The sequence below is a fragment of the Sphingopyxis flava genome (genome assembly GCF_900168005.1).
Lineage (GTDB): Bacteria > Pseudomonadota > Alphaproteobacteria > Sphingomonadales > Sphingomonadaceae > Sphingopyxis > Sphingopyxis flava.
Map to the genome: position 1 here is coordinate 224982 of NZ_FUYP01000002.1, position 49945 is coordinate 274926.

The 49945-nt window shown below is 65.8% G+C and carries 45 protein-coding genes (1 of these 45 running past the window's edge); 23 read left to right on the top strand and 22 right to left on the bottom strand.

Annotated elements, in window-relative coordinates; genetic code table 11:
* The 12 genes in view from gspD to B5X69_RS02640 are tightly spaced (at most 59 nt apart) and all read left to right on the top strand, a layout consistent with a single transcriptional unit that may run on beyond the window.
* Positions 1 to 506: the 3' end of a type II secretion system secretin GspD gene (gene gspD / locus B5X69_RS02585; RefSeq protein ID WP_079637122.1), read on the top strand. The gene continues 1642 nt to the left of window position 1, outside the view; 506 of the gene's 2148 nt are visible here — the last part of the coding sequence; its start codon lies off the left edge, out of view; its stop codon occupies positions 504 to 506.
* The gene (locus B5X69_RS02590; protein ID WP_079637123.1) at positions 503 to 1996 is read left to right on the top strand and encodes a GspE/PulE family protein; all 1494 of its coding nucleotides are present in this window, start codon (positions 503 to 505) and stop codon (positions 1994 to 1996) included. The genes gspD and B5X69_RS02590 overlap by 4 nt, the downstream gene beginning before the upstream one ends.
* Positions 1989 to 3206 (top strand): type II secretion system inner membrane protein GspF, encoded by a 1218-nt coding sequence (gspF, locus tag B5X69_RS02595; RefSeq protein ID WP_079637190.1) that lies wholly within the window; start codon positions 1989 to 1991, stop codon positions 3204 to 3206. The genes B5X69_RS02590 and gspF overlap by 8 nt, the downstream gene beginning before the upstream one ends.
* A gap of 12 nt (positions 3207 to 3218) precedes the next feature.
* On the top strand, positions 3219 to 3698 hold the full coding sequence (gene gspG / locus B5X69_RS02600; RefSeq protein WP_245798550.1) for a type II secretion system major pseudopilin GspG: 480 nt from the start codon (positions 3219 to 3221) through the stop codon (positions 3696 to 3698).
* Positions 3673 to 4149, top strand: a complete 477-nt coding sequence (locus B5X69_RS02605) for a GspH/FimT family pseudopilin (RefSeq protein ID WP_079637125.1) — start codon at positions 3673 to 3675, stop codon at positions 4147 to 4149. The genes gspG and B5X69_RS02605 overlap by 26 nt, the downstream gene beginning before the upstream one ends.
* Positions 4139 to 4513 carry a type II secretion system minor pseudopilin GspI gene (gene gspI, locus B5X69_RS02610; protein ID WP_281250914.1) on the top strand — a complete coding sequence of 125 codons (375 nt, stop codon included), beginning with the start codon at positions 4139 to 4141 and terminating at the stop codon, positions 4511 to 4513. The genes B5X69_RS02605 and gspI overlap by 11 nt, the downstream gene beginning before the upstream one ends.
* A gap of 59 nt (positions 4514 to 4572) precedes the next feature.
* Entirely contained in the window at positions 4573 to 5241 is a 669-nt protein-coding gene (locus B5X69_RS02615; RefSeq protein ID WP_079637126.1) for a GspJ family type II secretion system protein, read from the top strand.
* Positions 5238 to 6242, top strand: coding sequence for a type II secretion system minor pseudopilin GspK (gspK, locus tag B5X69_RS02620; protein ID WP_079637127.1), 1005 nt, complete (start codon positions 5238 to 5240; stop codon positions 6240 to 6242). The genes B5X69_RS02615 and gspK overlap by 4 nt, the downstream gene beginning before the upstream one ends.
* 1 nt (position 6243) lies before the next feature.
* Positions 6244 to 7395 carry a type II secretion system protein GspL gene (gspL, locus tag B5X69_RS02625; protein WP_079637128.1) on the top strand — a complete coding sequence of 384 codons (1152 nt, stop codon included), beginning with the start codon at positions 6244 to 6246 and terminating at the stop codon, positions 7393 to 7395.
* Positions 7392 to 7874, top strand: a complete 483-nt coding sequence (gene gspM, locus B5X69_RS02630) for a type II secretion system protein GspM (RefSeq protein WP_079637129.1) — start codon at positions 7392 to 7394, stop codon at positions 7872 to 7874. The genes gspL and gspM overlap by 4 nt, the downstream gene beginning before the upstream one ends.
* The gene (gene gspN / locus B5X69_RS02635; RefSeq protein WP_079637130.1) at positions 7871 to 8590 is read left to right on the top strand and encodes a type II secretion system protein N; all 720 of its coding nucleotides are present in this window, start codon (positions 7871 to 7873) and stop codon (positions 8588 to 8590) included. Before gspM ends, gspN begins: the two co-directional genes overlap by 4 nt.
* Position 8591: 1 nt before the next feature.
* On the top strand, positions 8592 to 9371 hold the full coding sequence (locus B5X69_RS02640; RefSeq protein ID WP_079637131.1) for a prepilin peptidase: 780 nt from the start codon (positions 8592 to 8594) through the stop codon (positions 9369 to 9371).
* Here B5X69_RS02640 and pal read toward each other — a convergent pair.
* The 15 genes from pal to B5X69_RS02715 form a co-directional block, all read right to left on the bottom strand.
* On the bottom strand, positions 9358 to 9870 hold the full coding sequence (gene pal / locus B5X69_RS02645; RefSeq protein WP_176141490.1) for a peptidoglycan-associated lipoprotein Pal: 513 nt from the start codon (positions 9868 to 9870) through the stop codon (positions 9358 to 9360). The two genes, B5X69_RS02640 and pal, sit on opposite strands and share 14 nt — an antisense overlap.
* Positions 9871 to 9984: 114 nt before the next feature.
* Positions 9985 to 11364, bottom strand: coding sequence for a Tol-Pal system beta propeller repeat protein TolB (gene tolB, locus B5X69_RS02650; protein WP_079637132.1), 1380 nt, complete (start codon positions 11362 to 11364; stop codon positions 9985 to 9987).
* Positions 11365 to 11369: 5 nt separating this feature from the next.
* Positions 11370 to 12197 (bottom strand): hypothetical protein, encoded by an 828-nt coding sequence (locus B5X69_RS02655; protein WP_079637133.1) that lies wholly within the window; start codon positions 12195 to 12197, stop codon positions 11370 to 11372.
* A gap of 9 nt (positions 12198 to 12206) precedes the next feature.
* A complete protein-coding gene (gene tolR / locus B5X69_RS02660) occupies positions 12207 to 12671 on the bottom strand; it encodes a protein TolR (RefSeq protein ID WP_079637134.1) in 465 nt (154 codons plus the stop codon).
* Positions 12671 to 13369: a protein TolQ gene (tolQ, locus tag B5X69_RS02665; protein ID WP_079637135.1), complete on the bottom strand. Its 699-nt coding sequence runs from the start codon at positions 13367 to 13369 to the stop codon at positions 12671 to 12673. The genes tolR and tolQ overlap by 1 nt, the downstream gene beginning before the upstream one ends.
* A complete protein-coding gene (locus B5X69_RS02670; RefSeq protein ID WP_079637136.1) occupies positions 13363 to 13842 on the bottom strand; it encodes a YbgC/FadM family acyl-CoA thioesterase in 480 nt (159 codons plus the stop codon). The genes tolQ and B5X69_RS02670 overlap by 7 nt, the downstream gene beginning before the upstream one ends.
* 99 nt (positions 13843 to 13941) lie before the next feature.
* Entirely contained in the window at positions 13942 to 14985 is a 1044-nt protein-coding gene (gene ruvB, locus B5X69_RS02675; protein WP_079637137.1) for a Holliday junction branch migration DNA helicase RuvB, read from the bottom strand.
* Positions 14961 to 15401 carry a hypothetical protein gene (locus B5X69_RS02680; protein WP_139375637.1) on the bottom strand — a complete coding sequence of 147 codons (441 nt, stop codon included), beginning with the start codon at positions 15399 to 15401 and terminating at the stop codon, positions 14961 to 14963. The genes ruvB and B5X69_RS02680 overlap by 25 nt, the downstream gene beginning before the upstream one ends.
* Complete coding sequence (locus B5X69_RS02685; protein ID WP_079637139.1) at positions 15394 to 15804, bottom strand: GFA family protein; 411 nt, start codon at positions 15802 to 15804, stop codon at positions 15394 to 15396. The genes B5X69_RS02680 and B5X69_RS02685 overlap by 8 nt, the downstream gene beginning before the upstream one ends.
* Positions 15801 to 16403, bottom strand: coding sequence for a Holliday junction branch migration protein RuvA (gene ruvA / locus B5X69_RS02690; RefSeq protein WP_079637140.1), 603 nt, complete (start codon positions 16401 to 16403; stop codon positions 15801 to 15803). The genes B5X69_RS02685 and ruvA overlap by 4 nt, the downstream gene beginning before the upstream one ends.
* Positions 16404 to 16474: 71 nt before the next feature.
* Positions 16475 to 16948 (bottom strand): crossover junction endodeoxyribonuclease RuvC, encoded by a 474-nt coding sequence (gene ruvC / locus B5X69_RS02695; protein WP_079637141.1) that lies wholly within the window; start codon positions 16946 to 16948, stop codon positions 16475 to 16477.
* Between the two features lie 96 nt (positions 16949 to 17044).
* Positions 17045 to 17791, bottom strand: a complete 747-nt coding sequence (locus B5X69_RS02700) for a YebC/PmpR family DNA-binding transcriptional regulator (protein ID WP_079637142.1) — start codon at positions 17789 to 17791, stop codon at positions 17045 to 17047.
* Positions 17792 to 17879: 88 nt separating this feature from the next.
* Positions 17880 to 18197 carry a heavy metal-binding domain-containing protein gene (locus B5X69_RS02705; RefSeq protein ID WP_079637193.1) on the bottom strand — a complete coding sequence of 106 codons (318 nt, stop codon included), beginning with the start codon at positions 18195 to 18197 and terminating at the stop codon, positions 17880 to 17882.
* A 29-nt stretch (positions 18198 to 18226) separates the two neighbouring features.
* Positions 18227 to 18469 carry a DUF2312 domain-containing protein gene (locus B5X69_RS02710; RefSeq protein WP_053552973.1) on the bottom strand — a complete coding sequence of 81 codons (243 nt, stop codon included), beginning with the start codon at positions 18467 to 18469 and terminating at the stop codon, positions 18227 to 18229.
* 56 nt (positions 18470 to 18525) lie between these two features.
* On the bottom strand, positions 18526 to 18855 hold the full coding sequence (locus B5X69_RS02715) for a DUF1244 domain-containing protein (RefSeq protein WP_079637143.1): 330 nt from the start codon (positions 18853 to 18855) through the stop codon (positions 18526 to 18528).
* Positions 18856 to 18949: 94 nt separating this feature from the next.
* Between B5X69_RS02715 and pyk the strand changes: the two genes are divergently transcribed.
* From pyk to B5X69_RS02755, 8 genes are all read left to right on the top strand, one after another.
* Positions 18950 to 20422, top strand: coding sequence for a pyruvate kinase (gene pyk / locus B5X69_RS02720; RefSeq protein ID WP_176141493.1), 1473 nt, complete (start codon positions 18950 to 18952; stop codon positions 20420 to 20422).
* A 143-nt stretch (positions 20423 to 20565) separates the two neighbouring features.
* Complete coding sequence (locus tag B5X69_RS02725; RefSeq protein WP_139375638.1) at positions 20566 to 21363, top strand: hypothetical protein; 798 nt, start codon at positions 20566 to 20568, stop codon at positions 21361 to 21363.
* A 51-nt stretch (positions 21364 to 21414) separates the two neighbouring features.
* On the top strand, positions 21415 to 21777 hold the full coding sequence (locus B5X69_RS02730) for a hypothetical protein (RefSeq protein ID WP_139375639.1): 363 nt from the start codon (positions 21415 to 21417) through the stop codon (positions 21775 to 21777).
* A 307-nt stretch (positions 21778 to 22084) separates the two neighbouring features.
* On the top strand, positions 22085 to 22858 hold the full coding sequence (locus tag B5X69_RS02735) for an arginyltransferase (RefSeq protein WP_079637196.1): 774 nt from the start codon (positions 22085 to 22087) through the stop codon (positions 22856 to 22858).
* Positions 22859 to 23059: 201 nt separating this feature from the next.
* Complete coding sequence (locus B5X69_RS02740) at positions 23060 to 25498, top strand: FAD-dependent oxidoreductase (protein ID WP_079637145.1); 2439 nt, start codon at positions 23060 to 23062, stop codon at positions 25496 to 25498.
* Positions 25498 to 26379, top strand: a complete 882-nt coding sequence (locus tag B5X69_RS02745; protein ID WP_245798551.1) for a hypothetical protein — start codon at positions 25498 to 25500, stop codon at positions 26377 to 26379. The genes B5X69_RS02740 and B5X69_RS02745 overlap by 1 nt, the downstream gene beginning before the upstream one ends.
* Positions 26380 to 26389: 10 nt before the next feature.
* A complete protein-coding gene (locus B5X69_RS02750) occupies positions 26390 to 28330 on the top strand; it encodes a cytochrome c3 family protein (RefSeq protein ID WP_079637146.1) in 1941 nt (646 codons plus the stop codon).
* A 42-nt stretch (positions 28331 to 28372) separates the two neighbouring features.
* Entirely contained in the window at positions 28373 to 29221 is an 849-nt protein-coding gene (locus B5X69_RS02755; RefSeq protein WP_079637147.1) for a phosphodiesterase, read from the top strand.
* Here B5X69_RS02755 and B5X69_RS02760 read toward each other — a convergent pair.
* The 7 genes from B5X69_RS02760 to B5X69_RS02790 all read right to left on the bottom strand — a co-directional run bounded on the left by B5X69_RS02760 (position 29218) and on the right by B5X69_RS02790 (position 48533).
* The gene (locus B5X69_RS02760) at positions 29218 to 30162 is read right to left on the bottom strand and encodes a D-2-hydroxyacid dehydrogenase (protein ID WP_079637148.1); all 945 of its coding nucleotides are present in this window, start codon (positions 30160 to 30162) and stop codon (positions 29218 to 29220) included. The genes B5X69_RS02755 and B5X69_RS02760 overlap by 4 nt on opposite strands.
* 101 nt (positions 30163 to 30263) lie before the next feature.
* Positions 30264 to 31709: a cysteine--tRNA ligase gene (gene cysS, locus B5X69_RS02765; RefSeq protein ID WP_079637198.1), complete on the bottom strand. Its 1446-nt coding sequence runs from the start codon at positions 31707 to 31709 to the stop codon at positions 30264 to 30266.
* Between the two features lie 46 nt (positions 31710 to 31755).
* Positions 31756 to 40563: a beta strand repeat-containing protein gene (locus tag B5X69_RS02770; protein WP_079637149.1), complete on the bottom strand. Its 8808-nt coding sequence runs from the start codon at positions 40561 to 40563 to the stop codon at positions 31756 to 31758.
* 31 nt (positions 40564 to 40594) lie between these two features.
* Entirely contained in the window at positions 40595 to 42418 is a 1824-nt protein-coding gene (locus B5X69_RS02775; protein WP_079637150.1) for a ShlB/FhaC/HecB family hemolysin secretion/activation protein, read from the bottom strand.
* Positions 42419 to 42595: 177 nt separating this feature from the next.
* Positions 42596 to 43360, bottom strand: a complete 765-nt coding sequence (locus tag B5X69_RS02780; RefSeq protein WP_079637151.1) for a hypothetical protein — start codon at positions 43358 to 43360, stop codon at positions 42596 to 42598.
* Positions 43347 to 45434, bottom strand: coding sequence for an adenylate/guanylate cyclase domain-containing protein (locus tag B5X69_RS02785; protein WP_079637152.1), 2088 nt, complete (start codon positions 45432 to 45434; stop codon positions 43347 to 43349). The genes B5X69_RS02780 and B5X69_RS02785 overlap by 14 nt, the downstream gene beginning before the upstream one ends.
* A 3-nt stretch (positions 45435 to 45437) precedes the next feature.
* Entirely contained in the window at positions 45438 to 48533 is a 3096-nt protein-coding gene (locus tag B5X69_RS02790; protein WP_079637153.1) for a CHAT domain-containing protein, read from the bottom strand.
* Between the two features lie 213 nt (positions 48534 to 48746).
* On the opposite strand from B5X69_RS02790, the gene B5X69_RS02795 reads away from it, so the two are divergent.
* The 3 genes from B5X69_RS02795 to grxD are packed head-to-tail and all read left to right on the top strand — an operon-like array spanning position 48747 to position 49706.
* A complete protein-coding gene (locus tag B5X69_RS02795) occupies positions 48747 to 49073 on the top strand; it encodes a DUF1476 domain-containing protein (RefSeq protein ID WP_079637154.1) in 327 nt (108 codons plus the stop codon).
* 19 nt (positions 49074 to 49092) lie between these two features.
* Positions 49093 to 49320: a BolA/IbaG family iron-sulfur metabolism protein gene (locus B5X69_RS02800; protein WP_079637155.1), complete on the top strand. Its 228-nt coding sequence runs from the start codon at positions 49093 to 49095 to the stop codon at positions 49318 to 49320.
* A 53-nt stretch (positions 49321 to 49373) separates the two neighbouring features.
* Positions 49374 to 49706, top strand: coding sequence for a Grx4 family monothiol glutaredoxin (grxD, locus tag B5X69_RS02805; protein WP_079637156.1), 333 nt, complete (start codon positions 49374 to 49376; stop codon positions 49704 to 49706).
* The last annotated feature ends 239 nt before the right edge of the window (positions 49707 to 49945 follow it).

Consider the following 49945-nt stretch of genomic DNA (forward strand, 5'->3'; position numbering starts at 1 on the left):
TCATCCGGCAGGAAGTGTCGAGCGTCGCCGGGCCAGTCTCGTCGCGCAACGCCGACCTCATTCTCAACAAGCGGTCGTTCGAGACCGTGCTGACCGTCGATGACGGCGAGATGTTTGCAATCGGCGGGCTGCTCAATGATGATGAGCGCCGCACGATCGAGCGTATTCCGCTGCTCAGCGACATTCCGCTGATCGGCGAGCTGTTCAAATCGCGCAGCCGAAGCCGTGCCAAGACCAATCTGATGGTTTTCATCCGCCCGACGATTCTGCGCAATCGCGCGGACAATGCCGCGCTCACCGCGCGCCGCTACGGCTATATCCGCGACTTTCAGCGCCAGCGCAATCCCGACCAGGAGCCCGCGATCGACGCCTTGGTGCGCGACTATCTTGGCACCGTGCCGCCCGCTCCAAGCGCGCCCAGTGCCGCCGACGTCACAATAGCGCCGGCGGCACCGATGCCGGTCGATATCCCGCCGTCGGCCGGTTCGGAGGGAGGGCAGCCGTGAGCGACGGCGATCCGGTCGTTCCGCATCCCACAGCGCCGGTCGACATTCCCTACGGCTTTGCGCGCGCGCACGGCGTCGTGATCGCGCCCGATGGCGACGGGCGCTGGATTGCTACGCTGCGCGAAGGCGGCGACGCCGCCGTGCTGATCGAGGTGAAGCGCTACCTTGCGCAGCCGCTGCGCGTCGCCAGCGCCAGTGCCGCCGATTTCGACCGGCTGCTCTCCGACCATTATGCCGTTGATGCGACGAGCGCGATGGCGGGGTCGCTCGACGGTGGCGATCTCGATCTCACCCTGCCGAGCGCCGAGGATCTGCTCGACAGCGCCGACGACGCCCCCGCGATCCGTCTGATCAATGCCATTATCGCCGAAGCCGTCCGGCAGGGCGTCAGCGACATCCATATCGAGCCCTATGAAAGCGGACTCGTCGTACGGATGCGCACCGACGGTGTGTTGCGCGAGCATCTACGCATGCCGCCGCACGTTGCGCCGGTAATCGTCAGCCGCATCAAGGTGATGGCGCGGCTCGACATCGCTGAACGGCGCGTGCCGCAGGACGGGCGTATCGCGCTGACGCTCGCGGGCAAAGCGATCGACGTGCGCGTCTCCACGCTCCCCAGCCGCGCCGGCGAGCGGGTCGTGCTGCGCATTCTCGACAAGGACACGGCAGGGATCGACTTCGATGTGCTCGGCCTGTCGGGCGAGGCTGACCGCATCCTTCGCGAGGCGCTCGCGGAGCCCAATGGCATCATCCTCGTCACGGGTCCGACGGGATCGGGCAAGACAACGACGCTCTACGCGGCGCTCAAGCAGCTGAACGATGGCCAGCGCAATATCCTGACCGTCGAGGACCCGGTCGAATATGCGGTCGACGGCGTCGGTCAGACGCAGGTCAACGCGAAGGTCGGGCTCGATTTTGCGGCGGGGCTGCGGGCGATCCTGCGCCAGGATCCCGACGTCGTGATGGTTGGCGAAATTCGCGACCGCGAGACAGCCGACATCGCGGTGCAGGCATCGCTCACTGGCCACCTCGTCCTCTCGACCGTCCACACCAACGATGCGGTGGGAGCGATCACGCGCCTCAAGGATCTGAAGGTCGAGCCGTTTCTTCTCGCCTCGACGCTTCGTGCTGTCATCGCGCAGCGGCTCGTGCGACGGCTGTGCGACCAATGCCACGAACCGGTGCAGGCCGACCAGGGCGTCGCCGCAATGCTCGGGCTTGATGCCGGTACGCTCATCTGGCGGCCCAGGGGCTGCGAGGCATGCGGCCATACGGGCTTCAAGGGGCGCATCGGTGTGTTCGAGGCGATCAAGGTCGATGAAACGGTCCGTCGCTACATCTATGCGGGCGGCGATGAGGCTCTGATCGCCAGACACGCCTTCTTGAAGGCACCGACGCTCGCCAGCGCGGCGCGCGCGATGGTCGCCAAGGGGCTGACTACGCCCGAGGAGGCAGTTCGCGTCGCACGGCGTGAGGATGTCGATGCCTGACTATCGCTATGTTGCGATCGACCGCCAGGGCCGCGAGCGCAAGGGGCGGCTGAGGGCGGTGAACGACGATAGCGCGCGCGCCGACCTGATCCGGCGGCATTTCCACATTGTCGCACTCGAACCCGCGGGCGCGCGCGCGTCTGCGGGACGCCCGCTGCTCGTCTTTCGCCGCAACCGGCTGTCGGCCAGGGAACTTGCGCTTTTCACCCGGCAGCTTGCGACGCTTGCCGAGGTCGCGCCGCTCGAGGAAGCGCTGCGCACCCTCACGCGCCAGAGTGAGGCTGAAAGCGTGCGGCTCGTCATCGGCGATGTTCATGCCGCTCTTCTTGAAGGCCGCCGGCTCGCCGATGCGATGGCACGGCAGGCGCCGAGCTTTCCGCCGCTTTATCGTGCGATGGTCGCCGCGGGCGAAACCACGGGCAGCCTGACGGTCATCCTCGCGCGTCTCGCTGACCTGCTCGAACGCCAGGCGGTGGTGCGCGGAAAGCTCGTCGCGGCGCTCGCCTATCCGATCGTGCTCGCGGTGGTTGCGATCGGCGTGGTCGCAGCGCTGATGATCTTCGTCGTCCCGCGCGTCGTCGAGCAGTTTACCGATGTCGGGCAGCAGCTCCCCTTTCTGACCCGCGCTGTCATCGCCCTGTCAAATTTCGCGGCGAACTGGTGGTGGCTCCTTGCATTGCTTATCGCGCTCGCGGTCTTTTGCTGGGTGAGCGCAATGCGCCGCCCGGCGTTCAAGGCGCGCGTCGATGCCCGGCTTCTGCGCTTGCCGCTCATCGGGCGGCTGCTTCGCGACCTCTACGCCGCGCGCTTCGCGCGAACGCTCGCGACGATGGTGTCTAGCCGTCTGCCGCTGGTCGAAGGGCTGCGCTTGACCGTTCCGACGATCCGCAACGCGGCGCTTGCCGGAGCGACGGCTGCGCTCGTCGATCAGGTGCGCGCCGGGGGCAGCCTGTCGGCGGCGCTGCGCGACTCGGAGGTGTTTCCGCCGCTTCTTGTCTACATGACCGCGAGCGGGGAGAGCGCAGGTCGGCTCGAGCCGATGCTCGAGCGCGCGGCGGATTATCTCGAGCGTGAATTCGATCGTTTCACGGCCGCGTCGATGGCGTTACTCGAGCCTGTCATAATTGTCGTGATGGGGTCGTGTGTCGCGCTGATCATCCTCGCGATTCTCTTGCCCATTCTCCAGTTGCAGAACCTTGCAGGACTATGAAAAATGTCGCTGATGAAGCTCATCCTTAGCCTGATGCTCGACACTGCGCGCCCCAGACCGCGCCGCCGCCGCAGGGGCGAGAGCGGCTTCACCCTCACCGAGCTGATGGTCGTCATCTTCATCATCGGGCTGCTTGCGACGGTCGTGATGATCAACGTACTGCCGAGCCAGGACCGCGCGATGGTCACCAAGGCAAAGGCCGATATCGCGCAGCTTGAAGGTGCGCTGGAGCAGTATCGGCTCGATAATCTGGTTTACCCGTCCACAAGCGATGGGCTGAATGCGCTCGTCACACCGCCGCCGTCGCTCGCCCAGCCCGAACGCTATCGCCGCGGCGGCTATATCAAGAAGCTGCCCGCGGACCCCTGGGGCCGGCCCTATTTGTATCAGACGCCGGGCCCGAATGGCGCCGCCTTCGATATCTGGTCGATGGGTGCCGACGGTGCGCCGGGCGGGACAGATGAAAATGCCGACATCCACGGAGAGAGCTGAGCCTTTTTCGCGCGAAGGCGGCTTCACGCTCGTCGAACTGATGGTCGTGCTGGCCATTCTCGCGCTCGCCGCGACAGCCGTCGTCCTCACTATCCCTGGAGAGGAACGCAGCGTGCGGGGCGAGGCCGACAGGCTCGCCGCACGCCTTGCCGCCGCGCGCGATGTCGCTGTGATCGAGGGGCGCAGCGTCGCCGTCGACCTCGCGCCGTCGGGCTATGGTTTTGCACGGCGGGTGGATGGCACGTGGCAGCCGCTCCCCGGCCGTGCCTTCGAGCAGCGCAGCTGGCCCGACGCGCTTCGTTTCAACGCAGGCAGTGGCCATGGCGTGACGCGGATCCTTTTCGATCGTGTCGGCACCAGTCCGACCCCGCAAACGCTCGTGCTGACCGGCGGCGACGCGCGCGAGGTCGTGCGCGTGTCAGCGACAGGGGAGGTAAGCCGTGGCCCGTGAGGTTCCGGCCGGCGAGGGCGGCTTCACCCTCCTGGAAATGCTGGTCGCGCTCAGTATCATCAGCATCGCGGCGCTGACGCTGGTGCGGCTCGATGCCTATGCCGTGCGCACCGCGGGCGACCTTGACGAAAGCACCATGGCAGGCATCGTCGCCCACAATCGTGCGGTTGAGCTGTGGACCGACCCCGCCCCGCCGACGATCGGGGCGAGCACGAGCCGCGTCGCCAATGCCGGACGCGAATGGCGGGTCGACCAGCGCGTCGCGAAGACCGCCGACGACAGTCTGCTGCGCATCGACCTGACCGTCCGGCCCCACCGCGGCCGCGGGCGGGCGGTGCTCACCATCATCCGGTCGGCGAGATGAGGGTCCTTTGCCTCCGCGGTTGTCCACTGGCCCTGCCATGGCTGAGGGCAGCTTCTCCCATGGGAGGGGCGCGAGGGAAGTCGGGCGCTTCGACCAGCCTGGTCCGAACGGGCTTTGGCGATTCCGCCCTCGGTTTCACGCTGGTCGAAATGCTCGTGGCGCTGTCGATCTTTGCGGCGATCGCGGCCATGGGGGTCGGGCTTTTGCGCAGCAGCGTCGACACGCAGGACGCAGTGCAGGCCCGCTTAAAGGCGATGGGCGGGGTGAACCGGCTGCGCGCGGTGATGGCAAGCGATCTCGCGCAGACCCTGCCCCGGGCGACCCGCGGCCCGTCGGGCGAACCGGTCCCCGCTTTCATCGGTTCGGCAAGCGGCTTTGCCTTCGTGCACGGCGGCGCGGGCGCGCTCGATGCGGGGCCGCGCCCGGCGGTCGAGCGCGTCGCTTATGCGCTCGTGGGAGATGAATGGCGCCGCGCGGCGCAACCGATGCTCGACGGCGCTCCGCTTGGTGAAGGCGATCGGCTCGCGGGCGAGGTGAGGGCCGCCGCGGTTCGCTATCGCGACGAAGCCGGCAACTGGAGTGAAGCCTGGAATTCGGGGCCCACCGATCGCCTTCCGCGCGCGGTGGAGGTACGGCTGACGCGCACCGGCCGCGCGCCGCTTGTCCTTCTGTTCCTCACCGCGCCGGTCCCGCCCGTGCCGCCCGGTCGTCAGGCTCCCCTGCCATGACGCGCCGTGCAGATGAGCGCGGGGCAGCGTTGCTGAGCGTATTGCTGCTCGTCGCGGTGATGGCCGTGATCGCGGCGACGGCGCTCGACCGGTTGACCCTCGCCGCGCGGATCGCGGGCAGTGCTGCGGCGGTTGACCAAGGCCGCGCCTATAGCCTTGCTGCCGAACAGATCGCGCTGCGCCGGGTCGCTGATCTGGTGACGCGTGACCCCGCCCAGCTCACCCTCGCGGGCGACTGGCTGGAACGCGATTTCGTTTTGCCGCTGCCGGCTGGAGAGGGAAGGGCGCGGCTCACCGACGCGAACAATTGCTTCAATCTCAATAGCCTCGTTGCCGAGACCTCGCCTGGCAAGTTCAGTCAGCGGGCCATGGCAGTTCGCCAGTTTGCCGAACTGATGGCGCTGCTCGGCGTCGACCGCGGCGAAGCCGAATCGATCGCGGCGGCGAGCGCGGACTGGCTCGACAGCGACAGCAACGAGGCGCCGCTGGGCGCGGAAGACGCCGTCTATCGCGCGCTCGAGATAAGTTATCTCCCCGCCAACCGCATGATGGCCGACGTCAGCGAGTGGCGCGCGGTGCGCGGCGTAACCTTCAAGCTTTTTGCCCGGATGAAGCCCTGGATCTGCGTTCTTCCCGCCGCCGATCCGGTGAAACTCAATGTCAACACGCTCACTCCAGGACGGGCGCCGCTGGTCGCGATGCTGATGCCGGGCGAGATCAGCCTCGCCGATGCTCGGGCAGCGCTGGCCGCGCGGCCCGCCGGCGGCTATGGCAGCAGCGTAGGATTCTGGCAGACCCGCGCGCTGGAACGGTTCGACCCGCCGGGCGGCGTGGACGAACAGGCGGGCGTGACGAGCCGATGGCTCGCGCTGACGGTGCAGGTGAGGATGGGGGACGGGGATTTGACGGCACGCTCGCTCATCGATGCCTGGGGCGGCGCGCCGGCCGCGGGGATGGCGCCGCCGGCGATTGTGCGCCGCGACTGGGGCGAGAGCGATTGAAATGACGTCGACGCTCGTCCTCTGGCTGCCGCCCCTCGCTGCGCTCGATGGCGCTTCCATGCCCGCCCATATCGCCTGGCTCAGGGTCGACGACGGCGTTGTGACCGATTCAGGGCAGGACGACGGCTGGGTCGATAGCCGGGGGCGCCCGCCTCGCGGGACGAGCGGCGAGGGCAGGCTGATCGTGCTCGCTCCCGCCGCTGACGTGCCGGTGCGCTGGTACCATTTTCCAGACGCATCCCCCGCCCAAGCGGCGGCTGCGGCGCGGATGGAGGCGCTCAAGGCTTGTCTTGGCGCTCCCGCTGATCTCCACCTGGTGGCCGGTGAGCCTGCAGCGGCGGGGCAGGCGGTTCCGGTGGCTGTGACGACCCACGCGGCGATGGCGGCCTGGAACGCGTGGCTGGGTACACGCGGTCTCGAGCCATCGGCGATCGTACCGGCGGGTGCCACGGTCCCGCCGCCCGAGCCCGACACGCTATGGACCGCCACCGTCGGGCGCGAGCAGGTCGTGCGCACGCAGGACCGTTCCTATGTTTCCGACCCCGAACTCGATCCACTGATCGCCGCGGGGCAAGCCATCGTGCCGCTCGATGCCGAACGGATGCGCGAAGCGCTGCTTCTATCGCTCGCGGCGCCGCCTCTCGACCTGCTGAGCGGGGCGTGGAAGCCGAAGCGGCGCTGGGCGGTCGACCCCGTTCTGCTCCTGTGGGCGAAGCGGCTGCTCATCGCGCTTATTGCCGTCAGCCTTGCCGTCCCGATCGTCCATGCGATCCGACTCGGCTCCGACACGCGGCGCGCCGATGCAGCAGTTGTCGCGATGGCGAAGAAGGCAGGGGTGAGCGCCCCTGACGCCGAGGCGGCGGAAGCCGAGATCGACCGGCGCCTCGCCGCGGCGGGCGGCGGGCCGCTTGCTTTTTCCGTACCCGCTTCGGCGCTCTACGGCGCGATGCAGGATACGCCCGGGGTAACGCTGAAGAGCCTGTCGCACCGCACCGACGGAACGCTCACGACCTCGCTCGCGGCACCGCGCGTCGAGGATCTCAACCGCGTGCTGCTTGCGCTTCAGGCGCGAGGCTACCGCGTGACTGCACAGCCGATGGCGGGCTCCGACGGACAGCAGATCGCGAATATCACGATCCGGGCGGTGCCATGAGGGGAGAGCTGCAAAATTGGTGGACCGGTCTCTCGCAGCGCGAGCGCTGGCTTGTCGGCGTGGCGGGAGCGCTGGCGGCGGGGGTGCTCCTGTGGGCGCTCGGGCGTCCGGCCTATGCGGCCTTTGCCGATCTGGAAAGCAAACACCGCGCTGCGGTTGAGCGCGAGGGCCGGGTATCTGCCAAGCTCGCGTTGCTCGCGCAGCGACCCCCGAAGTCGGTGGCGGCGGCGGTGGAGGCTGTTGCTATCGACCAATTTCTCGCGCAATCGGCGGGCGAGATCGGGCTGACGCTCGACCGAAACGAGGCGCGCGGGGCCGCGCAAGCAACGATCGCAATCGCGACCGCCAAGGCGCCGGTGCTTGTCGACTGGATCGCCGCGCTCGAAATGCAGGGGTTCCTCGTCGATGCGCTCACCATCACGCCGGCCCCCGACGGCACCGTGGGCATGACCGCGGAACTTCGGAAAAGCGGCCCATGACGCGGGCGCCGAAGCGCTGGATCGCTGCTGCAGCCTTTCTTGCTCTGCTGCTGATCATGGCCAGCGTCCCGATGCGGCTCGCGCTCGCCCTGTCGGGGGTATCCGAAGCCGGCCTCAGCGCGCGTACGGTCGAGGGATCGGTGTGGTCCGCCGAGATTGTCGACGCGCGGCTGGGCGCCTTGCCGCTCGGGACGCTTCAGACCCACTTGTCACCGCTCGCATTGCTGACGGGGCGCATCGACCTCGTCTTCAAGCGCGACGATGCGCGGCTGGGCGCACTGGCGGGACGGCTGCATGGGAGTGATCCTCGCGGACTGTCGGACGTCAACGGCGTGACAAGTTTATCGGGCGGCCTCGGGATGATCCCCGTTGATTCGGTACGGTTCGAAGACGCGAGGGTCCGCTTCGACGCAGGGGGACGATGCGTCGAGGCAGGGGGGCGGGTGCAAATGTTGGTCGCGGCGCCGATCGCGGGGCTCAGCCTGTCGCGCGGACTTTCAGGCCCGCTGTCGTGCGCAAAGGGCCGGGCACAGGCCGCGCTCGCCAGCCAGTCGGGAATGGAGCGACTGACGCTCAGCTTCGACGGCAGCGGCGCCTGGCGGGGGGAATTCGCTATCATCGTCGATAAGGATCCTGCGATGGCGGCCGCGCTCGCCGCGCTTGGTTTCCGCGCCCACGAGGGCCGCTTCCAGCTAACGACCGGCGGCCGCTTCTGATATGGACGCCGCCGCCGGCCTGCCCTGGGGCGCGGAAATTGCCTTTGCGGCATTGATCGGCGCGGTCATCGGCAGCTTCATCGCCACCCTTGTGCTGCGCTGGCCCGCCGGACGCTCGCTCGCCGGGCGTTCGCAGTGCGATGGCTGCAACGCGCCGCTCGGGACGCGGGACCTTGTGCCGCTGGCCTCGGCGCTGTGGCTGCGTGGCCGTTGCCGCAGGTGCGGCGTGCCGATCGACAAGTTCCACAGCCGCGTCGAGCTTGCCTCCGCGCTCCTCGGCGCGCTCGCTCTCGCGCTCATGCCGGGCGCTCAGGGCTGGCTCTGGGCGCTTTTTGGCTGGTTGCTCCTGCCGCTCGCGCTGCTCGATGCTCGCCATATGTGGCTGCCCGATCCGCTCAATGCGTTGCTGGCGCTCGCAGGGCTCATCTTCGCCGGCCCCTTGATCGGCACAGACTTGTTCGAGCGCTGGATTGGAGCGCTTGCCGGCGGCCTCACACTTGCGCTGATCGCCTGGACCTGGCGGTGCGTGCACCGCCGCGAGGGCATGGGCGGCGGGGATCCGAAGCTGGTTGCGGCCCTTGGCGCCTGGCTAGGCTGGCAGGCATTGCCGCTCCTGCTGCTTCTTGCCAGCCTCGCGGGGATCGGGTGGGCGCTCTTCTCCCGAGGAAAAGGGGACCAGCCGCTGGCACTGCGGCGGGTCCCCTTCGGTGTTTTCCTGTGCGCCGCGGCCTTTGCGTTGGTCCCGCTCTGGCCATGGTGGGCGCAGCTTACTGCCCGATAACCACTGTCACTGCGCGGCGGTTCTTTGCCCAGGCAGCTTCATTCGAGCCCAGCTCGGCCGGGCGTTCCTTGCCATAGCTGATCACCTGGATGCGGCTCGGGTCGATTCCGAGCGAGGCGAGATAATTTTTCGCCGCATTGGCGCGGCGCTCGCCGAGCGCGAGATTGTAGTCGCGCGTGCCGCGTTCGTCGGCATGACCCTCCAGCGTGACGCGCACATTGGGGTTGCGCTGCAGCCACTCCGCCTGGCTCCGCAGCGTGGCCTGGTCTTCGGCATCGACATTATACTGGTCGAAATCGAAATAGATGCGGTCGGACGAGACGTTGGCAATGAAATCCTGCTGGGAACCGGGGATTACGGCATTGCCGATACCGCTGTCCGAGCCGGCGTCGGTGCCTGCGGGCGCGGGCGGCAGGGTTTCGGGTGCCTTTTTCGAGCAGGCGCCGACCGCCAGCATGGTGATGGCCGCGATCATGGCGGTGGTTTTGCGTATCGTCATGGCATCGGTCCTTCTGTTGTTTTGCATTTGACCCCAATTATGCGGGCTTAACCTATGTTGAATTGAATGAGGAACCCTTTTTGAACCCCAAGGGCGTGCTTTGGTTCCGCAACGTCAGGGCCGGATCGGCCCCCAGCTCGGGTCGGATCCGTCGCGCGGCGTGGGCAGGCGGCGAAGGTTCACGCCAGTGAGGTCGACCTGCCAGATGCTCGACTTGCCCTCGCGCCCCGGCGTGGTCCGGAAGAACTGGATGACCCGGCCGTTTGGCGCCCAGGTTGGCGCTTCGTCCTGCCAACTGTTTGTGAGCATGCGAACGCCGCCGCCCGATGGTGTCATCACGCCAATGCGGAACTCGCCGCCGCCCATGCGGGTGAAAGCAATGAGATCGCCGCGCGGGGACCATTCAGGCGTAGCATAGCGGCCGCCGCCAAAGCTGATCCGCTGCTGGTTCGATCCGTCGATGTTCATCGTATAGAGTTGCTGGCTACCCGAGCGGTCGCTTTCGAACACGATCTTCTTCCCGTCGGGCGAGAAGCTGCCGCCGACGTCGATCCCGGGCGCAGTGGTCAGCCGCACCGGCGTCCCGCCCTCGGCCGAGATGCGGTAGATGTCCGTGTTGCCGCCGACCGCCATCGAAAAGAGGATCTGGCGCCCGTCGGGTGACCAGCGCGGCGCGAAGGTTGCGTTGCGGCTTTCGGTCACCAGCTTCTGCGTCCCGCTGTCCACGTCGTAGATGAAGACGCGGACGCGGTCGGCGAGATAGCTCACATAGACGATCTTCTTGTAATCGGGGGAGAAGCGCGGGCTGAGCGCGAGCGCCTGACCGTTGGTGATGAACTTGTGGTTGCCGCCGTCCGAATCCATGATTGCGAGCTGTTTGGTGCGGTTCCCCTTGGGGCCGCTCTCGGCGATGTAGGCGATGCGGCTGTCGAAGAAAGGCGATTCGCCCGAGAGACGCGAGTAAATGGCGTCGGCGCATTTGTGCGCGGCGCGGCGCCAGTCGCCGGGCTGGATCTCGAAGCCCTGGCGTACGAGTTCGCTGCCAAGCGCGGTATCATAGAGGTAGCAGCCGACAATTAGCCCGCCGGTGCCGCTGGCCCTCACGAAACCATGAACAACATTCTCGGCATTGCGCGCTTTCCAGTCGGCGAAGCGCGGGGCGGTCACCTCCGGCATGGTGATCGCGCGAACGCTACCCGGACCGAGCGGCGCGTAAAGCCCGCTTCGCTCGAGGTCGGCGGCGATCACATCGGCTATCTGGCGGCCGAGATTGTCGGTGCGAAGTCCCGCGACGGTCGCAACCGCAGGCGTTGCGAGCGCAGGAATTGCGATCACGGTACGGTCTTGCGAAAGCTGCCCTTCGATCGTCTCGCGCGGTTCGGTCTGAGTGACCGCGGGCGCCGTCGGCGGCGTGGGGGTCGGGGTCTGCTGGGCCAAGACGGGTGCACTGGTCAGCACAAGGACGAGCGATAGGCTGTAGGAGCGGAGGATCATCTCTCTTACCTCTTGATAAAATCGAGCGTGTAATTCTGCCAGAACTCATAATTTTCAGCTGGCAGATCGAAGGGAGCGGCGAGTTCGACCGCGCGTTTTGCGCATTCCTGGTGGCGCTGAATCTGGAATCTGTTGCTCTCGTTCTCGCCCGTGGTTGTAACGCTGGTGAACCCCGCGAGCGCACCCGACCGGGTCAGGCGGAATTTCACGACCGTTTTGAGTTGATCGACATCGATCCCCGATACGCGGCAGCTGTTCCACCGCGGCGCGACGGCCGCCTTGATGCTGACGTCGATCGAGCGCTTGACCTCGGAGGCCGTCGCTTGCGCCGGCGCGCCCTTGCTCGACGATTGCTTGGGTTGCGTCCGCGACAGGCCTTCCGCGATGCCGTCGAGCCGGCCCGTGGGGCGCGCCGCGCGATCCTCGGACTTTGGCGTGGCCTTGGGCGTGGGCTTGGGCTGTGCTTTTTGCGCCGGCCGCTTCTTGGGCGGCGTGGGTTCGGCGCGCTTGACCTGCTTGGGTGCCGGGGCAGGCGTCGGCGCCGCCACCGGTTCGGGAACGGGCGGTGTGGGCACCGGCTCGGGTTCAGGCGCCGGGATGTCGGTCGCATATTCTTCGCCCAGCCGCGCCGCGGGCGGAAGGTCGCTGATCTCCGGCGCGGTCGAAGTTGCGGCGGTCTCGGCGATCAGGTCGACCTCCATCGGCGGATTGTCGAAGCGCCGTTCGCCCGCCGTCCATTGTACCGAGAGCAGACCGATAATGATGACATGGAGCGCCACCGCGATGGCGACGCCGTTCCTTTCCCTCCCCCTTGATGCCCGTTGTTCGGCCATTTTCCTAGCCTATTGCCCGGTTTCTGAACCGGTCGTGACCAATGCGATGCGCGAGAGGCCGGCGCGGTTGAGTTCGCCCATCACCTGCATCACCCGGCCATAGTCGAGCCTCTTGTCGGCGCGCAGCATGATCTGGCGCGGCCGGTCCTGCCCCGCATCCGCCTGCGCGATTGCGGAAAGCCGCGCGGGCAATTCGGCCTCGCTGACCGGATCCTCGCCGATATAGATGGTGTCATCGCCCCCGATCGAGAGCTGAACGGGCTCGCGCTCCTCGGTATCGAGCGGCTTGGCGCGGCTGTCGGGCAGGTCGATTGGGACCGCCGCGGTCAGGAGCGGCGCGGTGATCATGAAGATGATCAGCAGAACGAGCATCACGTCGACGAGCGGGGTGACGTTGATCTCCGCCATCGGCGCGCGGCGCCCGCCGCGTCCGCGCCGCCGTCCGGGGGCGCCGGATGGTCCGCTCATCGCCATCAGGCCTCGACCTCCAGTTCGCGGCTGAAGGTCGCGTGGAGCCCGTCGGCAAAGCGGCCGAGCCGCGATTCAAGCCGGTTAAGCCGCTGCGAGAAGGCGTTGTAGGCAATGACCGCGGGAATGGCGGCGAAAAGGCCGATCGCGGTGGCGAACAAGGCTTCCGCGATCCCGGGCGCGACGACGGCAAGGCTGCTGTTGTTCTCGGCGGCGATCGCGGTGAAGCTGCGCATGATCCCCCAGACAGTGCCGAACAAGCCGACGAAAGGGGCAACGGCACCAATGGTGGCGAGCACGCCAATCTTCTCCGCGAGCCGGTCGACTTCCCCGGCCACCGCGCTGTTCATGGCCACGCCCAGTCGCTCGCGGGTGCCTTCGCGGTCGACCGTCTTGCCCGCGGTCGAACGGCGCCACTCGGAAATGCCCGCGGCGAGCACCTTCGCGCTCGGGAGTTCCTCGCGAGCGTTCTCGTCATAGAATTTGTCGATGTTGCCCGCGCGCCAGAAATCGCGCTCGAACCGGTCGGATGCGCGCATCAGCTTGCCCACGCCGCGGCCATGGGTGAAGATGGTCGCCCAGACATAGACTGACGCTGCGAGCAAGCCGATCATCACGGCCTTGACCACGATGTCGGCCTGCAGGAACAACGCGACGGGGGATAGGGTCGCCGCGTCGGCGGCCAGCTTGATATTGTCTAGCAAGGGATGCTCTCTCCATTCATGATCGCGGTGAAACGGCTGGCCCAGCCTGCAGGCTGGCGCCGCGGCCGGCCTGCGGGCGACAGAAAGGCGGCCGTAGCGCGGCCGTCCGTCAGCATTTCGTCGCTTAACGTATGATGACTGCGAAGGATGCGCTGCGCGATGACGACGCTTGCGCCGCGCACCGCCTCGACCGTGCTGACGACGAGCAGGTCGTCATCGAGCTTTGCGGGCCGCAGATATTTGATCGCAAGGTCGGTGACCGCCCACGCGCCTTCACCGGCTTCCATGGCAGCGCGCTGGTCGATTCCCGCCAGCCGCAGCATGTCCGATCGCGCGCGCTCCATATAGCGCAGATAATTGGCATGATAGACGATGCCGCTAAGGTCGGTGTCCTCGAAATAGACGCGCACGCGGTAGTGATGCGCGGCTCCCACAAAAGCGCCGGGGATGAATGGGGGAGGGACATGAGCCATCGCCAGACCGATAGCCGGTGCACGACTCGCCGCAAACCCCCCTTTCACGGTTCGTCGCAGGTCCGCGGCATTTGGCGGAGGCTGCCCCGGATTTTCGTTCTATTTCGCCTGGTCGAACAGCCCGTCCTGCGCACCGGATGGGGGATTGAGCCCGAGATGTTTCCACGCGCTCGCGTTGAGCATCCGTCCGCGCGCGGTGCGGGCAATGAGGCCGATCTGAAGCAGATAGGGCTCGATCACATCCTCGATCGTGTCGCGCGGTTCCGAAAGCCCCGCCGCGAGCGTCTCGACGCCCACGGGACCGCCGCGATAAATGTCCGCGATCATGGTGAGATAGCGCCGGTCCATCGCGTCGAGCCCCAGCGCGTCGACCTCGAGCCGGTTGAGCGCAGCATCGGCGTTCTTCGCATCGACGATGGGCGCGCCGGCGACGGTGGCAAAATCGCGCACACGGCGAAGAAGCCGCCCGGCGATGCGCGGCGTTCCGCGCGATCGCTTGGCAATTTCGAGCGCACCGTCGGGTGCGATGCCGAGGCCCAGCAACCGCGCCGCTCGGGTGATCACCTGTTCAAGCTCGGCATGGGTATAGAAATTGAGCCGCACCGGGATGCCGAACCGGTCGCGCAGCGGGGTCGTCAGCAGGCCTTGCCGCGTCGTCGCGCCCACGAGGGTGAATTTGGGAAGATCGATACGGACGCTTCGGGCCGACGGTCCCTCGCCGATCATGATATCGAGCGCGCGGTCCTCCATCGCCGGGTAGAGGATTTCCTCGACTGCGGGGGCGAGACGATGGATCTCGTCGATAAACAGGACGTCACCGTCCTCCAGATTGGTAAGCAATGCCGCAAGGTCGCCCGCCTTGGCGATGACCGGCCCCGACGTAGACCGAAAACCGACCCCGAGTTCGCGCGCGACGATCTGCGCGAGGGTCGTCTTCCCAAGGCCGGGCGGCCCGAAGAAGAGGACATGATCGAGCGCATCCGAACGCGCCTTCGCCGCCTCGATGAAGATGCGCAGATTCTCGCGCGCTGCCGCCTGGCCGACGAATTCGGCGAGCGATTTGGGGCGAAGCGCTGCGTCGGCATCCTCGGGCGTGCGCAGGGGGGTGGTGAGGTCGGTCACGGTTTGCTCATCCCCCGCCATGGGGCTTTGCGCAAGTCGGCATGGCACTGCGAGCATCGTTCTTCAGGGCGGAAACGGCGATCCCCCGCGCAGTGGCCATCGGGGTTGGCACGGACGTCCCATTCGTCGAGATCCGGGCTGGTCAGGAGCGTAGACTTGCCGCACGAGGGACACAGGCTGATGCGACGCGTCGCTGGGTGGACCCATGGCAAGACCAGATTGAGGAGTAAGGCGGCAATAAGGGCCGACCATGCCGCTGACGGGAGGAGGGGAAGCCACTCTGCCATCCGGTCGCCAAATGGCCCCCGCATTGCGAGCAGGGCGGCAGAGGCGATCGTCACGAAAACCAGCCCTGCGAGCGCCAGCGCGGCCCAGTCCATTGCATAAGAAGACAGAAATCCCGCGGGATATCCAAGACGATCCCGGCGCTCAGTCATAATGTTCTATTGCCTTGCCGGTGATCGAAACCCAAGGTTCCTTGCGCTCCTCAAAGACCGAATAATCGGGCACCAAAGCGTGGCCGGGCTCGAAATTGCCGAGCGGGATCGCATAGGCATCATGATAGGGTCGCGCCCGGTACCAGACGCCCGAGCCGCAGATGCTGCAAAAGAAGAAGTCGGCGGTGTTGCCGCTTTCGCCGGTGAATTGCCACATCCTCGCATGGTCTTCGCCGGTGATGCGGACCTGCTCCGCGGAAAAGCGCACCTGCGCGGCGAAGGCGCTGCCGCTGCGCGTCTTGCACTCGCGGCAGTGGCACACTGACACCCGGATCGGCTCGCCCGTACAGGTGATACGGATCTGGCCGCAGCGGCAAGCGGCCCGGCGGGCGATCTTCGTCATTTCGCAGCCTTCTTGAGCGCGGCCCGCACGAGGGCGTCGAGCGTTGCTTTGGCGCCGAGCTCCTCATGTGCCGCCGCGACCGCCGCGCTCGCTTCAGCGGGTTTGAAGCCGAGGCCGGTGAGCGCGGCGACCGCGTCGCCGAGTGGCCCTGGAGCAGGTGCAATCGCAAGGCCCGCGCTTCCCGCGATACCGCCCAAGGCTCCCGCCTTGTCTTTGAGTTCGTGGGTGATGCGCTGGGCAAGCTTCGGCCCGACGCCGTTGGCGCGTGCAATCATGGCGCTGTCACCGCCAGCAAGCGCGCGCTGAAGATCAGCGACCTCGAGCGCCGAAAGGATCGCGAGCGCGACCTTGGCGCCGACGCCCTGGACGCTGGTCAGCAGACGAAACCAGTCGCGCTCCTCGGCCCGCGCGAACCCCAAAAGGCGCAGGAAATCCTCGCCGACGAGCATCTCGGTGTGAATGGTGACATCGCTGCCGACAGAACCGAGCGCATCGAGGGTGCGCGCCGAAGCTTCGACGAGATAGCCGACGCCGCCGACGTCGATTACCGCATGGCCTGCGCCGCTGCTGTCGAGCCGTCCGGTGAGTTTCGCGATCATCTCACGGGCCTAACGCGAGGAGAACGAAAAGGGAATAGAATTCCCCTCAGGGCGCAGGGGGCAAACGAATTTCAATATCGCGGCCGGTGGTTGCCGTGACAGATCGCCACCGCCAGCGCGTCGGCTGCATCGGCGCCTTCGACCTTGGCGCCTGGCAGCAGGACGCGCAGCATCGCCTGCACCTGTTCCTTTGCAGCGCCGCCCGTGCCGACGATCGTCTTCTTGACGAGGCGGGGGGCATATTCGGCGACGGGAAGGCCTGCGCGCGCGCAGGCGAGAAGCGCGACGCCGCGGGCGTGTGCGAGTTTCAGCGTTGACTGCGGATTGTCGTTGACGAAGACCTCCTCGACCGCCGCACACATCGGATCATGGTCGGCGATCACGGCTGCGAGCACCGTGTCGATATACGCAAGACGCTCAGGCAGCGCGGCCTTTGCATCGGTTTTGATCTGGCCATTGGCGATATGGCTGATCCGGCTGCCTTCGACGCGGATCATACCCCATCCGGTGCACGACAGCGAGGGATCGAGGCCGAGAATGATCATGGGGTCATGGTCGCATGGCGCGGCGAGCGGCTACGCTGAAGGCGTGCGCAGCCAGCGGCCAAGCCGGCGCCGCGCGATGCGAACGGATTTTGGCTGTTAACCAAGCTTTTCCATCACGGCATCGGGGATATCATAGTTCCCCCACACGGTCTGGACATCGTCGTCGTCGTCGAGCGTGTCGATAAGCTTGAAGAGCGTCTGCGCGGTCGCCTCGTCCGTGACTTCGCTCTTCAGCGTAGGCCGCCAGGCGAGCTTCACGCCCTCAGCTTCGCCCAGCTTGGCTTCGAGCGCCTTGGCGACTTCGTGCAGATTTTCAACGCTCGTCCAGATCTCGTGGCCGTCTTCGGACGATTCAACATCGTCGGCGCCGGCGTCGAGCGCAGCTTCGAACACCATGTCTGGGTCGCCCGCGCTCGCCGGATATGTGACCTGGCCGAGCCGATCGAAGCCGTGGCTGACGCTGCCGGTGGTGCCCAGATTGCCGCCATTCTTTGCAAAGGCCGTGCGCACGTTCGTCGCGGTCCGGTTGCGGTTGTCGGTGAGAGCCTCGACGATCAGCGATACGCCGCCGGGGCCGTAACCCTCATAGCGGATCTCCTCGTAATTCTCGCCTTCACCGCCCGACGCCTTGTCGATCGCGCGCTGGATATTGTCTTTTGGCATCGACTGCGCCTTGGCCGCGTTTACCGCGGCGCGCAGGCGTGCATTGGCGTCGGGGTCGGGCAGACCCATTTTCGCTGCGACAGTGATTTCGCGCGCGAGCTTGGAGAAGAGGGCGCTGCGCTTCTTGTCCTGCGCGCCCTTGCGGTACATGATGTTCTTGAATTTGCTATGGCCGGCCACGGCCTACCTCCCATCGATGTGGAAAAATGTGGCGCCGCCCTAGCGTGCGCGGCTTTTCGAGACAACCGCTGCGTTGCGGGCGCGGCGACTAGATGAGGACCGCCGTCCCGCTCGCCGACACCATCAGCATCGACCCGTTCTGGCCGAGAACCTCATAGTCGATGTCGACGCCGATGACGGCGTTGCCGCCGAGCTTCGCAGCCTCGGCCTCCATTTCGCTCAGTGCCTCCTTGCGCGCGCGGGCAAGGACGTCCTCATATTTGCCCGAACGGCCGCCGACGATATCGGTGATGCTTGCAAACAGGTCGCGGAAAATGTTCGCACCGACGATCACCTCGCCGGTGACGATGCCCAGATATTCGCGGACCGGACGGCCCTCAACGGTGGGGGTCGTAGTGCTGAACATCATGTCGTCTCCCTGTTTGCGCCTTTGCCTCAGTCGATGCCGAGCGCCGACTTGTACACGTCGAGGATCGCCTCCATCTCCTTGCGGTCGTGCACCGGCATTTTCCGCAAACGGACGATCTGGCGCATGATCTTGGGATCATAGCCCTGCGACTTGGCTTCGTTATAGACGTCGCGGATATCGTCGGCGATGCCCTTTTTCTCTTCTTCCAGCCGCTCGATGCGCTCGATGAAAAGGCGCAGTTGTTCGTCGGCAGTAGTGGCTTCGCTCATATTGGACTCCGCTGGGGTTGGAATTTTCGGCGCAAGAGAATCGCGCCGGCGTCCAACTAACGAGGTCGGGGATTCTTGGCCATGCTTTCTTCCATCCGTGCGAGTTGCTCCGCACTGGCAGGGACGTGATAGCGCGCCTTCCATTCGGCTGTTGGCATGCCGTGGACGATCGTACGCCCGGCCTCCTTGTCCATGCCTCCCGCCTCGGCGATCCAGTCGCCAAGGCAGTTGCGGCAGAAGCCGGCAAGACCCATGAGGTCGATGTTCGCTGCGTCGTGACGATGACGCAGCAGCCTCACCAGTCGGCGGAAGGCGGCCGCCGCAATCGCGTCGTCGAGGTCGTCGAGCACATCGGGGGCGGCGGGCTGGTCTTCGCTGCAGGACATCGGACGTTTCTCACCTTTACGGGGTTGAATAGCTATACGGCGGTTGCCTTGGCACGATCAACGCGTCATGCCCCGCAGGAACCGTAACGGCAAGATGACAGGCGGAGCAATCGTGGTCCACAATTTCACCCCCCGCCAGCGCAAGGTGCGCATCCTGGCGACCCTTGGTCCTGCGAGCGCTCACCCCGAAATGATTTCGGCGCTCCACCGGGCAGGCGCCGACGCTTTTCGCGTCAATATGAGCCACGGCGATCATGACGGCCACGCCAAGGTGATCGCGGCGATCCGCGCGCTCGAAAAGGAAACCGGCCGACCGACGACGATCCTGGTCGACCTTCAAGGTCCTAAGCTGCGGGTCGGAACCTTTAGCGAGGGACCGGCTGAGCTGGCGAAGGGCCAGAGCTTCGTCCTCGACGCGGACAAGGCGCCGGGCGACGCGGCGCGCGTTCACCTGCCGCATCCGGAGCTTTTTGCCGCGCTTGAACCGGGAACGCGGCTCCTCATCGACGATGGCAAGCTGGTGCTGCGCGTGCAAAGCGTATCCCCGGACCGGATAGACACGCTCGTCGAGGTGGGCGGACGGATCTCGGACCGCAAGGGGGTCAACGTCCCCGACGTCGTCGTGCCGCTCGCTGCACTGACCGAAAAGGATCGAAGGGATCTTGCCTTCGCGCTCGACCAGCATGTCGACTGGATTGCCCTTTCTTTCGTGCAGCGGCCCGAGGATGTCGCCGAGGCGCGGCGGCTGATCGGGGGCAAGGCGGCATTGCTCGTCAAGTTCGAAAAACCCTCGGGGGTTCAACGGCTCGAGGAAATATTGGAGCTTGCCGACGCCGCCATGGTCGCGCGCGGTGACCTCGGCGTGGAACTTCCGCCCGAGGCGGTTCCTCCGCTTCAAAAGCGGATCGTCGCGGCCGCCCGCAGGATGGGCAAGCCGGTCGTTGTCGCGACGCAAATGCTCGAATCGATGATCGTCTCGCCGACTCCGACGCGCGCCGAGGTGTCGGATGTCGCGACCGCGGTCTACGACGGGGCTGATGCGATCATGCTCTCGGCCGAGACCGCCGCGGGCGCCTGGCCGGTCGAGGCGGTGACGATGATGGATTCGATTGCCCGGTCGGTCGAAGGCGACCCTGACTATTACCGCCGCCTCCATTTCACGGAGACCTTACCCGACGCGACCACCGCCGACGCGCTTGCCGAGGCGGCGGGGAGCATCATCGGGACGATCGGTGCCGATGCCATCATCTGCTTCACCGCCTCGGGCTCGACCGCTCGGCGCGTCGCGCGCGAGCGTCCCGGAGCGCCGCTGCTGGTGCTTACCCCGAAGCGCGAGGCGGCGCGTCGCATGGGTCTGCTCTGGGGTGCCCATGCGGTTCCCACCAGGGACATCGGAAGCTTCGAGGAAATGATCGCCAAAGGTAAGCGCATGGCTTTGCGTCACGGCATCGGACAATCGGGCTCGAAGCTGGTCATGATGGCTGGCGTTCCTTTCGGCACGCCGGGATCGACCAACGTGCTGCATGTCGCGACGCTGACGGGCGATGAGTTGAGGGGCTATGGATGATGGAGCGGCCGAATGGGCAGCAGTCGCGCCGACTCCATTAGGAATAGGCTGCGCGCGATGCGAAACTCCAGTCTAGGATTCGAAGGGTCGATACGGTAATGCGCTGCTCCCCGCCGCGGTGAGTAAAGGGTGCCGGTTCCTAAATGTTGAAGAACTTGTTTTCGAAGGTTGCGCGAGCCGCGGAGACCGAACCCGAGCCAGGTTCCGAGGCTGCAGCGGGGGGCGAATCCCGCGCTTATACTGTGGGCTGGCTGCTCAATGTCGAAGGCGCGAGCGTCATTTGGGACACCCCGCGGCCGGTGCGGGTCGAGTCGCAAAGCAAGGATCCCAAGTCCGTCGGCAAATGTCCCTCGGTGCTTGATTTTGACCGCCGTCACTTCGTGATCAACTGCCCCATCGACGTTCATTTGCGGCTGAACCTGACGGCCGGCGGGATGGAAATTACCAACGTCCTCGCCGACAAAAGTCCAATTCGGGCCGAGGCGCTGCAGCGCTGGATCGTATTTCAGCCGCGGAACGAATGGCGCCATCCGCAGCGGCCGGTGCTCCAGATGCTGACGTCTTATGTCTTCGTTTCGGACGACCCGGTCTACGTCAATCAATATCCCCCCATTTTCCATCATACGCCCGACCGCCCCGGCATTCAGATCAACGGCCGCTTTCCGATCGATGTCTGGCCGCGGCCATTGCAATGGGCGTTCGAGTGGCATGACACGACCAGGGATTTGATCCTGCGGCGCGGGGAGCCGCTATTTTGCGTCCGGTTCGACGGCCCCGATCCCGCAGCGCCGACGCGGCTCATCGAGGCCAAGAAGACGTCCGAGCTTGAAAGCTATATGGCGTCGATCACGGGCGTGACCGAAATCGTCGGGCAGACCTATTCGCTGTTCAAGACGGCGCGCGAGCGCCGGCCGGCGAGGCTTCTCTATCCCAAGGATTGAGGGATTGCGTGCGCCTGCGCAGGCTGCTTGCCGCATGAAAAGGAATTCGCGTTGAAATTTGTCGAAGTTGTCGAATGGACTGCGAAGGATGGCGCTCTTCACTTCGCATTGAAGGGTGACGACGAGGCGCTGCACCGGATTGAGGTCGGCCTTGAATGTGCGCCGGTTCTCGCCAGTGCGCTGGTCGCGGAACTTGAGAAATCGGGGGGGCAGGACGGCGAAGCGCAGTTGATCCGCCCCGTGGGGATGCAGACAGGAAAAACCGAGCAGAATGAGCCGATGCTGTTCATGCGGCTTCAGGGCGGGGCCGAGCTTCCGCTTGTCTTCAAGCGCGAAAGCCTTGGCGTGCTGATCTCGGAGCTTCAGAAGCTGAAGTCGCTTATTGAGCCGGGCGGTCAGATTCTCTGGCGTTAGGTCGCGACGTCGCGATCAGGCCGGATCCCAGGGCGGGCAGGCGACCCGCTGCGTTCAGACGAAGATGCCGGGCGAGGGCGCTCTCCGGTTTTTTCCTCGCGCCGGCGCAAGACACGGATTCAATTGATTCAGATCGGCACAAAGTTACCGCGCGATTCAGAAAATTAACGCTTCTGATTCAGTTCGGGACGGACAAAAATGGTAAATGATGTTTGCACCATTGACGGCAGGCGGCATATTCGGTGCATGTCGCGTGTCGGGACCCGCGTGGGAGGGCTCGCATTACCAGTTCGGAGGCCTGTCTCGCGTGTCTGCGCCGTTTCGTTTTCCGCGCTTCTTTGTCACCAGCCCGGCGCCTTGCCCTTATCTGGAGGGCAGGACCGAGCGCAAGGTGTTCACCGAACTCGGGGGGCATAATGCGAGCGAGCTCAACGATGCGCTCGGCCGCATCGGCTTTCGCCGCAGCCAGTCGGTTGCCTACCGGCCGAGCTGCACCGACTGCGCCGCTTGCGTATCGGTGCGCGTTTGCGCGATGGATTTCACGCCAAGCCAGTCGCAGAAGCGGAACCTGCGACGCAATGGTGATCTGGTCGCCACCGCCTGCAAGCCTTGGGCGACCGACGAGCAATATGCGCTTTTGCATGCCTATCTCCAGTCGCGCCACCCGAACGGCGGCATGGCAGACATGGACGAGCAGGATTTCGCCGACATGGTCGAGCAGTCTCCTGTCGACACCTATATGATCGAATATCGCGAGCCGACTCCCGACGGCAGCCGCGGACGCCTTGTGGGCTGCTGCCTGACCGACCGCCAGGGCGATGGGCTGTCGATGATCTACAGCTTCTTCGATACGGCGCATCCCCTGCGCGAGGGGCTTGGCACCTATATCATCCTCGACCATGTGCGGCGCGCAGCCGGTGCGGGACTGCCCTATGTCTATCTTGGCTACTGGATCGAGGGTTCGGCTCGCATGGCCTACAAGGCGCGCTTCCGCCCCCTCGAGAAGCTCAGCCCCGATGGCTGGTCGCGCTTCGAGCCGATCGCGTCTGACCGGACCGCCGCAATTTTCGAACTCGCCTGATTGCGGGCCAAAGTTTCTTCGTCACTTGTTGACCTCGGCCCGCTTTCAAGGGCATAGCGTCCATTCCAGAACATAAGTTCGGGTCGCATCCGTTAGAGATCGCCGGGGGCTGGCGATGGGGGGTTGGATGCCCATGCGCGCATTGGTCTGTGTCCGCGACAATCGACCGCCTCGGGCGGTCCCAGTGGACGCAGGCGCCTTATGAGCGACCCGGTCCGGGTTGCGATAATCGGGTCGGGTCCCGCCGGCCTCAGTGCGGCTGCGCGCGCGGCGCAGCTCGGGCTCAGCCATGTGCTGCTCGAAAAGACCGATCATCTTTCCGATACGATCTTCAAATATCAAAAGGGCAAGCACGTCATGGCGACGCCCAATCGCCTAGACCTGCGCTCCGACTGCCGTTTTGACGAAGGCGCGCGCGAGGCGATCCTTGCGATCTGGGACGAGGATGCCGCGGCGAACAAGGTGAATGTCGTTTATCACGCCGAGGTCGTCGAAGTGACGGGCGAGAAGGGGGCTTTCCAGATCAAGACGGCCAAGGGCGATGTGATTGCCGCCGAGGCCATCGTGCTCGCGATCGGCACCCAAGGCAATCCGAACCGCCTGCGCTGCCCCGGCAATGATCTGCCGCATATCATCTATCAGGTGGACGACCCGGAGGATTTCAAGGACCGGCATATTACAGTTGTCGGATCGGGCGACGCGGGAATCGAGAATGCGCTGGGGGTCGCCGAAGATGCCCTCGAGAATCGCGTGACGATCCTCAACCGCTCGAAGGATTTTGCCCGCGCCAAGGCCAAGAATGTTTCCGACCTGATGGAAGCCGAGGAAAATGGCGCGATCAGCATCCGCACCGAAACCCAGCCCAAGCTGGTCGAGGCGGGCTGGCTGACGCTCGAAACCCCGACAGGCGACGAGAAGATACAGTGCGACCTCATCGTCGCGCGCCTAGGGTCGGTCGCGCCGCGCGCCTTTGTCGAATCGATGGGGATCGAATTCACCGGCCCCGACCGCGAGGCCTTTCCCAAGCTGTCGCCCACTTTCGAAACAAGCGTTCCCGGCATCTATGTCATCGGCGCGCTCGCGGGCTATCCGCTGATCAAGCACTGCATGAACCAGGGCTATGACGTCGTCGAGTTCATCAACGGAAACACTGCCCTCACGCCTGCTGACGAAAAGGATCTGGCCGCAATCTTCGCCGGCTTGCCCGAGCGGAAATCGGTCAGCGAATGGCTCGACTTTCTGCGCACGCGCGTGCGCATCTTCGCCGATGTCTCGCCGCTCCAGATGCGCGAGTTCATGCTCGATTCCAAAGTGGCCTTCTTTCCCGAGGGCGAGGTTGTCTTCGAAAAGGACGAGCCCGGATCCTCGCTGTTTGCCATCGCCGAGGGGCACGCGCTCGTCGAGGTGTCACCCGGGGTGACCGTGCCGATTGAACAGGGGTCGATTTTTGGCGAGGTGGGCCTGATTTCGGGTCGCAAGCGCGGCGCAACCATCCGCGCCGGAGAAGACAGCATTTTCGTCGAGGTGTCGCGCACCGCCGCACTCAAGCTGATGGCCGCAGTGCCCGGGGCAAAGCGCGTGATCGAACGCATCTCGCTCGAGCGCCAGCTCCTCCAGATCTTCAAGGGGGGTCTGACTGCCGAAGATCTGGCGCCCGTCGTCGACGGCGCTGAAGTGATCCGCGTCCCGGCGGGCAAGGCGGTGCTGGAAGAGGGCGACGAGGGGGACGACGTCTTCGTCATCCGCTCAGGATCGATGGTGGTCGAGAAGAATATCGGCGGCAAACCGATCTTCCTGCGCTACCTGCCCGCCGGCAGCTATTTCGGCGAAATGGCGGTGCTGAGCGGCGCGCCCCGCAATGCGACGGTGAAAGCTGCGGTCGGCAGCGAGGTGATTAAGCTGACCGGCGCAGGCTTCAAGGCGATGCTGGCTGCGCGGCCGCAGGTGCGCGAGGCGACGGAGACGGCCGTCGCCGAACGCGCCGCCATGAACAGCTTCATCGAATCGCGCAAGGCGACCTATTCGAGCGCTGTCGATCTTTATTCGGACACCGCGAGCTTCATCATGAAGGAGGGGCTCGGCGAGGCAACCGATGCGTTGCTGATCGACGAGAATCTTTGTGTCGGCTGCGACAATTGCGAAAAGGCGTGCGCAGACAGCCACGAAGGCTTGTCGCGGCTCGACCGCGAGGCGGGCAAGACCTTCGCCCATCTCCATGTGCCGACGAGCTGCCGTCACTGCGAACACCCGCACTGCATGGCCGACTGTCCTCCCAATGTCATCCACCGCGGCCCCGACGGCGAGGTGTTCATGGAAGAGGGATGCATCGGCTGCGGCAATTGCATGCGCAATTGTCCCTATGGCGTGATCCGCATGGAGGCGGCGCCGCCGCCCAAACCGGGACTTTTGAGCTGGCTGCTTCTGGGGCGCGGTCCGGGCCCTGGCGAACCGTCGCCCAAATGGACCAAGGCGAACATGCCCGAGGGCAAGAAGCCGAAGAAGATCGCGGTCAAATGCGACATGTGCAAGGGCCTTGCCGGCGGCCCAGCCTGCGTACGGGCGTGCCCTACGGGCGCTGCAATTCGCGTGTCGCCTGAAGAATTTCTCTCGATCGCGCGGCTCGAAGAGGATGCGGGCTGATGGCGACGCTGTTTCGCCGGCGCCGCGCAACCGCGACCCAGACCGAACGGGTACGCGAGCGGCGGCACGAGGGCTTTTTGCGCCACGCCAATTTTCGCTGGGCGAAGGTCTCGGGCGGACTGTGTCTGCTCGTCATCCTCTCCTATGCGTTGATCGACGTCAGCCCCCGGCCGAATGGCGGCAGCTGGTACGGCTATACCCTTGGCACGATTGGCGCGCTGCTGATCCTTTGGCTCACGGCACTTGGCTATCGCAAGCGGCGGATGACGAGCGATTTCTGGTCGCTGAAGGCGTGGACTTCGGCGCATGTTTACCTCGGGCTCAGTCTGATTGTCATCGCCACCTGGCACACCGGGTTCCAGCTCGGCTGGAACGTACACACGCTTGCCTGGGCGTTGATGATGCTCGTGATCCTCTCGGGGCTTTATGGCGTTGCCGTCTATGCGCTGCTGCCGCAGGCGCTTTCCAACAACCGCGACCAGATGACGCAAATGCAGATGCTCGAGGCGATCCGCGCTTTCGACCGCCAGCTCCACGCTGCCGCCCAGCCTCTGCCGCCTGGCGAGGCTGCGCCCGTCCTCGCTTCGCTCGAACAGGATCCTTTTGCCGGCGGAATCCGCGCCCGCTTGACGGGGCGCTACCCCAACCGCGCGACCGCCGCAGCGCGCGCAGCGCTGACCGAGGCTGTCGGTGGTGATGCTGAAGCGCGAGCGAAGGTGGTCGCGCTGCTGACGCAGAAGGAAGCTGCGCTGGCGCGGCTTCGCGAGCACCTGCGCCTTCGCGCGCTGCTCGAAATCTGGCTCTACGTCCATGTGCCGCTCACCTTCGCGCTGATCGCGGCGCTGTCGGCGCACATCATCAGCGTATTCTTCTATTGGTGAGGCGCGGGATATGAGCTTTATCCTACGTCGCATCTCGACGACCAAGACTGGCAAGCAGATCATTCGCGATGCGGCGCTGCCCGGCGATACTATTACGCTCGGACGCGACAGCGGCAATTCGATCCATGTCGCCGATCTTGCCGTCAATCCGCATCATGCGACGATCGCAAGCGCCGACGGGCGGAACGTGCGGGTTACCGCGCTCGAAGGACTTGGCTTCGACCTCAACGGACGGACGCTCGAAGCCGCGGATATCGACAGCGCTGCCGGGGCCGAACTTCGCTTCGGCGGGCACCGGCTCACGATCACGCGCGAGGGCGAGGCTATTATCCTGCTCGTCGAGCGGATCGACGAGCTGTCGCAATCCTCAAAGGATGTCGACGAGGCCAGAGCCTTCTCGCTGGCGGGCGCAATGCCGGGTAAGCGCGTTGGCGCATGGACCTTTGCCATATTGGTGCTTCTCGCCTTTCTGGTCGGACCGATCTGGGCGTGGCACAGCTACAAGGGCGTCGACGAGCGTCCCCAAGGCTATCATGCTGATCAGGCCTGGTTGTCGGGACCGCTATCGAGCGCGCATGCGAATCTGAAGAAAGACTGCCAGGCCTGCCACGTCGAGCCATTCGTCGCGGTCACGGACAAGGCGTGCATCGGCTGCCACACGGGCGAGCACAAGGCGATGAGCGCCAGCCACGCCGGCGCGCCGACCGAGATGCTGCTCGCTGCGCGAGCGCCGCCGGGGCCGGGCGGGAAGCTTCTCGAAGGCTTCGCAAACGCCTTCAACAAGCCTCAAGGGCGCTGCGTCGGCTGTCATACCGAGCATGAGGGCGCGGGACCGATGGCTGCAACGCCGCAGGCCTTCTGCGCCGACTGTCATACCGATATGGCCTCGCGTCTCGCGCAAGCAGGGTTCAAGACCGGTATCGCCGACGCCTCTGATTTCGGCACCGATCACCCGGATTTTCGTCCGCTTGTTCGGGCCGCTCCTGGCGCAAAACCGATGCGCGCCGCGGCGGGCAAGGCGGTGCTCGATCATGATGGCCTCAAATTTCCCCACGACCTCCATCTTCAGACGGGTGGCGGCGTGGCGCGCATGGCCGCAAGCTTTCGCGGCCAATTCGGCTTCGGTCAGAAGCTCGAATGCGAAAATTGCCACCGCCCCGAAGCCGACGGAGTGCGCATTGCGCCGGTGAAGATGGAGCGCGACTGCGCAATGTGTCACAGTCTGGCATTCGAGACCGTTGGCGGGGTAACCCGTACCCTCCGCCACGGAGAGCCCGATCAGGTCGTCGCCGATCTTTATGCCTATTACCGGTCGACCCCGCCGTCGCGGCCGCTTCAGCTCGGCGGCATGGCGCGGCGGCGTCCTGGCCAATATGCCGAAGGACAAATCTATAATATTTACTTCCGCGAAGCGGCGCTGCGGCCCAGTCGGGCGCAGGATGCGGTGCGCGCAGTTTTCTCGAAGGGCGGCGCCTGCTACGACTGCCACACCATTTTCGCGCCGAAGGCGGGCAATAACTGGCGCGTGATGGCGGTGCACCAGACGCCGCGCTTCCTCGAAAAGGGCTGGTTCGATCACGCGGCGCACAAGGAAACCGACTGTGCCGACTGCCATACGAACGCATCGGGGTCGAAAGAGGCTAGCGATCTTCTCGTGCCCGGGCTCGCGCAGTGCCGCACCTGCCACGTCGGCGGCAACGGCGCGCGCCTTGCGAGCGCGAAGGTCGAGACCGCGACCAGTTCGCCCTGCGCCATGTGCCACGAATATCATAGCGACGGCGACAAGCCGTGGGCACCCCAGCGGCAGCGCCGCAAGAATGTGACCGCGATCACAGATCGACCGCTGCGCGGCGTATACGCTGTGCGTGAGATCACAGGGCTGGAACAGCGAGGCCTTTACGAAGCGACATGGCGCGCCCCGGTATCGAGTCCGAGGCGAGGGGGTGGATAATCATCGAGTGGCCGGCACGCCGGCACGGAGCAGGGGACGGAGATGCTGATCGCCCAGATCACCGATATCCATATCGGTTTCGATCCGGACAATCCGGCCGAATATAACCGCAAGCGCCTCGACGAGGTGCTCGATGTGTTGATGGAAGGGCCGAACCGTCCCGACCTGCTGCTCGCCACCGGCGATATCACCGACCGCGGAGACCCTGCGAGCTACCGCCGTCTCGCGAACGCCTTCTCGCGCTGCCCATTTCCCGTGTGGCCGAGCGTCGGCAACCATGATCTACGCGATAATTTTCGGGATCATTTTCCCGGTTTCGCCGACGAGAACGGGTTTATCCAGTACAGCGTCGAGCTTCCGGAGTTGCGACTGGTGACAATCGACACGCTCGAGGAGGGGCGACACGGCGGCGCCTTTTGCGACAGGCGCGCGGCGTGGCTCGATGCGGAGCTTGCAAAAAATGCGGACAAGCCGAGCTACATCGTGATGCATCACCCGCCGGTCGAATGCGGCATCGAGTGGATGAATACCCACAGCGATGAACCCTGGGTTCATCGCTTTACCGCGGTGGTGCGGCGGCACCCGCAAGTGCGCGGACTGATCTGCGGTCACCTTCATCGCAGCGTCACCGTCGCGTGGGAGGGGCGCACCGTTGCCATCTGCTCATCGACCGCGCCGCAGGTATCGCTCGACCTCCGGCCGATCGACGAGGATCACCCCGACGATCGCCCCATGATCGTCGCGGAAGATCCCGCTTACGCGCTTCATCACTGGAATGGCCGCGAACTCGTCACCTTCTATGACCATGCCGGCGCGCACACCATGCTCGCCAAATATGACGAGCGGCTGCAGCCGCTGGTGCGCGAGCTGAAGGCGGAGCGGCCTGTCTAATAGCCGAGCGTCAAGTCGACCTGCGGGGCGACGGGTTCACCGCGGTGCCAGCGATCGAGATTCTCGAGGAAGCGCTGTGCTGAACGCGCGAACATCTTGTCCTGCGCGCGGCCCGACAAGTGCATGGTGATATGCGCATTGTCGAGGCTCCAGAGCGGATCGTCGGGGGGGAGCGGCTCGGGCGTGGTCACGTCGAGGAAGGCGGAGGCAATCTGCTGCTCGTTGAGCGCGGTGACGAGCGCGTCCTGATCGACCACGCTGCCGCGTGCGATATTGATCAGCGTCGCGCTCGGCTTCATCGCCGCGAGTTCGGCTGCGCCGATCATGCCGTCGGTTTCTGCTGTCGCGGGGACGGCAAGGATCACCCAGTCAAATTCGCCGAGACGCGCGCGCCACTGATCGGGTGATAGGCTGTTCGCGCCCGGTGATCGGCGCACGACGGTGACATCGACGGCAAAGCCCTTCAGCCGCTCCTCGACGAGCCTGCCGATCGCGCCATAGCCGAGGAGCAGGGCTTTCGAGCCGTATAGCTCGACCTTGCCGGGCGAGTCCGTGAGCCACTCGCGCCTCTCCTGGGCGCGCACCACGTCGCGATAGCCCTTTGCTACCGTCAGCATTCCCATCACGACATATTCGGCAATGGTGATCGCGTTGATACCAGCGCCGTTGGTGACGACGGTGCCGCGATGATTCAGAACGTCGAGCGGCATTCCGTCGACCCCGGCGTAGATCGAGTTGAGCCATCTGAGCCGCGTCGCCGCAGTGATCGCTGCCGCCATGTCCTTCTTGTCGTACATGTCGAACCAGCCGATTTCGGCCTGGGGAGCCAGCTCCATCGCCTCTTGCTTGCTCATGAAGAAGCGAGGCTCGACCCAATCGGGGAGATGGCTTTCAATGAGGGGGCGAATCATCCCTGAAAGGACAGTGACGGTCTTGGTCATAATTTCTCCCTCCCGCGTGCGCGAAGGCCGAATGAGCCTATCCCTGCATCGCGGGCGGGTCCTTCATGCCCAGCCCGGATTCGTCCTGCAAGCACACGGGACTAATTTTCCAGCCGCCAGTCCCAGCCCAGGGGATCGCCGTCCATCACCTCGACCCCAGCGGCGAGGAGCTCATCGCGCAGTGCGTCGGAGGCTGCGAAATCCTTTGCGGCGCGCGCCTCCTTGCGGCGCGTGAGGGCAGCCTCGATCTCGACCTCGGTGACTGCCGCGACCTTTGGACGGATGCGCAGATCAGCGCGCGACAGCGCCAGGACTTCGAGGCCGAGCACTTTATCCATCGCCTCGAGCGCCGCGCGCTTCTGCCCGGCGTCGATTTTCTTCAATGCCGCCGCATCCTCGATCAAAGTCAGCGCGACCGGCGTGTTGAGATCATCTGACATCGCGGCATCGAAACGCGCGAGCAGGCCGGAGAGGCGGCGGTCGGTTACCGGCGCTCTTTCGACCTCGCGTACGCTTGCCGCCGCCATCACCAGCCGCTTCAGCCGCGTCAGCGCTGCGCCGAGTCCCTCCCATGAGAATTCCAGTTCGCTGCGATAATGCGCCTGCAGGCACATCAGGCGGTAGGCGAGAGGGTGGTAACCCTTGTCGATCAGCAGCTGAACGCGGAGGAATTCGCCGCTCGACTTCGACATCTTGCCGCTTCGGTCGACGAGAAAATTATTGTGCATCCACAGCCGCGCGCCGCTGTCGTTCGAGCAGCTGTGCGCCTGGTTCTGCGCGATCTCGTTCGGGTGATGGATCTCGCGGTGATCGATACCGCCGGTATGGATGTCGAAGGGAAAGCCGAGCAGCGCCTCGGACATGACCGAGCACTCGAGGTGCCAGCCTGGCGCGCCGCGGCCCCAGGGCGAATCCCACTCCATCTGACGCTTTTCGCCCGCGGGGGTCTTGCGCCAGATCGCAAAGTCCGCCGGGTGGCGCTTTCCATCGACAGGATCGATCCGGCTCTCACCCTCGTCGGTGCTGTGGCGCGCGAGGCGGCCATAGCCCGCAACGCTCGTGGTATCGAAATAAAGTCCGCTCTCAAGCTCGTAGCAATGTTTGTCCGCGATCGCTTTGGCGAACTCGATCATTGCGGGGACATAGTCGGTTGCGATCGACCAATGTGCAGGCTGGCGGATATTGAGTGCCTTCACGTCGGCCCAATAGGCTTCGGTATAGTGACGCGCGATGTCCCAGATCGACTGGGCGCGTTCGGCTGCCGCCTTTTCAAGCTTGTCTTCGCCTGCGTCGGCATCGTCGGTGAGATGGCCGACGTCGGTAATGTTGATGACGTGGGTGAGTTTGTAGCCCTTGAATGAAAGCGTGCGCCCCAGCGTGTCAGCAAAGACGTACGCTCGCATGTTTCCGATGTGCGGATAATTGTAGACCGTCGGCCCGCAGGAATAGACCCGCGCCTCGCCTGCATGGACGGGCTCAAAATCTTCCAGTTGGCGCGTCAGGCTGTTGAACAGCCGCAGCGGCGCGGGCGGAGGGGTCTCGGTCATCGCCGCGCCCATGCCTTGCGGCAGGGGCGTACGTCAACCGAAACCCCTATTCGGCTGGAGGCGTCCACAGATCATCGTTGCCCGCGCCGGTCACCGGGTCGTCGAGCAGCGGTTCGCCTGTCAGCGGGTCGATCGCGCGCATCGTGATCAGCGCCGTCGGAAGGCTGACGCTGTCGCTGCCGTCGTCATTGCTTTCCTCCTCGATGACGTCCTGCACCGGGAAGCCGCCATCTTCCGGGATGTCGATCGCAACGCAGGCGCCCGGGTTGGCGATTACGCAGCCATTGAAGGTCGACCGCGGGTCGAAATCCCCGGCAGTGGGCGTCCCGCCGCTGACGCTGAGCAGCGGAATGGTGTCGAGCCCGGTCACCTGGCCTTGCGGGCCCAGATGAACCCCGTTGATCACGAGCCGGGTCCCTGACGTCACGGGGTTCACGTTGAGCCCGCCCGCTCCGAACGTCAGGCCGCGGCGCTCGCCATAATCGGTTCCGGTGCCACTGTTCTGGACATAAAGGCCGCCCACGACGCGGGCGGTGATGCCGCCAGCGTACAGCGCGCCATCGTCGCTCGTCACGCCGTCATTTTGCGCCAATCGTTCCTCGATCGCGTCAGTAGTGGAGGCGGCGGCGGCATCTTCGATTGCGGCGAGGGTCGCGACGATCACATCGTCTGACTGGATGCGCAGCAAGCCGGCCGGTGTATCAATGCTAGCGCCCGACAAGCGGATCGAGCCTTCACCCAGGATCACTTCAAGTGCGTCGTCGGCAAGAATATTGAGCGCATTCTCATCGCCCATGCCGGTCAAGGAAACATCGCCGACCACCCGCGCCTTGCCCGGCGTGCTGATCGTGAGCGATCCGGTCGCGCCGAGGTTCGAAGCCGACCCGCCGGCGGTCATGGTGAAGTCTTCGATGACGACGTCGGGGGGCGCGCCAGAGCCCACCGATGCGATCGGGACAAGCAGGGCGCCCGGAGCCGAGGCGACAAAGCTGCTGCCGCCGCCGTCGAGGCCGGGTGCGAATATGGTGACGCCATTGCTGAACAGGCGCGTCATTTCGCTGCTGTCGATATGATAGCCGGCACGCGTGCCCGCGCCGCCAACGAAGGTGGTCGCACTCGGATCGGTGTTGCGCACATCGAGGAGCTGGGTGGTGCCGAGGGCTCCGATACGGCCGTTGGCGCCGATCGCTATATCGCCCGATCCGAGCGAAATCTGCTCTGCGACAATGGCATTGTTGACCGCGAGGAGGCCGCCGGCTTCGGCGACGAGCGTGTTCGCCGCGGTAACGGGACCGAGGGTCATGTCGCCCTGGGCCTCGAGATTCGCCCGGCCCGCGGTGAGGTCTGCAATGGCAAGGCTGCCCCCGCGCGCGCGAAGATCGGCTGTCCCGGCGACCGCGGCCGCCGCGACCGAAAGATTGCCGTTCGCATTGACGAAGGCATCGCCGGCGTCAGTCTCGAGCAGAGCAAAGTCGAGCGATCCCGGCGCTGAAATCTGGATGCTGTCGGCGCTCGCCGTGACGGGGCCCGCCGCGCTGAGACTCGCAATGTCGATGGCGCCCCCGGCGCTTGCGAGATCAGTCGCGCCCCCGCCGACGACGCGCGCGCCGGTCACTCCGTCGTTGCCGCTGAGCGACAGCGTGCCGCCCGCGCCCGAGACGGCCTGAAGCGTCTGGATCGTTGCGCCTGCCGCCATCGTGAGGTTGCGCGTGGCGGCGACCGCGCCGGTCTCGATCGTGTCTGCGGCATCGATGGCGAGATCGCGGCCAGCAGCGAGCGAGTTGACGAGATTGTCGGAAGGATCGGTCAAGATAGTGGTCGCGACCGAGCCCGCATCGATCGCAATGTCGCGCCCGGCAGCAACGGGCGCGGTGATGTTGACGGCCCCGGATGCGGCCACCACGACATCATCGGCGGCGCTCAGGCTGCCGAGCGTCGCGGCCGCGCTCTGTGCAAAGATGCTGCTGTCGCCTCCTGTCACGCCGAGCCCCAGCGTTCCGGCGCCGTTGACGTTGATGGCGGCAGCAGCGGTGAGGAAGATATCGTCACCCGCCGAGAGGCCGGTACCCGTGATCGAGCCTCCGGACGAATTGAGCTCGATATCGGCGCCATCGAGCGTCGAGACACCTTCGCCCATGCCGATGGCAAAGCCCGATCCCGATATATAGAAAAGCCCGAAACCGTCAGGCCCTTCGCCCGTCGCGTTCACATTGTTCGCGATGATGTTTCCGCCAGCGCGAACGTCGATATCATCGCCGGCGCTGAGGTCGGCGAGATTTGCGGTCGTGCCCGCGATCACCAGGGCATCCTCGCCCGCCACCGCGCCCGTCACAGTCACCGAACCGCCCGCATTTATCCCCAGCATGCCAGCCGCGCTGCTGTTCGCGAGAGTGACGTTCCCGCCGGCGTCGAGGTAGGCGTTCCCCGCCGCTATGGCGTCGGTGCTGGGATCCTCATAGCCGCCGAGCGCATTGACGCTTGCGTTGATCGCGCCGGGGGTGCTGAGCGCGATGTCCCCGCCCGCTGTATAGGCACCGCTGATTGCCCCGGTGGCCCTTCCATCGACAAAGCCGGCGACATTCGCCTCGGCGATGGCGATGGCTCCCGCTGTGGCCTGCGCATTGAGCGATGCGTCGCTCTCCACGCTCGTCACCGTGATGCTGGCACCGGTCAACTGGACCTCATCACCGGCGGTAATCGTCCCGCCGATAATTGCTCCGCCGTCGGCGGAGAGGCTGACCGCGCCCGCGTCGACGCTGGTGAAGGCGATCGACTGGCCGGTGGCCGTGAAATCGCCGCCTGCGGCGGCGTCGGATACCGCGATGGAGCCGCTCCCGCCTCCCGGTGCCGCAAGGACGATGTTGCTGCCAGCATCCATCGCCTGGGCGGCGATCGATGCGCCCGTCAGTAATGCATCGTTCGTCGCGCTGATCTCGCCGTCAAACAGGATCGCGCCGGCGGCCGTCACGACGACATTGCTGCCATCGCCTTCATTGTCGGCTCCGGTCCCATATGCAAAGGCCGCCCCGGCGTTGATCGCGCCGCCTGCCGACAGCCTTACGTCGTCGCCCGCGTCGAGTTCCGCGGCCGCGATGTCGCCCGGGGCATTGATCGTGACGTCATGACCCGCCACAATCGTGCCGGTCGCCGTCACGCCGCCCGAGGTGGCGGTCAGCAGAGCGTCGGTTCCCGCGGTCACCGCGACGAGCGAGAGGTCGCTGCCGGTAATGGAGGCTGCAAGGCCCGCCTCAAGCAGGCCTCCGCCGGTCACCGTCCCGCTCGCGGTCGCGGTCAGGTTGGAAAAGGCGCTCACATCGGCCGCATTGATCGTCGCACTCGGCGCCGACAAGGTCATGTTCGAAAGATCAGGGGCGCTCGACTGGATCTGGAGCACCGTGACCGGCGGGCTCGACCCCGACGCGGGGGTGGTTTCATAGACGATGCTGCGATCATCGGCGCCGGTACCCGTCGTCGCGGCGTTGCTGATCGTCATCGCGCCGGCCGAGGTCACGTCGAGATCGTCGCCCGCCGTGAGGTTGGCGAGGGTCGCGCTTGTCCCGGCGAGGATGAAAATATCTTCGCCCGCGGTTGCGCCGGTGATGCTCGTCGCGCCGCCCGAGCGGACGCCCAGCATGGTCGCCGCGCTGCTGTCGGTGAGCGTCGCATCGCCCTCCGCATCGACGAAGACATAGCCTTCGGAAGGGATGCCTATGCTGCTGACGTAGGTGCCCGCAGCGTCTGCCTCAACCACGGCGTCACCGCTCGCCCGGATATCGACATTGCCGCCCGCGCGATAGGTGCCGCTCACATTGCCATTGGCGAACAACCCGATGTTGCCAGCAATATTGCTGGAGGCGATCGCAAGATCGCCGCCGATCGTGAATGCCGTGAGCGACCCCGGGGTTTGAACCGTGCCCGTCAGGTTGATCGCCTGGCCCGTGAGGCTGATATCGCCCCCGGCCGTGATATCGCCGCCGGTAATGCCGCTACCTGCGACGCCATCGGCGAAAAGCGAGACCGTCGATCCCGCGTCGATCGCATTGAAGGTGACGGCCTGGCCGATGACCGAGACGTAGCCGCCCGCGCTCGAATTGCCGAGGTCGACTGTATCGGCCGCGACAATGTCGATGTCGCCGCCGGTGATGATGGAGTTGAGCCCCGTCGCGAAATTCTGGGCGCTGGCGAAGAAATCATTGTCGGCTTCGGCATGCTCGACGGTGGTGTCACCGAGGCTCGCTAGGACAATTTCGGCGCCGTGCAGGCGGCCGACCGCGATATCCCCTGCTGAAGCGTCCAGGCTGAGCGTACCGCCCGCATCCATGAGGCTGCCCGGCGCCGCGCTGATGCCGTTCCCAGCGGTCGCGGTCAGGTTGGAAAAGGCGCTCACATCGGCCGCGCTGATCGTCGCACTCGGCGCCGACAAGGTCATGTTCGAAAGATCAGGAGCGCTCGACTGGATCTGGAGCACCGTGACCGGCGGGCTCGATCCCGACGCGGGGGTGGTTTCATAGACGATGCTGCGATCATCGGCGCCGGTACCCGTCGTCGCGGCGTTGCTGATCGTCATCGCGCCGGCCGAGGTCACGTCGAGATCGTCGCCCGCCGTGAGGTTGGCGAGGGTCGCGCTTGTCCCGGCGAGGATGAAAATATCTTCGCCCGCGGTTGCGCCGGTGATGCTCGTCGCGCCGCCCGAGCGGACGCCCAGCATGGTCGCCGCGCTGCTGTCGGTGAGCGTCGCATCGCCCTCCGCATCGACGAAGACATAGCCTTCGGAAGGGATGCCTATGCTGCTGACGTAGGTGCCGGCAGCGTCCGCTTCCACCACGGCGTCACCGCTCGCCCGGATATCGACATTGCCGCCCGCGCGATAGGTGCCGCTCACATTGCCATTGGCGAACAACCCGATGTTGCCAGCAATATTGCTGGAGGCGATCGCAAGATCGCCGCCGATCGTGAATGCCGTGAGCGACCCCGGGGTTTGAACCGTGCCCGTCAGGTTGATCGCCTGGCCCGTGAGGCTGATATCGCCCCCGGCCGTGATATCGCCGCCGGTAATGCCGCTTCCTGCGGCGCCATCGGCGAAAAGCGAGACCGTCGATCCCGCGTCGATCGCATTGAAGGTGACGGCCTGGCCGATGACCGAGACGTAGCCGCCCGCGCTCGAATTGCCGAGGTCGACTGTATCGGCCGCGACAATGTCGATGTCGCCGCCGGTGATGATGGAGTTGAGCCCCGTCGCGAAATTCTGGGCGCTGGCGAAGAAATCATTGTCGGCTTCGGCATGCTCGACGGTGGTGCCATCGAGGCTCATCAGAAAAATGTCTGCGCCGTGCAGGCGATCGACCGCGATCGCCCCTGCCGTCGCGTTCAGACTGAGCGTGCCGCCCGCATCAATGAGGCTGCCCGGCGCCCCGCTGATGCCGTTCGTCGCGGTGGCCGTGATGCCGCCGCCGGCGCCGATCGTCGCCGCGGTACCCGTGCGATCATCATGGCGAATGTCGATCTGGTCTGCCGCGGTGATCGTCAAGTCGCCGCCAGCCGTCAATTGCCCATTGCCGCTGGCATAGACGCCAACCGAACTAGAGGTGGTGAACGTTGCTGCTCCTGCGCTTGAAACGCTCCCCCCACCCAGCGCGACGAAGATGCCGGCGGGCGCTGTATCGGTGTCGTTGCTGGTGGGTGCGGCGGCCCCCAGCGCTTCGGCCTCAAGATCCGCAACCGCAAGACTGCCGGCTGACCGCAATTCGATCCGTCCGGCCGCGTCCCCGCTCGCTTGAAGCGTCGCGGAACCAAGGTCGATCGTACCTGCCGGCGCTGCCTCGATGACGATCCGGCCGCCCGTCGTCCCGAGGACGCTGCCGTCAGCGCCGTTGGCATCGGTGCCGGTGCCGCCGATGCCCCCCGCACCAGAAATCCCGCCGGAGGTGATTGCGACGGGTAAGTCGGCCGACGTGATCGTGCCGCCGTCGGCGAGGAGGTGTATCGTCCCGCCATTCCCCGCGCCGCCCGTGCCGCCTTCGCCCCCGGTCGTCCCGGGACCATAGGCGTTGAAGGCGCCGCTTCCGCCGTTGCCGCCGGTGCCCGCGCTTGCAAAACTCACCGCGCTGCTTGAGTCATCACCGAGCACCACGGTTGCGCCGTCACTCGCGACGATTTCGAGGGTGCCGCCCGTGCCATCGCCCCCGTCGCCGCCGCGCGGGCCCGTCGCCGCGGCGCTGAAAAAGCTGCTCGCCGTTCCTCCGCTGCCGCCAATTCCGCCGCTCGAGAAATTCTCTTGCGTCACCCCGACTTCGGCCGCCGGGCCTTCGGCTCGAAGGCGCGCTGTGCCGCCCGTGCCGTCGCCGCCGTTTCCGCCCGCGCCGTCGTCGGCGAAGCCTCCGTTTCCGCCGAGGCCCTGGGCCATGATCGAGCCGGTGAAGATGCCTGCGTCGAAACCGATGCTGATCTCAGCCGTGCCGCCGAGGCCATCGCCCCCATTGCCGCCGACAAGGCCGAAGCCGCCATTGCCGCCAACCCCTTGGGCGGTGCTGACGAGGCTATCGCTGCTGTTGATCTCGGTTAAAAGGTCGATGCTCGCCGTGCCGCCTTGTCCGATGCCGCCTTGACCCCCAACGCCGGTGCCCGTGACGGGGCCTCCGCTGCCCGAGGCGAAGACATTGCCCCCCTGTCCGCCAAGGCCTGCCGCATCTGCGAGCAGCGACCCGGTGTCGAGCGTGCCTGCGGCAACGGTGATCGTGGCGGTTCCGCCCGTGCCGTCGCCCCCCGTCCCGCCGTCCCCGGCGAGACCGGTGAAGGAGAAGAAATCGCCGCCCTGCCCCCCGGTGCCGCTGGCATCGACAGTGAATGATCCTGTATTGACCGCGGCGGTACCATCGATGGTCACTGCCGCGCTGCCGCCGGTCCCAGCGCCGCCAGTGCCCGGCGGGGTCACCCCGGATCCGCTCGAGTCGTCGCCTTCGCCGCCATTACCGCCATCGCCGGCAGCAGCGATCTCGATATTGGAGGCGTCGAGGGTTCCCCCGAGGATGTTCAGCGCGGCGCTGCCGCCCGTTCCATCGCCAGCCTGGGTTCGCCCATCGGCCCCGGAACCTGTCGCATTGACCGCGAGCGTGTCGTTTGCGGTGAGGCTGCCGCCGTCTTCGACAGTGAGGGTAGCGCTGCCGCCGGTACCATTGCCACCGGCGAGCGCGGGCGCGTCGCTATCGGTCCGGTCGCTACCCGATCCCATCGACTCGACCGCGATACTGTCGGCGTCAAGCGTGGCGCCCGCGCCCGAGACAAGGATGGAAGCCGCGCCGCCGGTGCCACTGCCCCCGGGCCCGCCGACACCGGCGATCCCTGCGCCTTCTGAACGGACGATGATGTTGCCCGCGATCGCCGTGCCGCCGATCACCGAAAGGCTCGCCGAACCGCCGGTAACCGAGCCGTCGGCTTGCGGCCTGCCGCTGGCGATGATGTCGAGCGCGCCGAGCGCCTCAAATACCCCGCCGTTCACCGTCACGCTCGCGTTACCCGGTGCTGCCGCGGTCCCGCCCGACTGGATCGCGAGGTTGCCCGTTGCGCCCACGGTCCGTCCAGCGCCCACGGTTAGCGACGCACTCGCGTCGCCGATGAAGACGCCGCTGCCCTGGACGACGAGATTCCCAAGATGGGGGGGCGGAACACTGGCGCCGCCAGGCGGAGGCGTGACGAGCGGCTCGCCCGCGAACGCGCCGCTGGCGTGCGCGACAGTGTCGCTCAGAAAGAGGGTGTCGTTGACGGTGATGTTCGCGGCGGCCGCATTGACTGGCGTGTCGTCGATCTCGCCATTGACGATATTATAACCCGCCGACAGGCGCACTGCGCCGTCGGGATCGGTTTGCACCACCACGGCGTCCTGATACCCCACCTGGCCCGTCACCAGCATCGTGACGGCATCATTCTTGGGGATCGCGACCATATAGACGCGGCTCTGGTCGACATCACCTTGCTCATGCGCGGGTCCCGTGGTGACGCCGCTGTGGGTGATGACGTTGCCGCCTTCCGCGCCAACAAGCACATTGATGTCAAACAGGCCGTTGTTGATGCGGATATCGGCCTGCTCGGCGGCAACAAAGGCGGTGGACCCGTCGGTCGAAACGGTGCCGCTCTGAACGATACGCGGTGCGACCAGCGCGACATAGCTGCCCCCGGGATTTGCCGCGAAGAGAACGCTGCCAGGGTAGGCGCCGTTCACGTTCGCGCCCGAGGCGATCTCGATCGACGCGGTGCTGCCGGACGCTCCGCGGAAGCGGATTTCGCCGCCGGCACCGAATAGGCCGCCGGTGGTATCGATGTCGTTGCTGGTGAGGACGAGACTGCCGACGTTGAGCGCGGCGCCGCTGCCGATCAGGATCCCGCCCGCGCTATAAAACCAGATGCTCCCCCCTTGCGCATTGCCGCCGGTGGCGAAGGGCGAACCGATATAGCTGTTGACCGTGCCGTTGAGCGCGACCTGTCGGCCGATCGACCCTCCGCCAGCGTCGACGAAGCGATTGAGTACGGTGTATTGGCCTGTCCCGTAGAATTCGAGCGTATTGCCCGCCGGGAGGAAATCGATGGCGCCCCCGGTCGGCGCGCTGTCGGTCGGGGTCCAGTTGATGATCGTCTCCGGCCCCGACACCTGTACCTGGGTTGAGTTGGGTGGGGCGGTGGGTCCAAGCGGCTGAGGCGGAGCGATGGTGCCGCTTCCGCTCACGATCTGGCCGGTCCCCGCGACCTGCGCCCGTGCGGGGCCACCAAATGCGAGCGCGGCGAGACCTGCCGCGATCGCGCAGCTGCCCAGCAGGCGCCGTCGGCCTTGACGGACCGGCGAGAGAGTGGAGGTGGCGCGCATGGCAATTGTCCTCGATACGAAAGTCATGGGATCAGCGCGCCCGCACGCCGAACTGGGTCGTCAGCGTAACGAGCAGCCGGGGGTCGGGCCGCTTGGCGAGGAGGGCGGGGCGGTTGAGCGGAGCGGCGAAGGTGACCTCGAGCCGCCCGAGGTCGCCATAGGTGACGCGCACGCCGCCGCCTGCCGAATAGAGCTTCTGGGGATTGAATCCGTTGAAGGCGCTGTCCTTGTTCCACACAAAGGCCGCATCGAAAAAGGCGAAGGGCTGGACCGCGAACTCCCGGCTGTTCGCAGGGACCAGCGAACCGTAGCGTGCCTCGAGCGAGACCGCGGCGCCGCTGTCGCCGATGACCGTTCCGGGATCGAAGCCGCGCCCGATGGTGAAATTGCCGCCCGAAAACTCTTCATAGGAAAGGAGCGGGTCGCTCGCCCATTGCGCCCGGGGGGCGGCCGACAGGGTGAAATTCTTGACCGGCCGCCATTCGGCGGCAGCTGTCGCGCGCACCAAAAAGGCATCGGGCTTGCCCTCGATGCGCGAGAGCGGGATCCTGCCGGGCAGGAAGCAGGCTGCACCCGCAGGCCCGCAATCGTCGCTTGCGCCGAGGAAGTTGACGCCTTGGCGTGCTTCCAGTGATGCCCCGAAGGCCCAGCGGGGTTCTGAGGGATTATATCCGCCGCGCCCGGCGATCGACGCGGGGTCGATCCAGTTTGCATCGGCGCGCAGGTTGAAGACCCGCAGCCGGTCGCGGTTGAGCGGGGCGGAGCCAAGGCCGATATCCTGGTCGATGAAGTCGAGCCCACCGCCGATAGTCAGCCGATGCGCCTGCGTCAGCGTGAGAGGATAGGAGGCGAAAAGGCTGACGACCTGTGTCGTGGATTTGATCGCAAGACCCGGAAGATCGGGGCGCGTCCAGGCATAGGTATAGCTGCCTCCGAGCCGGAGTCCTTGCCCGCCGACGCGGAACTCGTGCGCGAGCTGGACCACCTGCTGCTCGTCGAAATCGGCGGTCGAATAAAGGCTGGCGGTCGTAAGGTCGCCCATGCCCGTCAGGCCTGCAAAGCGCACGCGGGCGATGCCGCCCCAGCGCCCGACGTCATGCGATCCGAAATTCTGAATGCTGGCGTCGAAGATCACGGGGGTGCGCACGACCGTGACCTCGCCGACGACTTCACCCGGCTCGCTGCCCGGACGCAGCGTCAGGCGCGCGTCAAGGCCGGGAATGTCGCGCGCGAGCAGCAAATAGCGCTCTGCATCCAGAATGTTGAAAACGGGCTGGTCGTCGAGCCGGGCGAGGTAGCGCTGGAGCAGCGCCTCATTTGCGCCCACGTCGCCGCGGACCTCGACGCGCGTCATGCGCGCGGCAAGGATGTCGAGGCGTACGACACCGTCATCGATCGTTTGCGGGGGGACGCGGACGGCGGCGAGATAGCCCCTCGAGCGCAATATCGTCGCGGCGCGATCGCGAATGTCGCACACGACCGCGATCGGCAGATCATGTCCCACGCGGTCTGTCCACGCGGCGTCGAGAAGGGCGGGGTCAATCCCTTCGACACTCGAAAACTGCACCTGCCGCACGTCGATGCGAACATTCGCAAACTGGGGGTCGGCGAGGGGGCAGGGCGCGCGCTCGATGCTGTCGTCGGCGGCAACAATTCGTTCGGGCGGGGGCACGGCGGGCGGGAGGGCGGGGCCCTGGATTTCCTCGCGCGTCGGAATCTGCGGGGTGAGCTGCGCCCACGCAGCACCGGGCAGCGCGGCGGCTATCAGCCCCGCGTAGCCGATCAGCCGGACGGGTGTCCCGCGTCGCGCGGCAGGCGCCGAATTCTCGATATTCCAAAGCCCCACGTCGCCCATGACCACCCCTTGCGTACCGGCAAGACTGCTCGGGCAGCCTTGCACTCATTCATTCGATGCCGCGGGAACCCCGCCGGCCCGAAGTGTTCGACCCAAGGAAAGGAAGGGCCGCTCGAACGGCGGCTTCTTTCCCTTGTTATCAGATGGATCGTGCCGATTCAACGGCAACCGATCGCGTCAGCCCCCGGCAGCGTCCGACTCCGACATGGCATCGACGAGCCGATCGAGCTGCGGCTGGCAGCCCTTGGCGACCAGCATTGTCGCCGCCCCGTCGGCGCTTTCGGGCATCGCCTCGAGCGGCGCGAAGCGGATCGATACCGGCGCGGGAAGCCCTGCGCCCGACAACCGGTAATCGACCCCATATTGCACCGGGATCGTCTCGGTGGGCCATTTGCGGAAGTTGGCACCTGCCACGAAGGCAACCGTTTCGCTCCGTTCGCCCTGCTCGATCTTGAGCAGTTCGTCGCTGCCCATATGCGGACGCCATAGCAGCAGCGTTGCTGGATCGGCGACGCAGAATGTGCCGCCTTCGCGATAGTCGAGGAGCCACAAATTGGGCGCGCGGATCTCGGCGAGCGGCGGGCTCGCCGCATCGCCGCGGGTGAAGCCCCCGCGTGCCCGGCCTTGAGGGCCTGACGCAAGCATGCGCGCAACGGTGGCGCCCGTCGACTGGCTTGCCTGGACCGTGCCGCCGGCATTGTAGCTTCCCGGGCCTGACAAGGTTCGCGTCTTCCCGCCCTGGATGAGGACGACGCGGTCTCCCGCGACGAGAGTGACCTTGTCGCTTGCCTTAAGCTTGGTGCCGGTTGGGTATTTGCTCGCCGAGGGGCCCGTCGAACGGACGACCATCGATTGGGCTGCGGCGGCTCCGGCGACGGCGACCGCCATCACTGCGGCGGCGGCCAATCCCAGGCGGCGCATCCGGGCGTCAGGACAGAACATAGCTTTCTCCTCTTTCGGTCTCTTTCAGACGTTCGATCAGAAACATGATGGCTGCATCGTGCGCATGTTCAGCCTCTACCGCTGTGGCGCAGGTCACATAGTTGCTTTTTTCTCCCGCCGCGTGCGCGGCGACCATCGCCGCAATCCGCGCGCGCTGCTCTTCTGTGAGGTCGGGGCGCGGGGTGAACACATCGACGGCGCGTGCGCGCCCGCGCAGCGTGACCCGGCCCATCGGTACCAGATCGGTGCGCCCCGACCGCTCGGCTGCCTCGGCGGAAATCAGCACGCCGGTTTTGAGGCTTTTGTTCGCGGATTCGAGGCGCGAGGCGGTGTTCATGCTGTCGCCGAGCGCGGTATACTGGATGCGGCCATCGCCGCCGAAATTGCCGACGATCGCGTCGCCGACATGCAGTCCGACGCGCGTCATGCCGAGCGGCGGGACCCCCTCGGCCATGTCAATGCGAAAGGCCTCCCCCGCCTCATACATGGCGAGCGCGGCCGCCGCGGCGCGTTCGCCATCATCGGGCCGGCTGAGCGGAGCTCCCCAGAAGGCGACGACAGCATCGCCCACGAACTTGTCGATCGTGCCGCCATGATCGAGGACGATGTCCGAGAGGCGATCGAGATACTCGTTGAGGAGCCGTGCCACGGTTTCCGGAGTCACCGCGTGGCTCAATTTGGTGAAGCCTTCAAGGTCGGTGAAGATGCAATAGATATTGCGCCGCTCGCCGTGCAGCGAAAGCTGTTCGGGGTCGCGCATGATCTGCGCGGCCACGTCGGCGGGAAGATATTTGCCAAGGGCTGACTGGGCGAAAGCGCGCTGACGCGACCCGATCGTGCGCGCGGCGGTACCGACTGCGGCATATCCGAAGAGCCAGCCGATCGCCCAGCCGAAAGCGGGAAGCGTCGTGGTGTCGACCCCGCGGCCCTGCATCCAGAACGGGAAAGCGACGAAGAAGATCATCTGGGCGAGAAAGGCGAGGGCGACCCAGCGCGCGCGCAGATCAATCAGGCTGGTTAGCCCGCCTGCGGCGACGACGAGCACCGCGATCACCCACAGCGCTGAACCCGGGATCGGGGTGAGCCAGGCCCGGTCGAGTTGCTGCGCCAGCATATGCGCGTGGACCTCGAGCCCGATCATTGTTTCATTGCGTCCGGTCACCGCGTCGGGAAAGCGGCTGAGCGGGGTGTTGAACCGGTCGACGTCGATGATGTCGCCGCCGATCAGCACGTAGCGCCCTTTGATCATCTTAGCGAAGCCTGCGCGCGTCTCCTCATCCATCGGAAGGGCGAAGGCATCGATCGGCAGGTTGGCGAACACGGGTTCTTCCTGTCCGGCCCCCGCGCGCGCGGGAAGAAGGAAGCGGATCGCGCCGCGATAATCGGCGTGCGCAGCGTCGACCGGCGCCAGCGCGTTTGCCATCAGCGGCGGCAGGCCCTCTGGCCGGGCCGGCCAGTTGCGGATGACACCGTCATCGTCGGTGTGAAACAGCACGCTCGTCGGCCGGGTCTTGGGGGTTGTCACCTCGGCGATGAAGGACTGCAGGAATTTCTGCTGTTCGTAGAAGATCGTATCAGGGTTGCTGGCCTGCTCGACATAGGCGAGCCAGGTTGGCGTCCGCATCGCGCGTAATTGTTCCTGCAGGAGCGCGTCGTCGGGCCGCGGCGAATCGAAGCCGATGTCGATGCCGATTGCCTTCGCCCCCATCAGGTCGATGTTGGCGAGCGCGCGCGCGAGAAGGGTTCGGTCGAGGGGCGAGCGGATGCCGGTGTTGAACAGGGTCTCGTCATTATAGGTGACCATGACGATGCGCTTGTCCTGTCCGACATGCGGCGCCATCACGGTCGCCCGGGCGTCATAGAGTGCGCGCTCGGCGTCGCGCGCGAGTGGAAGCTGCCAGCAGAGCCGCGCTATCAGAACGGCCAGACCGAGAAAGAGGATCGTCGCAGCGAGGCGCGAGGGGCCGAGCTGAGTAACCAGCCGCCGAACGCGCTTTGCCAGAGGAACGGCGGTTGGGCGATCCGCGGGCGATGCCGGGGCAGACGTGATCGCGATATCCTCCCCCCGCGCCATCGTTCAGCCGGCGTTCCCCGCCGCCTCCCCGCCTTGCCGCGCGGCGGCGGTCGCCCCTGGGGCCTGGAGCAGGGCCTGCCCGCCGTCGCCGATGATCGCAAAACCTGACCAATAATAGGGGTGCGAGGTTTGCTTGTCGTTCATGAGCATCGTCTGCGTGGCCCACAGTGCGTCAGCGACGCTTTCGCCCTTCGAGGCTGAGAACAAACCGCCGATCAGTCGCTTGGTCGCGTCGAAATCATCGGGTGCGGGCCAGTGGCTTGCAATCACCGAGCGGCCCCCGGCGCCGATGAAGGCGCGGACCAGCCCGTCGAGTGCATTTCCGCCGCCGCTCGACACGCCCGCCTCGCGCGTCGCTGCAACCGAGGCGGCGCCAGCGGTATCGCAAGCTGACAAGATCACGAGGTCGGCATCGAGCTTGAGATCGTAGATCTCCTGAAAGCTGAGCAGTCCGTCCGAATCGCCATCACCGAAAGACGTGACCAGCACAGGACGCGCGGGGCATGACGCGCGGGGCGCGGTGACCAGTCCGTGGGTTGCGAAATGGATGATCCGATACTGGTCAAGATCAGCGCGGGTCTTGATCGCCGTGTCGGTGAAGGCGCTGCCGGTCAGAAGAGCGGCCGCGTCGCGTCCCATCGCATTACGCGCGGTAACGAGTTCATCGGCCGAGATCGGCCGGCTCCACTGCGAAATATCCCATTGGCAGTCGCCGTCGATCCCGGAGGCTTCGCCTCCGCGCGTTCCACTCGAAGGCAGCGCGCCGGTGACGGGCTGATTCTGACCAAGGCCGAAATATTCGTTAGAGGCGCGCGAGGGCGCCGCCTGACGCGCGTTGCGGAACGCAAGCGCCGAGACCGACGTGCTCGGCCGTGCGGTTCGCCCGAGCCAGGCGATCTGCCGCATGTCGAACGGGTCGGCGTCGGGATCTGCAAGCCGCAGTTCATAATCGGCAAGTCCCTGGTCCGACGTGATAAGCAGATTGATGGGGAGCCGCAGCATCGCCCCATCGGGTTCGAATATCAGGTGCGAAACTGTCGGAAGCTGATCGGCAACGGGGCCGAACAATTGCGTGTAGAGCTCGCGCGCTGTCTTCGCATCGAAGGGATAGGTCACGCGGCGCCCGTTTTCGACGATCGAGATGGTCGAGCGAATCGCGTCAACTGCGCTTTCGAGCCCCGACGCGCTGACATCGGCGCGCCACAGCCTGGCATCGTCACGCCCGATCAACATGGCATAGACGGCGTCGCCAACGACGAGCATCTTCAGATAAGCTTCGTCGGCGCGCAGGACCTGCTGGAGGTCTTGAAGGTCGACCTTGCCCGGTTCAACGACGCGATACTGCGGAAAGGCCGAAAGCTGGGCGAGCGTTTCGGCCTGCTGAAAGCCCAGATTGTCGAGTCGCGTCCTGAGGTCGGCGCGCAGCGCGTCGATTTCGGGGGTCGCTGGGAGCTGCGCGAGCCGCGCATCCTCAATACGCGCACGCTCGATGTCGCGGTTGAGGTTGGTCACCTGCCGGAAGAGCCGTGCGCCCTCGCCATTGCCGCCCGAAAGCTCGCGCGCGAGCACCGCCTGCGTGTCAGCAACGCCTGGTCGAATCTGGAGCTGGCTCGCGACGAAGAAGTCGCCGATTGCCGCCGGATCGGTTTCGGCGCGTGCTGCGAGCAGCCGGTAATAGGGCGCCATCATGTTTGCCATGCCGGTGGTCGAGCGCCGCGAGTTTGCGAGCGCGGTCACCACCTCATCGTAAATGCCGAGCGCCTGCTCGTCCTGCCCGCGGCGCGCGAGGAACGCCGCATAGCGCGCGCGCGCCGAGGCAAGCGCATTGGTTTCGGGATATTCGATCGCGAGCGCTGCAACCGACTCGCGAAAGCGCGCGTCAGCCGCCCCATTGTCGCCGAGCGCCTCTTCGGTAAGGGCAAGCTCGCCAAGCATTTGCGAGCGCAGCCGGACAATCGACGTCACGCGCCCTTCGCGGACCGCGAGCGCATCGGTGAGCCCCTTGATCTGGGCCCTTTTCGCTGCCGCGGCGTTGCCGCGCAGCCGCTCGATCGTGCCGAGCAGATGCGTTGCCTGCGCGTCGATGATCATCGCCCGCTCGGCGGGGGTCAGTCGCTCGCGATCCGAGGTTTGCTGAAGCGCGCGCGCCGAGGCGCCGCCGTTGACCCCGGCGACGATTTCGGGGGTCAGCGTCACCGCGTCGTCTTCGACCCTTACGGCGCTCTCGAGCGGCGGGATGGGGGTTTGAAGAGCCGCCGCCGCGCCATCATAATCGCGCTGGTTGAGCGCGTGGATCGCCCGGAAATTTCGGCGAAGGCGCTGCTGCACCGGGTCGCCGGTCGGTATCGCCTCGACCTCGACGAACAGCCGTTCGGCCTCGGCAAATTCGCCGAGATTCGATTTCTGAAGCGCGCGGTTGAGTGTGAACTCGGTCGGATCGATCCCGGCAGACTGGTTTTCGCCTGGTGCGCGGCGGGACAGCGCCTCGAAAAATTCGGCAGCATCGGCGTAGTCGCCGCTGTGGTTGCGCCGATATCCCTCGGCGAGCGCCTTGTCGACGTCGATCGTGCCGGCGAGCGTGCGGGCAAAACCATCGCTGCCGCCAACCGAGGTGGTGGCAATCTTGATCACGCCCGGCACGACGGCCCGGCGGCGGATCGATTCGAGCGCGAGGTCGAGCGCGTCGCGATAGGCGGCAAAGCCTTCGGCGGCGTAACTCGTCGCGCCATCGGCCTCGATCCGCGTCTGCCAGGCAATGCTGCTGCCCTTGACCGTGCAGGCGCCTTCCCGATCACATTCGATCGTACCCGCACGCCCGCGCTCGACGCGCGCCATGGCCTCGGCGGGACTCGCGCGCAGCATGCGAACATAGCCGACTGGCTGGCTTGCATCGCGGCAAAGGACGATCCACGCGCGGTCGAACATCCCCTCGACCACGCTGTCGCGCACCGTCGCCTGCACCTCGCACAGCGAGCCTCCCTGGCTGCCGATCGCGAAGCTGTCACGCAGCGTGGGGTCATCGCCCTGCGCCTGCGCAGCACCGCTCGCGCCAAGCGCAAGGGCGGGCAGGATCACAGCAAAGCCAAATCGAGCGGTCATCGTCGCAGTCCCCCAAAGCCATACGCATTTCGACCCTGCAGCAGCGAGCGGCAAGGCGCGATTCTATCGTGGTGCGGTACGACCCATCCCGTTGATGCGAACCCTAACCCCTTTGTTCGAAAAAGGGAAGTGATCTGCCGCACAGTCTCCTTGCGTCGGGGAAGGACGCAACCTATCTGCACCCAGGATCAGATTTCATCAGAAGAGGACGAGATGAGCGCATTCGACGACCGCGGACGGGCCCAGGAAGCAAAGTTCGCTCGCGACCAGGACGTGCTGTTTCGCATCACCGCGCGGCGCAACCGCCTGCTCGGCGAATGGGCGGCCGCGCGCATGGGCCTGACGCCCGAGGAAACGGACGCTTATGCAAAGGCCGTGGTGCAGGCCGATTTCGAAGAGGCCGGCGACGAGGATGTGATCCGCAAGCTTGCAGGTGACCTGACTGCTGCCAATGTCGAAATCAGCGATGCTGAAATTCGCGCTGCGCTCAACGACATGACCGCCGAGGCGCGCCGCCAGTTCATCGACAGCGAGAATTGAGGGAGCAGGCCCGGTGGCGATGCGCGAAGAGGAACTGCGGGCGATGATCGCCGCCGCCTTTCCCGATGCGACGGTCACGATTACCGACCTTGCAGGCGACGGCGACCATTATGCCGCGCATGTTGTCAGCGCTGCCTTTCGCGGCATGACGCGCGTCGCCCAGCACAAGGCGGTCTATGCGGCGCTCGGCGGACGCATGGGCGGTGAACTTCACGCCTTGCAATTGACCACCGGCGTCCCTTCATAGGAAGCCCATGCTTTTGCGGCGCCCCTTTAAGAGCGCCCCACCGGAGACGACAGATGACTGACCCCGCCACGCACGACCGCATCGCCAAGCTGGTTGGCGACCATCCGGTGCTACTGTTCATGAAGGGCACGCCGCTCTTTCCCCAGTGCGGCTTTTCCTCGCGGGCCATCGCGATGCTCGACCGGCTCGGCATCGAATATGAGACGGTCGACGTGCTGCAGGACATGGAAATCCGGCAGGGGATCAAGGAATATTCCGATTGGCCGACAATCCCGCAGCTCTACGTCAAGGGCGAGTTTATCGGCGGCAGCGACATCATGATGGAGATGTGGGAGGCCGGCGAACTCCACACGCTGATGGACGGTATTCCCACGCGGGCCCAATAGAATGCCGCGCTGATTCGCCCCCAGCGCTCCTTACCGCTCGAGATCCGCAGGAATCGGCCCTACCGGGTCGCCGCCTCGGCCTCGCCTCGCGGCTGCAGTCCCCCCCGCGTGCGGCTGAATCATTGCCCGATGCGCGCGAAGTCTCCTAGAGTCGATTTCGGTTTGATTGAATCGACAGGGGATTCCCTAGGGGGTCGATTTCTGATTCAACCTGCTGGCTGAGCAGGAGGTCGGCATGG

What these genes read in the sequence shown, in the direction of transcription:
- gspF (WP_079637190.1), top strand. Translation starts at nt 1,989, where the DNA reads ATGCCTGACTATCGCTATGTTGCGATCGACCGCCAGGGCCGCGAGCGC.
- gspG (WP_245798550.1), top strand. Translation starts at nt 3,219, where the DNA reads ATGAAGCTCATCCTTAGCCTGATGCTCGACACTGCGCGCCCCAGACCG.
- B5X69_RS02605 (WP_079637125.1), top strand. Translation starts at nt 3,673, where the DNA reads ATGCCGACATCCACGGAGAGAGCTGAGCCTTTTTCGCGCGAAGGCGGC.
- B5X69_RS02615 (WP_079637126.1), top strand. Translation starts at nt 4,573, where the DNA reads ATGGGAGGGGCGCGAGGGAAGTCGGGCGCTTCGACCAGCCTGGTCCGA.
- gspK (WP_079637127.1), top strand. Translation starts at nt 5,238, where the DNA reads ATGACGCGCCGTGCAGATGAGCGCGGGGCAGCGTTGCTGAGCGTATTG.
- gspL (WP_079637128.1), top strand. Translation starts at nt 6,244, where the DNA reads ATGACGTCGACGCTCGTCCTCTGGCTGCCGCCCCTCGCTGCGCTCGAT.
- gspM (WP_079637129.1), top strand. Translation starts at nt 7,392, where the DNA reads ATGAGGGGAGAGCTGCAAAATTGGTGGACCGGTCTCTCGCAGCGCGAG.
- gspN (WP_079637130.1), top strand. Translation starts at nt 7,871, where the DNA reads ATGACGCGGGCGCCGAAGCGCTGGATCGCTGCTGCAGCCTTTCTTGCT.
- B5X69_RS02640 (WP_079637131.1), top strand. Translation starts at nt 8,592, where the DNA reads ATGGACGCCGCCGCCGGCCTGCCCTGGGGCGCGGAAATTGCCTTTGCG.
- pal (WP_176141490.1), bottom strand. Translation starts at nt 9,870, where the DNA reads ATGACGATACGCAAAACCACCGCCATGATCGCGGCCATCACCATGCTG.
- tolB (WP_079637132.1), bottom strand. Translation starts at nt 11,364, where the DNA reads ATGATCCTCCGCTCCTACAGCCTATCGCTCGTCCTTGTGCTGACCAGT.
- B5X69_RS02655 (WP_079637133.1), bottom strand. Translation starts at nt 12,197, where the DNA reads ATGGCCGAACAACGGGCATCAAGGGGGAGGGAAAGGAACGGCGTCGCC.
- tolR (WP_079637134.1), bottom strand. Translation starts at nt 12,671, where the DNA reads ATGGCGATGAGCGGACCATCCGGCGCCCCCGGACGGCGGCGCGGACGC.
- B5X69_RS02670 (WP_079637136.1), bottom strand. Translation starts at nt 13,842, where the DNA reads ATGGCTCATGTCCCTCCCCCATTCATCCCCGGCGCTTTTGTGGGAGCC.
- ruvB (WP_079637137.1), bottom strand. Translation starts at nt 14,985, where the DNA reads ATGGCGGGGGATGAGCAAACCGTGACCGACCTCACCACCCCCCTGCGC.
- B5X69_RS02680 (WP_139375637.1), bottom strand. Translation starts at nt 15,401, where the DNA reads ATGACTGAGCGCCGGGATCGTCTTGGATATCCCGCGGGATTTCTGTCT.
- B5X69_RS02685 (WP_079637139.1), bottom strand. Translation starts at nt 15,804, where the DNA reads ATGACGAAGATCGCCCGCCGGGCCGCTTGCCGCTGCGGCCAGATCCGT.
- ruvA (WP_079637140.1), bottom strand. Translation starts at nt 16,403, where the DNA reads ATGATCGCGAAACTCACCGGACGGCTCGACAGCAGCGGCGCAGGCCAT.
- ruvC (WP_079637141.1), bottom strand. Translation starts at nt 16,948, where the DNA reads ATGATCATTCTCGGCCTCGATCCCTCGCTGTCGTGCACCGGATGGGGT.
- B5X69_RS02705 (WP_079637193.1), bottom strand. Translation starts at nt 18,197, where the DNA reads ATGTTCAGCACTACGACCCCCACCGTTGAGGGCCGTCCGGTCCGCGAA.
- B5X69_RS02710 (WP_053552973.1), bottom strand. Translation starts at nt 18,469, where the DNA reads ATGAGCGAAGCCACTACTGCCGACGAACAACTGCGCCTTTTCATCGAG.
- B5X69_RS02715 (WP_079637143.1), bottom strand. Translation starts at nt 18,855, where the DNA reads ATGTCCTGCAGCGAAGACCAGCCCGCCGCCCCCGATGTGCTCGACGAC.
- pyk (WP_176141493.1), top strand. Translation starts at nt 18,950, where the DNA reads ATGACAGGCGGAGCAATCGTGGTCCACAATTTCACCCCCCGCCAGCGC.
- B5X69_RS02725 (WP_139375638.1), top strand. Translation starts at nt 20,566, where the DNA reads ATGTTGAAGAACTTGTTTTCGAAGGTTGCGCGAGCCGCGGAGACCGAA.
- B5X69_RS02740 (WP_079637145.1), top strand. Translation starts at nt 23,060, where the DNA reads ATGAGCGACCCGGTCCGGGTTGCGATAATCGGGTCGGGTCCCGCCGGC.
- B5X69_RS02745 (WP_245798551.1), top strand. Translation starts at nt 25,498, where the DNA reads ATGGCGACGCTGTTTCGCCGGCGCCGCGCAACCGCGACCCAGACCGAA.
- B5X69_RS02750 (WP_079637146.1), top strand. Translation starts at nt 26,390, where the DNA reads ATGAGCTTTATCCTACGTCGCATCTCGACGACCAAGACTGGCAAGCAG.
- B5X69_RS02755 (WP_079637147.1), top strand. Translation starts at nt 28,373, where the DNA reads ATGCTGATCGCCCAGATCACCGATATCCATATCGGTTTCGATCCGGAC.
- B5X69_RS02760 (WP_079637148.1), bottom strand. Translation starts at nt 30,162, where the DNA reads ATGACCAAGACCGTCACTGTCCTTTCAGGGATGATTCGCCCCCTCATT.
- cysS (WP_079637198.1), bottom strand. Translation starts at nt 31,709, where the DNA reads ATGACCGAGACCCCTCCGCCCGCGCCGCTGCGGCTGTTCAACAGCCTG.
- B5X69_RS02770 (WP_079637149.1), bottom strand. Translation starts at nt 40,563, where the DNA reads ATGCGCGCCACCTCCACTCTCTCGCCGGTCCGTCAAGGCCGACGGCGC.
- B5X69_RS02775 (WP_079637150.1), bottom strand. Translation starts at nt 42,418, where the DNA reads ATGGGCGACGTGGGGCTTTGGAATATCGAGAATTCGGCGCCTGCCGCG.
- B5X69_RS02780 (WP_079637151.1), bottom strand. Translation starts at nt 43,360, where the DNA reads ATGTTCTGTCCTGACGCCCGGATGCGCCGCCTGGGATTGGCCGCCGCC.
- B5X69_RS02785 (WP_079637152.1), bottom strand. Translation starts at nt 45,434, where the DNA reads ATGGCGCGGGGGGAGGATATCGCGATCACGTCTGCCCCGGCATCGCCC.
- B5X69_RS02790 (WP_079637153.1), bottom strand. Translation starts at nt 48,533, where the DNA reads ATGACCGCTCGATTTGGCTTTGCTGTGATCCTGCCCGCCCTTGCGCTT.
- B5X69_RS02795 (WP_079637154.1), top strand. Translation starts at nt 48,747, where the DNA reads ATGAGCGCATTCGACGACCGCGGACGGGCCCAGGAAGCAAAGTTCGCT.
- B5X69_RS02800 (WP_079637155.1), top strand. Translation starts at nt 49,093, where the DNA reads ATGCGCGAAGAGGAACTGCGGGCGATGATCGCCGCCGCCTTTCCCGAT.
- grxD (WP_079637156.1), top strand. Translation starts at nt 49,374, where the DNA reads ATGACTGACCCCGCCACGCACGACCGCATCGCCAAGCTGGTTGGCGAC.